Origin of the sequence: Micromonospora sp. NPDC005215, assembly GCF_040607915.1 — a bacterium.
Lineage (GTDB): Bacteria > Actinomycetota > Actinomycetes > Mycobacteriales > Micromonosporaceae > Micromonospora.
In genome coordinates this window covers 1-56,459 of sequence record NZ_JBEXHQ010000025.1, presented here as the reverse complement: position 1 = coordinate 56,459, position 56,459 = coordinate 1, and the positions used below count along the sequence as shown (strand labels likewise).

Genomic DNA, 56,459 nt, shown 5'->3' with positions numbered 1-56,459 from the left:
CCTGCGCGACTGGGCTGAGCTGGCCGCCCGGCACGGCGCGGATTTCGAGGTGCACGACTTCACCGACGTGCCGCTGGACGAGTGCCTGCGCCGCGACGCCGCGCGCCCGCCTGGCGACCAGGTCGGCGCGGAGGCGATCCGTCGGCTGCACGAGCGGTACCTCGAGGGGCGGACGCTGCCGTTGCCGGTGCCGCAGGCCCGCACCGGACGCCCCGCCGCAGTGCACCCGCCGTCGACCGAGCCACCCGAGATCGTCCTGGTGGACATCGACGGCACCGTCGCGCTGGCCGTGTCCCGCAGCCCGTACGACATGACCCGGGTGGGCGAGGACCAGCCGAACACGGCGGTGATCGCGGCGGTCCGGGCGATGCACTCCGCCGGGTACGGGGTGGTCTTCTGCTCCGGGCGGGACGCCTCCGCCCGCCCGGCCACCGAGGCGTGGTTGGCCCGGCACGTCCGGGTCCCGTACCTCGGCCTGCACCTGCGTGCCGTCGGCGACTCCCGGAAGGACTCGATCGTGAAGCGGGAGATCTACGACAGGGAGATCCGGGACCGTTACCGGGTGGCCGGCGTCTTCGACGACCGGGTCCAGGTGGTCCAGATGTGGCGAGCCCTCGGCCTCACCGTCTTCCAGGTGGCCGACGGCGACTTCTGAGACGGCGCGGGCTCGGCGAGGGGTCGCCCCTCACGACCCGGCCACCCTCGCACCCGCCGCCCTGCCTGCCGTCCCCTCGCCGACCCCGACCAGACCACCCTCCCTCGCCCCCTTTGCTCTGCTTATGCGGACGCACCACCGAGCGTTCCCCCACTGGTGCATCCGCGTAAGCAAAGCAAAGGGGGCGAGGGAGGCATGGTGGGTCAGGCCCGGGGGTCCGATCGTCGCGGGGAGTCACATGACGAAGGGGCACGGCCGCGATGGCCGTGCCCCTTCGTCGTCGGTCACCCGGGACTGGTTACTCCCCCGGCGTCGACTTCGCGATCTGCATCAGGAACTCGATGTTGGTGCGGGACTGCTTGAGCCGATCCAGCAGGAGATCCATCGCCGCCTGCGAGTCCAGCGAGTGCAGCACCTTCCGGAGCTTGTGGATGATGGCCAGCTCTTCGGGTGCGAGCAGGACCTCTTCCTTCCGCGTCCCGGACGGGTTGATGTCGATGGCCGGGAAGGTCCGCTTGTCAGCGATCTTCCGGTCCAGCTTCAGCTCCGCGTTACCGGTGCCCTTGAACTCCTCGAAGATGACCGTGTCCGCCATGGACCCGGTCTCCACCAGCGCGGTGGCGATGATGGTCAACGACCCGCCGTTCTCGATGTTGCGGGCCGCGCCGAGGAAGCGCTTCGGCGGGTAGAGCGCCGTGGAGTCGATACCACCCGACATGATCCGGCCACTGGCCGGAGCGGCCAGGTTGTACGACCGACCGAGCCGGGTCACCGAGTCGAGCAGCACGACCACGTCGTGTCCAAGCTCGACCAGGCGCTTGGCCCGCTCGATGGCCAGCTCGGCCACCGTGGTGTGGTCCTGCGGCGGACGGTCGAACGTGGCCGCGATGACCTCGCCCTTGATCGACCGCTGCATGTCGGTGACCTCTTCGGGCCGCTCGTCCACCAGCACCACCATCAGGTGGCACTCCGGGTTGTTGCGGGTGATCGCGTTCGCGATCGCCTGCAGCACCATCGTCTTACCCGCCTTAGGCGGAGACTGGATGAGTGCCCGCTGGCCCTTGCCGATCGGCATGACCAGGTCGATGACCCGGGTGGTCAGGATGTGCGGCTCGGTCTCCAACCGCAGACGCTCCTGCGGGTAGAGCGGAGTGAGCTTGTAGAACTCCGGACGACGCCGGGCCTCCTCCGGCTCCATCCCGTTGATCGTGTCCAGCCGCATCAGCGGGTTGTACTTGTCCCGCCGCTGGTCGCCGCTGTTGCCGCCCTCGCGGGCCGCCCGCACCGCACCGGTGATCGCGTCACCGCGGCGCAGGCCGTACTTCTTGATCTGGGACATCGAGACGTACACGTCGTTCGGGCCGGCCAGGTAACCGGTGGTCCGCACGAAGGCGTAGTTGTCGAGCACGTCGATGATGCCGGCCACCGGGACGAGCACGTCGTCCTCGCTGACCTGCGGCTCACGCCCACCGGTGTCGGTGCCGGTCTCGGTGCGCTCGCCGCGCCCGCGACGACGGTCCCGGAAACGGCTGCGCCGGCCACGCCGGCCGCCGCCCTCGCCGTCATCGTCGTCGTTGTCCCGCTCGGCACGCTGACCACGATCGTTACGGTCGCCCCGGTCGCCCCGGTCGTTGCGATCGTTACGATCGCCCCGGTCGGAGCGCTCCGTGCGCTCGTTGCGCTCGTTGCGCTCGGCACGCTCGCCCCGGTCGTTACGCTCGGCACGGTCCGTCCGATCGGCACGCTCGCCCCGGTCGGAGCGCTCCGTCCGCTCGGCCCGCTCGCCCCGGTCCGCACGCTCGGTGCGCTCGGCCCGTTCCGGACGCTCGGCCCGCTCGGTGCGTTCCGGACGCTCGGTGCGTTCGGCCCGCTCGGCCCGTTCCGGACGCTCGGTGCGCTCGGCACGTTCCGGACGCTCGGTGCGCTCGGCACGTTCCGGACGCTCAGTGCGCTCGGCACGTTCCGGACGCTCAGTGCGCTCGGCACGTTCCGGACGCTCAGCCCGCTCGGCACGTTCCGGACGGTCGGCCCGCTCGCGGCGATTCTCACCACGGTCGGCCCGCTCGCCGGCTTCCGCCTCGTCGGTACGCGTCTCGGTCGGACCTGCCGTCTCGGTCGAACGCGCATCAGCCGGACGCGTCTCCGCCGCTGCGGCCCGGCTCCGCCGGGTGCGACCACGGCCCTCGGTCTCGGTGGCCGGCTCGGCCGATGCCGGCTCGGCGCCACGCCCTTCGGCGGCCGGCCGGTCGGCGGTCTCCCGCACCTCGGCGCGCACCCCCTCACGGGTCGGGGCAGCCGCGGCAGCGACCTCGGCCCGCGGTCGAGGGGTCCCGGCGGCGTTGCCGCCCTGCCGCTCGGAGATCGCGGCGATCAGCTCGCCCTTGCGCATGCGAGCCGTGCCGGAGATGCCGAGCGACGCAGCCAGGCTCTGCAGCTCTGGCAGCAGCATCGCCGACAGACCGGTGCCGCTACGCCGACGACGGGCGGGAGCGGCTGCGGTGGCATCGCCAGCGACGTTGGAAACATCCGACGTCACGTCGGTGGTGTCGCTCAATGGATTCCTTCCCTCGATAAAGGCCGGGACTGCCCGGAGTCGGAACTCAGGTGGCCGGGCGGCCTCGGTGCACCCGCCTCGCAAGGACGCGTCGCGGGAGTCTGTGACACAGCAGCCGGTCGGTATCCCGACTCACCAACGTCGGTGAGCAGGTCTCGCCGTCTGCGGCGACCTGTGGAATCTGCGGTGCGGCGTGGGCCTTTGGCAGGGGTGTGACGGGCTGACCGCCGAGAGCTTCGGGGGTGCGCCGCCTCGCAGGAGATCGCGTGCTTCGCGGCTGTGCTAGGTCTAGAGCGTAATCAACTCTTCCGACCTGCGGCAACAGGGTCCCGCTCGGCGTGTCCAAGTCTACCCCGAGCAACCCGCGCGCCGCTGACGTCTATCGGTAACTGCCAGATCTCCCAGTCTGTTCCCACCGGGAAGTGCGCCGGCGGCTCGCTGAACGCCAGCACGGTGGGGCCGGCCCCACTGACCACGGCTGCCACACCAGCCGCTCGCAACGCTCTGACCAGGGACGACGTGCCTGGCATCCCGGGTGCGCGGTAATCCTGGTGGAGCCGGTCGACGGTCGCCGGCAGCAGCAGCCCCGGGTCGGCGGTGAGCGCGTGCACCAGCAGAGCCGCCCGCCCTGCGGTCAACGCAGCGTCGCCGTGCGGCACGGTGGCCGGCAACGCGGCCCGGGCGGCCGCGGTCAACCCGCGCTCCGCCGGGACGAAAACGGTGGGCCACACCCCGTCCGCGACCGGCAGGGACACCGCCCGCGCACCGGTCGACTCGGACCAGGCGACCGTGAAGCCGCCGAGCAGACAGGGCGCCACGTTGTCGGGATGGCCCTCGATCTCGGCGGCCAGCCGCAGCGCGGCCGAGTCGTCCATCCGGTGCTCCCCGTCGGTGACCAGGGCACGGGCCAGCAGCACCCCGGCGACGATCGCGGCGGACGAGGAGCCCAGCCCGCGCGCCTGCGGGATCCGGTTGACGCACTCCACGCTCAGGCCCTCGGGGTGGGCGTCGAGCACGTCGAACGCCGCCCGCATGGCCCGCACCACCAGGTGCCGGTCGTCATCCGGCAGCTCACCGGCACCCTGCCCGGTCACCGTCACTCGGACCCCGCCCGGCGCGACCTCGGCGGACACGTCGTCGTAGAGCCCGAGGGCGAGACCCAACGCGTCGAAGCCCGGGCCCAGGTTGGCGCTGGTCGCGGGGACCCGGACGCGGGCCGGCCCGGCGGTGAAGTTCGTCGACACGCGCTCATGCTAGGGCTCGGCACCGACGATCCGGTCCGCTGCCCGCAGCCTGGGATCGGCAGACTCAGCCGGCCGGGTCCAGGACCGGCTCCGCGACCCTGTCGCTGAGCGTGAGCCGGCGGGTGGCGATCCGCCAGCCGACCGCGTACACGAGGGTGATCAGCCCGCAGCCGGCGAGCACCACCCGTTCGTCCACCACGTCCACGACCAGGGCCACCGCCAGCTGACTCACCGAGATCGCCAGCGTCGCGAACATCATGTCGGTGGCGAAGACACGCCCACGCAACCGGTCCGGGACCTCGCCCTGCAGGGCGAAGTTCGACATCACCCAGTTGCTGCCGCCGGCGAAGTGCGCCACGAAGACCAGCAGCAGCACCAACGGAAACCAACGCACCACCGACGCGCCCAGATAGGACAGCCCGTAGAGCGACATCGACAGCGCGAGCCCAGGCAGCAGCCACGCCCGGTTGGTGAGCACCCGACGCATCAGGATCGGTCCCACCAACGCCCCGGCCCCGCGCACCGCGAAGAGCAGGCCGGCGCCGAGCGAGCCGACGCCGTACACGCCGGCCAGCAACGGGAACACGGTCAGCACGCCGTTGCCCAGGCCCACAGCCGATTTCACAGTGACCAACGCGAGCACCCGGGGGCGGTGACCGATGTAGCCGAGCGCCTCGCGGACGGCGGCCCAGGTCCGCTGGGCCGGAAGGTCGGTGTCCCGTGGCGCCTGCAACGGCCGGCGGATCCGGGTGGCGAGGCCCGCGGCCAGCGCCAGGCCCACCGCCGCCACCCAGAAGCAGGCGTACGGGCCGGCAGCGGTGCTCAGTACGCCACCGAGCGAGGCACCGACCACGGTCATGGTGCCCCAGGCCGAGCCGGCGACCGCGTTGCCGGCGGCCAACTCGTGCGGCTCCAGCACGTTGGGCAGCGCGGCCTGGGCGGCCGGCGAGTAGAACGCCTTGGCCACCGCGACCACCCCGATCGCGACCAGCGCCAGCCACGCCGTTCCGGCGCCCCGCACGCCGAGCAGCAGCAACACGCCCGCCAGTGCGGCCACGTTGGCCGCGATCATGATCTTCCGGCGGTCGAAGCGGTCGGCGATCGTGCCGGTGTACGGCAGCAGCAGCGCCACGATGCCGGTGTCCACCGCCAGCACCAGCGCGCCCCAGACCCCGCTGCCGGTCAGCTGCGGCAAGAGCACCAGCAGTGGCACCATGACGAACCAGTCGGCGCCGAAGACCACCAGTTCGGCCAGAAAGAGATTGCGAAAGCTCCGATTGCCGGTCAGGACCGAGAGGGTGGACGCCACGGAGCGGGACCTTACCTGGTCGGGGTCGGGGCCACACTCGCTCTCAGCAGCGCCGAAACCGTGACGAAGGTGTAACCAAGCGACCGCAGCCCGTTGATCATGTCGGTCAGGCCGCGCAACGCGACGAGCCGCCGACGCGCCCCCACATCGTGGCCGAGCACAATCGTGCCCGGTCGGACCTCGGCCACGATCCGCCGGGCGTGGCCGGCCGGATCGTCGGGAAACTCGCGCTCCACCATCTGCAGTGACCAGAGCACCAGCCGGTAGTCCAGCCGGGCCGCCGCGTGCAGCACCGCCCCACCCAGGTGACCGTACGGTGGGCGAAGCAGTTGGGGCTCCGTCCCGGTCGCCTCGGCGATCGCGTCGTGGCTTCGGCGCAGGTCGTCGTACGCCTCGGCGGCGTCCAGCTCGGCCAGGTCCCGGTGGTCCCAGCTGTGGTTGCCCACCTCGTGCCCCGCGAGCCGGTCGCGGACGACGTCGGCGTGCCGGCGGACCTGCGCCCCGACCATGAAGAAGGTGGCCGGAACCTGGTGCTGGGCCAGGGTGTCGAGCACCATTGGCGTCCACTGTGGCGCTGGGCCGTCGTCGAAGGTGAGGGCCACCAGACGCTGGCTGGTCCGTCCCGACCAGAAGACCTCCAGCGCGCCGGTGCCGACATCCTGCTGACCATTTCCGACGGTCACGCTGGCGGCGCCGCCGGCGATCGGCAGCCGGAGACGGGTGCTCCGCCACGCCTCGGACGTCCCGGCGCCGAGGGCCACCCCGCCGACGACCAGCAGGCCACGGCGCAACAGGTCGCGCCGCCCCCACTCTCGCGTGCCCTCGGCCATCCGCCCACCCTCGCCTCACCCACACGCCATCCATCTACGAGGAGTATGCAAGAAGTTACACAAAGTGTGAGTCCGGTCGGATCGGAGTGTTTCGGCCGGTAAAGCTGGAACGCCCCCGGCAGAACCCTGCCGGGGGCGTTCCGAGCCGTGGTCGGACCTACTCGGTCGGCTCCGACGGGGGCAGCGGCGAGGTACGGCTACGGGGCAGGCGCAGCACCTCGAACTGGTCCGTACCCTCCACCAGCGCGGCCGAGGGCGCGGATCGCCCGGCCGGCCGCGCACCGTCGGTCGTAGCCGAGGCAGGTGCGCCGCTCGGCACCGCCACCTGGTTCGGGGTGGACACCTCATCGGTCACCGCCGACTTGCCGGAGCGCCGCCGGTCGCGTCGGCCCCGCAGCGACTCCTTGGTGTGCTCCACCATTGTGTAGAGCGTCGGCACCAGGATCAGGGTGAGCAGCGTGGAGCTGAGCAGACCGCCGATCACCACCACCGCCAGCGGCTGCGAGATGAAGCCGCCCTCACCGGTCAGCCCGAACGCCATCGGCAGCAGCGCGAAGATGGTCGCCACCGCGGTCATCAGGATGGGACGCAGCCGGCGCCGGCCACCCTCGACCACCGCCTCCCGAACCCCCATGCCCTGTGCCCGGTACTGGTTGATCAGGTCGAGCAGCACGATCGCGTTTGTCACCACGATGCCGACCAGCATCAGCACACCGATCAACGCCGGCACGCCGAGCGGCGTCCCGGTGATCAGCAGCAGGCCGATCGCGCCGGTCGACGCGAACGGGATGGAGATCAGCAGGATCAGCGCCTGGGTGAGGCTGCGGAACGTGGCCACCATGATCAGGAAGACGATCGCGATCGCCACCAGCACCGCCAGGCCCAGGTCACCGAAGGCATCCGCCTGATCCGCGCTGACGCCACCGATCGTGAAGCTCGCACCCGGCACGTCGATGCCGTCCAGCCGCTTCTGCAGCTCCGTGCTGGTCGCGCCCAGGTTCGAGCCGGTCGCCGCGCCGGTCACCGACACGCTGCGCTCACCGTCGATCCGGGTGACCTGCTGCGGCCCCTCGTCCTGCGTGACGTCCGCGATGTCGTCCAGCTTGACCGGACCCACCGGGAGCGCCCGCAGCTCCTCCACCGTCATCGGCGGCCGCGAACCCAACCGCAACACCACGTTCTGCTGCTGCCCGTCGAGCGCGACCTGACCCAGCGGCGCTCCCCGGAACGCCTGCGACACGAGCTGTCCCACGGCGGCCTCGGTGAGCCCGGCCCGGCCGGCGGCGACCCGGTCGACAGTCACGTCGACCCGCGGCACCCGCTCGGCCAGGCTGGTGGAGACATCCTCGACGTCCGGGACACCGGCCATCGCCGCCCGGGCCTCCTCGGCGGCCCGGGTCAGCACCTCCGGGTCACTGGCCTGGACGACCACCTCCAGCTGGCTGGTCGACGCCTCCTGCCCGCCACCGAAGCTGATCTCGCCCACACCGGCGCCGAGCTTGTCGAACTCCTTGCGCAACACCTCACGCATCTGCTTCGCGTCGGTGTCACCGTCGAGGGCCAACGACCAGCTGGCGACGTTGTTGCCGCCACCGCCCGCCCACGGGTTGTCCCCACCGCCGGCGGTCACCTGGTACGTCTCGACGCCCTTGGTGGCCGACAGCACCGACTCGACCTGCTTGGCCGCCGCGTCGGTGGCCGCGAGGCCACTCCCGGCCGGCAGCTCCTGACTGATGTTGAGGGTGTCCTGGCCGGAGTCGTCCAGGAAGTTGGTTTCCAGCTTCTGGGCCAGGCCGAAGGTGCCGAAGAGCACCAGCAGGCCGAGCCCCACGGTGATCCACCGGGTGGACCGCTTGCGGGTGGCGAACCCGACCACCGGCAGGTACGCCCGCTGCAACGGGCTGCGTAGCTCCTTCTCCTCCGCGCCACGCCGCACCGCCTCGTCGTCCGCGGTGCCGCCACGCGGCTTCAGGAACCAGTACGCGAGCACCGGGATCACGGTCAGCGACACCAGCAGCGAGGCGAGCAGCGCCACCGTCACGGTGATCGCGAACGGTGCGAAGAGCTGGCCCACGAACCCGCCGACCAGCGCGATCGGCGCGAACACCGCCACCGTGGTGAGGGTGGACGCGGTCACCGCACCGGCCACCTCGCGGACGCCGGTGACGATGGCGTGCCGCTTCTCCTCGCCGTACTCCAGGTGTCGTTTGATGTTCTCCAACACCACGATCGAGTCGTCCACCACCCGGCCGACCGCGATGGTCAACGCGCCGAGGGTGAGCAGGTTGAGCGAGTAGTCGCCGATCCACAGGGCGATCAACGCGACAAGCACGGAGAGCGGGATGGAGACGGCGGTGACCACCGTCGAGCGCACCGACAGCAGGAAGACCAGGATGACGATGACCGCCATCACCAGGCCGAGCAGGCCTTCGGTGGTCAACGACTCGATCGACTTCTCGACGAACGGCGCCTGGTCGAAGACGACTGTCAGCTCCGCACCGGAGGCGTCCTTCAGGTCGGCGAGCCGGTCGCGGATCTCGTGCGAGATCTCCACGGCGTTGCCGTCCGGCGCGGCGGTGACCGCGATGCCGAGGCTGTCCTTGCCGTTGGTCCGGGTGATCGCGGTAGCCGGCGCGAGCTGCTGCTCGACCGTCGCCACATCACCGAGGCGGACCGGCGTCGCGCCCGGGGTGACCACGATGCCGCGCAGATCCTCCAGGCTGGCGATCGGCGTACCGACCTGCACCGGAAGAGCCAGCCCGCCGTCGGTCACCGCGCCGGCCGGAACGGCCACGCCGTTCGTCTTCAGCGCCGCGCCGATCGCCGTCGGCTGCACCTTCGCCGCGGCCAGCTTCGCCGGGTCCGGGGTGACCACCACGATGTCGTCGCGGGTGCCGGTCACCTCGACAGTGCGTACCCCCTCGATGCCCTCCAGCTCCGGCACCACCGTCGCCTGGAGCTTCTCGGCGAGCGCCCGCTCGTCCGCCGCGCCGGCCGCGGCCAGCACCACCGCCGGTAGGTCGTCGGTGCTACCCGCGATGACCTGGGGGTCGACGCTCTCCGGCAGTTGGGCGTCGATCCGGCTCAGCGCGGTCTGCATCTTGTTGACCACGTCGTCCAGGTCGGTGCCGAACTCGTACGTCACCTGGACGGTGGCCGAGCCCTCACGGGACGTGGAGGTGATCTTGTCCAGCCCGGGGATGCTCTGGAGGGCGTTCTCGATCGGCTCGGTGACCTGCGACTCGACGATCTCGGGGCCGGCACCGGGGTAGGGGGCCACGATGAACGCGGCCGGGAACTCGAGCGACGGCAGCAGTTGCTGCTTCAGCGACGGCACGGCGAACACTCCGAACACCGTGGTCACCACCGCGATGAGGGCAATCAGCCCTCGGTTGGCGAGGCTGAATCTGGCGAGCAGCGACATCGGCCTGGCTCACTCCTGAACGAGAATGCGGGCGGGGATACGTGAAAGTGTGCCGGACACGATCACCAGAACCCCCGCCGCCCCCACGCCCGTCCCGAAGACCGGCCGGCCTCCGCCGGACACCGACCGGGCGGTGGCGCGTTCAGGCCAGGTCGAGAGCGCGGGCCGCGGCCATCGGGTCGTTCGCGATGGTCAGCGGCGCCGGCGCTGTGGAAATCGCCCACTCCGGGTCCTTCAGGCCGTGGCCGGTCACCGTGCAGACCACCGTCGACCCGGGCGGCACCGCGCCCGCCGCGGCCTGCTGGAGCAGGCCGGCAACGCTGGCCGCGCTGCCCAACTCCACGAAGACCCCCACCTCACGGGCGAGCAGCCGGTACGCGGAGAGGATCTCCCGGTCGGTCACCGCCGCGATCAGGCCACCCGAGGCGTCCCGGGCGTCCAACGCCTTGGTCCAGCTCGCCGGGTTGCCGATCCGGATCGCCGTGGCGATTGTCGACGGCTCCGGCACCACCTGCCCGGTCACGATCGGGGCCGCACCGGATGCCTGGAAGCCGTACATCTTGGGCGTGCGGGTGGTGGTGCCGCCGTCCCGCTCCTCGGCGTAGCCCATCCAGTACGCGGCGATGTTGCCGGCGTTGCCGACGGGCAGGCAGTGGATGTCGGGCGCGTCACCGAGCGCCTCGACGATCTCGAAGGCCGCGGTCTTCTGCCCGTGCAACCGGTCGATGTTTACCGAGTTGACAAGCGCGACCGGGTGGTCCTGAGCCAGCTTCGCGGCAAGCGACAGACAGTCGTCGAAGTTGCCACTGACCTGGAGCAGCTTCGCGCCGTGCACAAGCGCCTGGGCCAGCTTGCCCAACGCGATCTTGCCCTGCGGCACCAGCACCGCGCAGGTCAACCCGGCCCGCGCCGCGTACGCCGCCGCGGAGGCGCTGGTGTTGCCGGTGGAGGCGCAGATGATGGCCTTGTTGCCGGCCTCGACCGCCTTGGACACCGCGAGGGTCATCCCCCGGTCCTTGAACGAGCCGGTCGGGTTGGCACCCTCCACCTTGAGGTGCACGTCGCAACCGATCCGGGCGGACAGAACCGGCGCCGGCAACAGCGGGGTGTTCCCCTCGTGCAGCGTGACGACCGGCGTGGCCGCGGTGACCGGCAGCCGATCCCGGTACGCCTCGATCAGACCCCGCCACATGTCGTTCTCCTCGCCTCTACCGCCGCGCCGACCCCAGCATCAGGGTCACCTTGGACCAGCCTGCCGGAGTGGTCAACGGCACACCCCGGCTTACCCACCTGACGGGACACGCGAACCGCCCATCGATGGGGTCAACGACTCAGGCGCCGCCCTCGACCCGCAGCACACTGGTCACGGACCGGACAATGTCCAGGCCGCGCAGCTCGCCGACGGTCGCGGAGAGCGCGGCGTCCGGTGCCACATGGGTGACGATGACCAGCTCGGCGTCGCCGTCACGGCCGGGCGACCCACTCGCCGAACCCTGCCGCACCGTCGCGATCGACACGTCGTGCCGGGCGAACACGCTCGCCACGGCGGCCAGCACACCCGGGCGGTCGGCCACGTCCAGGCTCACGTGGTAGCGGGTCAGCGCCTCGCCCATCGGCCGGACCGCCAGGTCCGCGTACGCGCTCTCGCTGGCCGCGCGCACCCCGGCGAGCCGGTTGCGGGACACCGCGACCACGTCACCGAGCACCGCGCTGGCGGTCGGCGCACCCCCGGCGCCCCGACCGTAGAACATCAACTGCCCAGCCGCGTCCGCCTCCACGAAGACCGCGTTGAACGCGTCGCCGACGCTGGCCAGCGGGTGGCTGCGCGGAATCATCGCCGGGTGCACCCGGACGCTGACGGTCTCCCGGCCGGTGCTGTCGACGCCCCGGGCCGCGATGCAGAGCAGCTTGATCGTGCAGCCCATCGCCTGGGCGCTGGCCATGTCCGCTGCGGTCACCTCGGTGATGCCCTCCCGGTGCACGTCGGCCGCGCCGACCCGGGTGTGGAACGCCAGCGAGGCGAGGATCGCCGCCTTCGCCGCCGCGTCGAAGCCCTCGACGTCGGCGGTCGGGTCGGCCTCCGCGTACCCCAGGGCGGTGGCCTCCTCCAAGGCCTCGGCGAACCCGGCGCCGGTGGCGTCCATCGCGGAGAGGATAAAGTTGGTGGTGCCGTTGACGATGCCGGTGACCCGGTTGATCCGGTCCCCGTGCAGCGACTCGCGCAGCGGGCGCAGCAGCGGGATGGCGCCGGCCACGGACGCCTCGTAGTAGAGGTCGCCGCCGCCCTCGGCCGCCGCCTCGTGCAGTGCCACGCCGTCCTCGGCGAGCAGCGCCTTGTTGGCGGTGACCACGCTCTTGCCGGCCCGCAGCGCCTCGACCAGCCAGCTCCGGGCCGGCTCGATGCCGCCGACCACCTCGATCACGACGTCCACGTCGTCGCGCTTGATCAGGCCGAGCGCGTCGGTGGTGAACAGGTCCTCGTCGACCGGCAGGTCACCCCGGTCACGGCCGAGCCGACGGACGGCGATGCCGGCGATCTCCAGCGGAGCGCCGATCCGGGCGGCCAGGTCGGCCGACTGCTCGTGCAGCAGCCGGACCACCTCCTGGCCGACAGTGCCGCAGCCGAGCAGCGCCAAGCGCACAGGTGACGTCATCCCACATCCAAAGCGAGCAGGTCCTCTTCGGTTTCCCGCCGGACGATCAGGCGCGCCTGGCCGTCGCGCACCGCGACCACCGGTGGCCGCGGCACATGGTTGTAGTTGCTGGCCATGCTCCGGCAGTACGCACCGGTGCCGGGCACCGCGACAAGATCTCCGGGCTGCACGTCGGCGGGCAGGAATTCATCCTTCACCACGATGTCCCCGGACTCACAGTGCTTTCCCACCACGCGGGCGAGCAACGGCTGCGTGGTCGAGGCCCGGGAGGCCAGCGTCGCCGAGTAGGACGCGTCGTAGAGGGCCGTGCGGATGTTGTCGCTCATCCCGCCGTCGACGCTGACGTACGTCCGGATGCCGTCGAGGTTCTTCACAGTGCCGACCTCGTAGAGGGTGAACACGGCCGGACCGACGATGGCCCGCCCCGGCTCGATCGACAGGTGCGGCACTGCCAGGTTCTCCGCCGCGCACTCCGAGTCGACGATCTTGCGCAGGCGCTTGGCCAGGTCCTGCGGAGTGGCCGGGTCGTCCTGGGTGGTGTACGCGATGCCGAAGCCGCCGCCCAGGTCCAGCTCGGGCAGCTCCACCCCGCGCGCGTCGCGGATCTGCGCCTGCAGGGCCAGCACCCGGCGGGCCGAGACCTCGAAGCCGCTTGCGTCGAAGATCTGCGAGCCGATGTGCGAGTGCAGGCCGCGCAGCTCCAGCACACCCTCGTCGAGGATCTTGAAGGCGGCGTTCGCGGCGGCGCCACCGGCCAGCGAGAAGCCGAACTTCTGGTCCTCGTGGGCGGTGGCGATGAACTCGTGGGTGTGCGCCTCCACGCCGACCGTGACCCGGACCAGCACCCGGGGCCGGACCCCGCGCTCGCGGGCCAGCGCGGTGAGCCGGTCGATCTCGGTGAACGAGTCGACGATGATCCGTCCCACCCCGGCGTCCAGCGCCCGGGACAACTCGGCGACCGACTTGTTGTTGCCGTGGAAGCCGATCCGCTCCGGCGGCATCCCGGCCGACAACGCGGTGGCCAGCTCGCCACCGGTGCAGACGTCCAGGTGCAGACCCTCCTCGGCGATCATCCGGACCACCGCCCGGCAGAGGAACGCCTTGCCCGCGTAGAAGATGTCCTCGGTGGGGAAGGCCGCTCGGAAGTCGCGGCAGCGCGAGCGCAGGTCCGCCTCGTCCAGGACGTACACCGGGGTGCCGAACTCGGCCGCGATGTCGCGGACGCTCAGGCCCGCGACGGCGACAGCGCCGTCCGCGCCGCGCGTGACGCTGCGCGGCCAGAGCGCCGGCACGAGGCCGTTGACGTCCTCCGGGGCGCGCAGCCAGGCCGGCCCTCGGTCGCTGATGTCCGCGTGCAGCGCACCAGCCTCATGAGCCCTCATGTCACATCCTCTCGGGTGCGGAGACGCCGAGCAGGTGCAGGCCGTTGGCGATCACCGTGCGGGTGGCGTCGTTGAGCCAGAGCCGGGCCCGGTTGGCGTCGGTGACGGGCTCGTCGCCGCGCGGCAGGATCCGGCAGGACGGCTCGTCGTAGAACCGGTGGTACGCCTGCGACACGCGCTCCTCGAGGTAGCGCGCGACCCGGTGCGGTTCCCGCAGCTCCGCCGCCGAGGCGACCACTGCGGGAAACTCGGCGAGCGCCTTGAGCAGCTCGTTCTCCTTCTCGTGGTCGAGCAGGTCGGGGCGGAACGCCGCGCCGTCGCCGCGGGTGAGCCCGACCTGGGCTGCCTGGCGGGCCGCGCTGGCCGTCCGGGCGGCCACGTACTGCACGTAGTAGACCGGGTTGTCGCGGCTCGCCCGCGTCCACAGCTCGATGTCGATGTCGATCGGGGAGTCGCTGGAGTACCGGGCCAAGGCGTACCGGGAGGCATCCACGCCGATCGAGTCGACCAGGTCCTCCAGGGTGATCACCGTGCCGGCCCGCTTGCTCATCCGCATCGGGGCGCCGTCGCGCACCAGGTTGACCAGCTGCCCGATCAGGATCTCCAGGTTGCGCTCCGGGTCGTCGCCGAAGCAGGCCGCCATCGCCTTCATCCGGCCGATGTAGCCGTGGTGGTCGGCGCCCAACATGATCACGACCCGCTCGAAGCCGCGCTCGCGCTTGTCCAGGTAGTAGGCGCAGTCCGCGGCGAAGTACGTCCACTCGCCGTTGGACTTGCGCAGCACCCGGTCCTTGTCGTCACCGAAGTCGGTGGTGCGCAGCCAGGTCGCGCCCTCGGACTCGTAGAGGTGACCCTGCTGGCGCAGCCGGTTCAACGCCAGGTCCAACTCACCCCGGTCGTGCAGGTCCTTCTCGTTGAAGTAGGTGTCGAACTCCACCCCGAAGTCGCGCAGCGAGGAGCGGATCTCGTCGAACATCAGCGCGACGCCCTCGACCCGGAAGACCTCCTGGGCGGCGTCGTCGTCGAGCGACCCCACCTCCGGCCGCCGGGCCTGCACCTCGGTGGCGATCTCGGCGATGTACGCCCCGCCGTAGCCGTCCTCCGGGGCCGGCTCACCCCTGGCGGCGGCCAGCAGCGACCGGGCGAAGCGGTCGATCTGCGAACCCGCGTCGTTGAAGTAGTACTCCGTGCCGACGTCGGCGCCGGTGGCCCGCAGCAGCCGGCTCAACGCGTCCCCGACGGCCGCCCAGCGGACCCCGCCGATGTGCACCGGCCCGGTCGGGTTGGCCGAGACGAACTCCAGGTTGATCCGCTCGCCGGCGAGCCGGTCGCTGCGGCCGTACTCCGCGCCGGCCTCGACGATCACCCTGGCCAGCTGACCGGCCGCAGCGGCGTCGAGCCGGATGTTCAGGAAGCCCGGCCCTGCGATCTCGACCGATTTGACACCGGCTGACCGGCCCAACTGGTCGGCCAGGGCAGCGGCCAACTCCCGGGGCGGGACGCCCACCTTCTTACTCAACTGCAGCGCGAGCGTCGAGGCGTAGTCGCCGTGCTCGGGGTTGCGCGGTCGCTCCACCACAGTGCTCGCCGGCAGGGCGGCGCGGTCCAGCCCACGCTGCTCGAAGACGGCGTGGGCGGCGGCAAGGACGACCGAGGCTAGTTCTGCAGGAGTCACCCAACCATGTTATCGGGGGTAGACTCGGGCACTCGGCGGCTCCCCTGCGCGTCATCCGGCCCGCCGCTCCCCTGCCCGACCGACTTGACGAGGCACGATGAGCATCAGCACCCCGGGTGGCCCTGAGCGCCGCCCGACCGTGGTCAGCACCGGCAAGAAGCCGGCCGCCGGCCGGCCCGCCGCCGGCGCCAAGGCCGGTTCCGGCAAGCCGACGGGCTCCCCGCGGGCCGGTGGCAAGGGCCCGCGCAAGCCGATCACCCCGGTCAAGGTGAGCCAGGGCCGCGCCTGGGGCCCCATCGCGCTCTTCGTCGCGGTGGGCGTGCTCGCGGCCGGCATCATCGGCTACGGCGCCTGGGCGTCGTTCCAGGGCTCCAAGCCGTGGGACAAGCGGGCCAACGCCATCGACGGCATCTCCAACATCCGCAAGTCGGACCCGGAGAGCCTGAAGTACGAGTCGCACAAGTCGGGCCCGCTGACCTGGAAATACTCGCCGCCGGTCGGCGGCGTGCACAACGCCGCCTGGCAGAACTGCATGGGCGACGTGTACGACGCCCCGATCGCCAACGAGCACGCGGTGCACAGCCTGGAGCACGGCGCGGTGTGGATCACCTACCGGCCGGACCTGCCCAAGGACCAGGTCGACAAGCTCGCCGGCAAGGTGCGCGGCGTCGAGAAGACGCTGATGAGCCCGTACGAGGGCCTGGACAAGCCGATCTCGCTCCAGGCGTGGGGCTACCAGCTCAAGGTCGACAACGCCGACGACTCGCGGATCGACGAGTTCATCAAGGACCTGCGGGTGAACGCCTCCGCCGAGGGCCCGACGGCGCTCTGCAACACGGGTATCACCGCCACCGGCACCACGCCGCGCGAACTCCCGCAACAGCAGCAGCCCGCCCAGTAGTAAGGACGCCGATGACCGCCCCCGCCACCACCGACAACGAGTACGACGACACCCCGGCCGTCCCGGACGAGGACGGCCGGGCCCCGGCGTCGCGCTACGGCGTGCTGGCGCTGGCCATCATGGTGGTGGTGGGGCTGCTCCTCGGGTATGCCGGCGGTCTGCTCACCCCGCGGCTCACCCGGCCCGGCGACACGTCCGTCGAGGCCGGTTTCGCCCGGGACATGACGACCCACCACGCGCAGGCGGTGGAGATGAGCCTGATCGCGTACCGGTCGGCGACCCTGCCCGAGGTGCGGCAGATCGCCGTCGACATCGCCACCGGGCAGCAGGGTGAGATCGGTGCCATGCAGACCTGGCTGCGCGAATGGGACCTCAGCCCGACCGGGTCGAAGCCGCCGATGTCGTGGATGTCCGACGGGGCCACCGTCAAGGACGGGCTGATGCCGGGCATGGCCACGCCGCAGCAGATGACCGCCCTACGCGACGCCAAGGGCATCGAGGTCGACCGGCAGTTCCTGACCTTGATGTACAACCACCACCTGGGCGGCATCCACATGATCGACGCGGCTCTCGACGAGACCGACAACGCCGAGGTGGTGCGGGTGGCACAGACCATGAAGTCCACCCAGCAGACCGAGCTGAACAACCTCCGACAGCTCCAGGCGCAGGCAGCCAAGGGCTGATCACGGGCATCTGCTGCCGTCCTACACCCTGAACGACACGTTATGTCCGTTATGGGGCAATCGCGAGGCACGGGCGATTACGTTGCTTAGAGAGTTTTCTCCGCACATATCGTGACCAGTTGCGATTCGTACTCGTTGCCCAAGACGTGGGGGTTGCACTCAGAGACGCACGGCGTTCGGTCACCAGCTGGTGCCGACGCCACACCATCGGCGGTGACGGGGCGGTGGCAGCCGTCCGTCGCGGACAGCGGCAGGGCGAGCCGGGAATGCTCAGCCGCGAACAGGAACTCGAACTGATCGACACACTGCGGGGCGTCCACCCCGACGAGTTCGGCCTGGACGAGGAGCTGTGGACGAGGCAGAGCCTCACCACGCTCATCCAGCGCCGATTCGATCTGCCGTTGGACGCCGGGGCGGTCGGGGCGTACCTGCGGGCCTGGGGGTTGGGTCCACGCGAGCCGCGCGAGCGGGCCTGTGGTCTCTGCGTGAGCGCGGTCGAGCGCTGGGTCCGCAGCGATTACCCGGCGATCACCCGGGCCGCCCAGGAGCACCTCGCGGAGGTCTACTGGATCGGTCGGATCCGGCTGCGGGGCACCATGCCGGCAGCGGACGTGATCTCCGCGGTCTCGTCCCGCGGCCGGGTGCGCTTCATGATCACCACGCCGACGGTGGACCCGCCGCTCCCCCGCGACTTCGTGCTGCGGCTCAGCGGTGCGGAGCAGCGCACCGTGCATCTGATCGTGGACGGCTCCTGGCCGCGCAACGAGTGGCCACGCCGGCTCCCCCGGCGAATCGTCCTGCACCCGCTGCCCAGTTGCGGGCGGGCGATCGCAGCCGCCTGAGCACCGGGTGGGCCGGTTGCCGACACGATCGGCGCACCCGATACCGATTCGGCGTACGCGGAGGAGGTTTGCTAGTCTTCTCCAGTCGCTGAGCCCCCGTAGCTCAGGGGATAGAGCACCGCCCTCCGGAGGCGGTGGCGCAGGTTCGAATCCTGCCGGGGGCACACTTGCTAAGAAAGCTTTGACCAGCACGAAAAGGCCCCCGACCAGGGAAACCCGGTTAGGGGCCTTAATCATGTGTCCGGCCGTCATCGGCCCGTGGCGGACGTCTGTGCCATATCCGTGCCAAGTTCCGACGCCGGTCAGTCGTGGCGGAACGCTCGTTTGACGCGCTGCCGGAGAGCAGCCTCAGGGCGTCTAGGCGCTTGGATTCGAACCGCCTGCCGGGCGCGGGGGAAACCGACACCGCTGGGTGTGCGCATGGCGTCGTACGCCGACAACAGATGGACCTGACGTCAGTCGCTCAGCCGGGCGGCGCCGACGGCGACAACTGGACTCCACCGCCGTGCGGGCCCCACGAACCGGTGCTGCCTGATTCCTCAACCATCGGGCCAGTGCCCGCGACAGCGCCTCGGCAGGCCACGAGGGTCAGGGGTTCGGACACGGCAGTCAAGGCCAGGAACAGACTCCGGTGTTCAAGATCGGTGACCGCAGCGGGCAGAGGCGCGTCGGCGGATCGGCGCAGCAGCAGATCTCGGCGGGTGAGGACATCGGCGCTGCGGTCCTTGCCAAGATCATGCCGCTAACTTCATGATCACCGATAGGGTCGCACCCATCCTGCATGCAGCCACGCTATAGCCAAACTGTCAGCTCGACCCCCGCTCAAACGTTGGACAGCCCCGATGAGCAACCAACTTGTCAACGGTCGAGCATCGCGGCAGTATGCAACCATGCGAATTGCCGACGTCGAAGTAGGCGTAGAATACGCTCATCGGAAGAGTAGCTGGAGCCCAGACGCTTCGCGTGTAGTCGTACGAGAAAAGATCACCGGTGGACGGCTTCGCGTGGAAGTTCTCGAGCCTGCAGCAGACACGGAGAACACCTTTCGGCGTGGCTCACGAGTCGAGGTAAGAAGCCGCAGCATTTTGTGCACCTGGGAAGTATGGCCCGAATTGTCGGCGGCCGAACAGGAAACACGCGACAAGGAAGCGGCCGAGAAGCGTGAGCGCTGGGCCGAGATCGAGCAGCAGGAGATTGCCGATCCGACCCGCCCAATCTCAGATAAATATGACACCCGCTACTATTCATCGCTGGTCGATTCCACAGAACACCTGCGGGACTGGCCGTTACCCGAGCCACGCTTCGCGTGGCGGCCAGTTCAACAGCAACTTAAGGCCGCCGCACTACGAACTCTTGAGGGCTTACCAGTTTATCTTGCCAGAGATCTACTGGCCGGTGCCACGCTTTGGTCGGACGACTCGTCGTCGAGCGTGGTGACCCCGGATGGCTCAGCAGGAGCAGTCCTCGGTCCGCTGGCACCAACTTTAACCGAAACGATGGACTGGGCGAACCGTGGCTATTTGGCAAGACGAATTCCCGATGACCTACTGTCGGCTGCCAGCGGCTTCGTCGAGGCGTGCGCGGCTGCGATTACCAAGGAGGGCGGCCACCTCGAATTGCCCGAGGTTCCGCAGTTGGACCCAATACATTTCTCTGGACCTGGTTGGATGCGCATCAGCTACGGCTACTCGTCCGGCCGGCGAATACACGCACCTGACTGCCACGTCTTACAGAGTCAAAAGACAGATCCGAATAAGGCGGCGACTTGGCCCGCTTGGCGCCTCAACCTACCCGGTAGCGATCCATGCGGCAACTGCGAAGGTCCATGGATGGCCGCGAGCCCGGCGCTGCTGGGATTCTTCGCTGCAATTGCCATCTGGCGACACCGATCAGACAAGTCTCTTGAACGATGGCAGCTCCGCGCCTGCCTAATGATGCTTGCCGACGCAGCACGCGCACGAGCAATAGAGGTCGAGCCCGATCGCGACTGGGTGCATAGGGTGGTCTCCGCTCTCGTCGTGGGTCGGCCTGGCGAGAATGGATGGGATGCCTATACGGCCCTCAAGCAGATGGGTGGTGATTCCCGGACGTGGGACAGTGCCCGTCAGATGAGCGCGCTCCGTTTGGCGTATGACAGGCTGACAATTCTCCACGATGCCCTGCCGCTCTCCCTTCGCCCCGCCGACCAGCCGGAGCCGCAGCCGACCGAGAACCTGTCGGTGGAGGCGGAGCTACGGCGAACAGGTATTCAATCGTGGTATCACAGCCTCTCCCAAGTCTGCACCGACAAGCTTCCCGATCTGGATCTCTTGTTGTTCGGCCTACCAGGCGCGATCAAGTGGTGAACAACTCCCGACAGGTCCTCGGCGTCGCTGAGGACCTGTCGTTTGATCAACGCACGCACGCCACCTCGGGCATCTGCATGGAGGTTGCAACCCAACGTCATCGGGACGGCGAATCGTCGATTACGCGGTGCTGCGGGCCGAGGACGGTGGAGCGGGCTCCTCGCCGCGGTTGTCACCTCGACCGTGCCCGGGTACGTCAATCCGACCACGATCACCCTCGGCCTGCCCACCGCCACCTGCCGGGTCCTCACCAGCACGACGGCACAGAGCGCCCGACCGCCGGCCGAGTAGCGCATCGGTCGACCGGCGGGCCCTCTGGTCAACCGCCGACGTACGCCGCCAGGTGCTCGCCGGTGAGGGTGGAGCGACCGGCGACGAGGTCGGCGGGGGTGCCCTCGAAGACGATCCGGCCCCCGTCGTGGCCGGCCCCGGGACCGAGGTCGATGATCCAGTCGGCGTGCGCCATGACCGCCTGGTGGTGCTCGATGACGATCACCGACTTGCCGGCGTCGACGAGGCGGTCGAGCAGGCCGAGCAGTTGCTCGACGTCGGCCAGGTGCAGGCCGGTGGTCGGCTCGTCGAGGACGTAGACGCCACCCTTCTCGGCCATGTGGGTGGCCAGCTTGAGCCGCTGCCGCTCGCCGCCGGACAGGGTGGTGAGCGGTTGGCCCAGGCTGAGGTAGCCGAGCCCGACGTCGGCGAGCCGGTCGAGGATGGTGTGCGCGGCCGGCGTACGCGCCTCGCCGGCACCGAAGAACTTCTCCGCCTCCGTCACCGACATCGCGAGCACCTCGCTGATGTCGCGACCCCCGAAACGGTATTCCAGCACCGACGCCTGGAACCGCTTGCCCTCGCAGTCCTCGCAGGGCGCGGCGACACCGGCCATCATCCCCAGGTCGGTGTAGATGACACCGGCGCCGTTGCAGCTCGGGCAGGCGCCCTCGGAGTTGGCGCTGAACAGCGCCGGCTTCACACCGTTGGCCTTCGCGAACGCCTTGCGGATCGGGTCGAGCAACCCGGTGTACGTGGCCGGGTTGCTCCGCCGTGAGCCACGGATCGCGCCCTGGTCGATCGACACCACACCCGTACCGGCGGGGATCGAGGAGTGCACGAGCGAACTCTTGCCGGAGCCGGCGACACCGGTGAGGACGACGAGCACCCCGAGCGGTACGTCGACGTTCACGTCCTGGAGGTTGTTGGCCGTCGCGCCACGGATCTCCAGTTTGCCGGTGGGCGTGCGTACCGTCTCCTTGAGGGCGGCTCGGTCGTCGAGGTGGCGACCGGTGCTGGTGCCGCTGGCCCGCAGGCCGTCCAGGGTGCCCTCGTAGCAGACGGTGCCGCCGTCCGTACCGGCGCCGGGCCCGAGGTCGACGACGTGGTCGGCGATGGCGATGGCCTCCGGCTTGTGCTCCACGACCAGCACTGTGTTGCCCTTGTCGCGCAGTTGGAGCAGCAGCTTGTTCATCCGCTGGATGTCGTGCGGGTGCAGACCGATCGTCGGCTCGTCGAAGACGTAGGTGACGTCGGTGAGCGACGAGCCGAGGTGGCGGATCATCTTGGTGCGCTGCGCCTCCCCGCCGGAGAGGGTGCCCGACGGCCGGTCGAGCGAGAGGTAACCCAGGCCGATTGCCTCGAACGAGTCGAGGAGGTGTTGCAGCCCCGCCAGCAGCGGGGCCACCGACGGCTCTTCGATCCCCCGGACCCAGGCGGCGAGATCACTGATCTGCATCGCGCAGGCGTCGGCGATGTTCTTCCCGTTGATCTTCGACGACCGGGCCTCCCTGCTGAGCCGGGTGCCGGCACAGTCGGGGCAGGTCGTGAAGGTCACCGCCCGTTCCACGAAGGCGCGGATGTGCGGCTGCAACGCGTCGATGTCCTTGGCGAGGAAGGACTTCTGGATCGACGGGATCAGGCCCGCGTACGTCAGGTTGATCCCGTCGATCTTGATCTTGGTTGGCTCCCGGTGGAGCAGGTCGTGCTGCTCCCGCTTGGTGTACCCGCCGATCGGCTTGTCCGGGTCGAAGTAGCCGCAGCCGCGGAAGATCCGGCCGTACCAGCCCTCCATGCTGTAGCCCGGAATCGTGATCGCGCCCTCGTTGAGTGAGCGGCTGTCGTCGTAGAGCGCCGACAGGTCGATGTCGGTGACCGAACCCATGCCCTCGCAGCGCGGGCACATCCCGCCGAGCCGGGTGAAGGTCGCCTTCTCGGTCTTCGTCTTGCCGACGCCACGATCGACGGTGATCGCGCCGGTGGCCTTCACCGAGGGGACGTTGAAGGAGTACGCGTTGGGCGAGCCGATCTGCGGCTGCCCGAGGCGGCTGAACAGGATGCGCAGCATCGCGTTGGCGTCGGTGGCGGTGCCGACGGTGGATCGGGCGTTGGCGCCCATCCGCTCCTGGTCCACGATGATCGCCGTGGTCAGGCCGTCCAGCAGGTCGACCTCGGGCCGCGCCAACGTCGGCATGAAGCCCTGCACGAACGCGCTGTACGTCTCGTTGATCATCCGCTGCGACTCGGCGGCGATGGTGCCGAAGACCAACGAGCTCTTGCCGGAGCCGGAGACACCAGTGAACACCGTCAGTCGCCGCTTCGGGATCTCGACGCTGACGTCCTTGAGGTTGTTGACGCGCGCGCCCTGCACCCGGATCAGATCGTGGCTGTCCGCGACGTGCGGCGTGGACGGCGGGGTGGCCGTGCTCATCGTGTCTCCATCTGTCCGGGGTCGGACGGGTCAGCGCACTTCCTGGATGCGGATCAGATTGCCGGCGGGATCGCGGAAGGCGCAGTCCCGTACGCCGTACGGCTGCTCGGTCGGCTCCTGGACGACCTCGGCGTCGGTGGCCTCCAGCTTGGCGAAGGTGGCGTCGAGATCGGTGGTGGCCAGGTTGACGCCGAAGTAGCTGCCCTTGGCCATCAGCTCGAGGATGGTCTGCCGTTCGTCGTCGGTGATGCCGGGATTGGCGGCCGGCGGGTGCAGGACGATGGCGGTGCTGGGCTGGCCGACCGGCCCGACCGTGATCCACCGCATCCCCTCGTACCCGACGTCGAGGCGGACCTCGAAGCCGAGAATGTCGCGGTAGAAGACCAGCGAGGCCTCCGGGTCGGTGTGCGGAAGGAAGCTCGAGTGAATGGTGATGTCCATGCTGGTCACGCTAGTTGCGCCGCGGTGACCCGCGCTTCTCGATTCCTGACCGGTCTGGTCACCTGCTTCGCCACGCACGACGGCATCCCCGCCGTCGCCTGCGCCGCCTGCCGCCGGTAGACGCTCGGCGGCACGCCGACCAGCTCGGTAAAGCGGGTGCTGAAGGTGCCCAGCGACGAACAACCGACAGCGAAACAGACATCGGTGACGTTCAGGTCGCCACGGCGCAGCAGGGCCATCGCCCGCTCGATGCGCCGCGTCATGAGATAGCTGTACGGAGATTCGCCGTAGGCGAGCCGGAACTCGCGGCTGAGGTGCCCGGCCGACATGTGCGCGCCCCGGGCGAGCGCCTCGACGTCGAGCGGAGACGCGTACTCCCTGTCGATCCGGTCGCGGACCCGGCGCAGCCGCGCGAGGTCGCCCAGTCGCTGGGTCGCGTCGGGTTTGCTGCTCACCTGGGAAATCGTGCCACAACCCACCGACAACCGTCCGCTGCCGGGCGCGAGCGGGGGCCGAAGAGCCCGGTCAGCCGGCCTCGCGACGGGCGCGGGCCCGGCGCTTCCCCTCGTGCATGGCCTGCACCCGGGCCACCGGGATGGTCCGGCCCTCGGCGACCAGGTCGGCCGGGAGCGGCTGCGGGGCCGGCATCAGCGCGGCCCACGGGTCACCGTCGCCGAGCAGCGACGGCGCGGTCCGGATGGTGAAGTCGGCCGGGGCCACCTCGGTCAGGTCGGCCCAGTCGACCGGGAAGGAGACCGGCATCCCGGGGCGCAGCCGAGGGCTGTACGTGGCCACCACTGTCGCGCCCCCGGCGCGGGTGGCATCCACGAAGACCCGGCCACCCCGGTCCTCCTTGATGTACGCCGTGGTCGCCAGCGCCGGGTCGAGCCGCTCGGCGCGGACGGCGAGTGCCCGGGTGGCGGCGGCCAGCTCCTCGGCCGTGGGTCCGTCCGCCACCGGGACGAAGACGTGCACACCCTTGGCACCGCTGGTCTTGACCGCACCGGTCAGCCCGGCGTCGGCGAGTGCCTGGCGGACCAGCAGGGCCGCGGCGACGGCCGCCCGGAAGCTGTCACCCTCCGGCGGGTCCAGGTCGAGCACCAGGTGCGTCGGACGGTGCGGATCCGCAGTGGTGGCCAGCGTCGGGTGGTATTCCACCGCCCGCTGGTTGGCGAACCAGAGCAGGGTGCGCCGGTCGTCGCAGAGGGCGTACGAGATCTCCCGGTGCGACGCCTCAGCCCAGACCGGCACCCGGCGGACCCAGTCCGGGGTGTAGCGGGGCAGGTTCTTCTGCATGAAGGGCGGCTGGCCGGGGCGGACCCGGATCACCGACAGCGGGCGGTCCCGCAACTGGGGAAGGATCCGCCCACTGACGGCGTCGAGGTAGTCGACCAGGTCCCGCTTGGTCGCGTCGTCGCGGTCGGACAGCGGCTGGTCCAGGTTGGTCAGGGCCACGCCGTCCCGGGTCTCGTCAGCCTCGCTCACCCGACCACCTTCGCGGCCCCGGTGCCTCCGGTCAACCGGACGCGGCGCTTCGGTACGGATCGGTTCCGGCACCCACCCCGGCCGAACCCGACGGATCGGCTGTCGACGACGACCCGGTCGAGCGTCGGGACAGGCCGGTCGAGCGTCGGGGCAGGGTGGTCAGCGCCACCAGCCACGCGGCGACCACGAGACCGGCGGCCACGGCGAACGCGGCCCGGTAGCCGCCGGCGAGCGCGGCGGTCTCGGCCCAGCCGGCGGCCCGCAGCCCGTCGCTACGGGCGGCCGCCAGGGTGGCCAGCGCGGCCAGGCCGACCGCCCCACCGACCTGCTGGGTGGTGTTGGCCAGGCCGGAGGCGAGCCCGGCGTCCGTGTCGGTCGCGCCGGCCATGGCCACTGTGGTGACGGCCGGCAGGGTCAGACCGCCGGCCACCCCGAAGATCAACATCGCAGGGAGTACGGCGGTGACGTAGGCCCCGTCGGCGGACAGCCGGGCGAGCAGCAGGAAGCCGACGGTGGCCAGGCCGAGCCCGGTCAGCAGCACGGTCCGGGCGCCCCAGCCGGCGATCAGCCGACCGGACAGGCCGAGGGACACCACCGCGATCACCACGGGGGTGGGCAGGAAGGCCCAGCCGGTCGCGGCGGCGTCCAGTCCGAGCACCAGTTGCAGCTCCACGGCGAGCAGGAACTGGAAGCCGAAGTACGCGCAGACCATGAGGAACTGCACGGCGTTCGCCGCCACCAGACCCGGGACGCGCAGCACCCGGGCCGGCACCAGCGGGGTCGCCGCCACCCGTTGGCGGAGCACGAACGCGCCGAGCAGCAGCGCCGCGAGGGCGACCGCGCCGAGGGTCCGCGGACTGGTCCAGCCGTGGTCGCCGGCGCCCACGATGCCCAGCACGGCGGCCATCAGACCGGCGGTGACGAGCAGCGCGCCGGGCAGGTCCAGGCCAGCCCGCAGACCGATGCCCCGTTCGGCCGGGAGCCGGCGGACGGCCGTGAGCAGGATGGCCGCCCCGATCGGCAGGTTGACCAGGAAGATCGCCCGCCACCCGGCCACCTCGGTGAGCACTCCACCGGCGACGGTGCCGACCGACGCGCCGGCCGCGCCGGTGAAGCTGAACACGGCGATCGCCCGGGCCCGTTCGGCGGGCTCGGGGTAGAGCCGGACGATCATGCCGAGGCTGACCGCCATGGCCAGCGCCCCACCGACGCCCTGGCCGAAGCGCGCGGCGACAAGCAGCGTCGGGCCGGTGGCGACCGCGCAGGCCAGCGAGGCCGCTGTGAACAGCGCGACGCCGGCCAGGAAGACCCCCCGCCGGCCGAGCAGGTCGCCGAGTCGGCCGGCAAGCAGCAGCAGCCCGCCGAACGCGACAAGGTACGCGTTGACCACCCACGCCAGGCCGGCGGCGGTGAATCCCAGGTCGCGTTGCACGGCGGGCAGTGCCACCGCCACGACGGTGCCATCCAGAATGATCATCAGGCTGCCGGCGCAGAGCACGAGCAGCGCGGGCCAGCGGGACGGGACGACCCGTTCCATGAAACTCCTCCTTGGTGCACGGTTTGTTACCGAGGCCATCGTCTGTGACCATGAACCAAAGCGGAAGGAGGCACTCTGATGTCCCAGGGGAACAGCGATGTGTCCGCGCTGGTCGAGGCGGAGGTGACCTGCGCGGCCGAGAACGTCCCGTTCACTCCCGGGCAGGCTCGGGCGTGCACCGTCCGGGAGGTGCTCGACCGGGTCGGCGGCAAGTGGAGCATCAGCATCCTCGTGGCCGCCTCGCACGGACCGGTGCGCTTCACCGAGTTGGAGCGACACATCGAGGGGATCAGCCGCCGAATGCTCACCCTGACGCTGCGCAACCTGGAACGTGACGGCCTGCTGCGCCGCACCGTCTATCCGACCGTCCCACCCAAGGTCGAGTACACGGCCACCCCGATGGCGTTGGAGCTCTACGAGTCGCTGGTGGCCCTCACCAGCTGGGCCGAGCGGCACCGCCGCGCCATCGCCGAGGCACGGACCAGGTACGACGCCGAGCACGCCGGATAAACCCACACCGGGTGTGGGGAACGCCACCACAGAAGTCTGACCGATCGGTCAGGATCTGACCGATCGGTCAGGCATGCTGGTCTGCGGAGGTGGACCGGTGATGGCCAGAGCGGTGTCCGAGACGCACGGCGAGATCCTCGCCGCGGCGGCGCGTCAGTTTACGGTGAGCGGCTACCGGGGCACCTCCCTGCAGGACATCGCCCGTGAGGTCGGCTGTTCCAAGGCCACAGTGCTCTACCACTTCGCCAACAAGGAAGCCCTGCTCGCCGAGCTGATGGCCCCGGCGATCGGCGTACTGCGGGACCTCGACGACCGACTCACCGGCCTGACCGGTTCGGCCGCGCAGGAGGTCGCCGCACAGGGCTTCGTCGACCTCGCGGTCCGGTTCCGGCGGGAGATCGCGGTGCTGCGCGGCGAGTTCCCGGAACTGCTGTGCCAGCCGGCCTTCGCGCACATCCAGCAGATCTCCGACCGGCTGCGCGACGCGTTGGCCGGACACTCCGACCGGCCGGGCGCCCGGATCGCCGCGCTGGTGCTGCTCGCCGGGATCTCCGAGGCATGCGGCGAGTTCACCGACATCCCCGACGACGAACTGCGCGCCGCCCTGCTCACCCTCGTCCGGCGGGCCGTCGAACCCGTCGACGCACCCCTGCCCCAACCACCCACGACCGAGGACAAGGACTCCTGATGGCCACCCTGCTCTACCGGCTCGGCCGGGGCGCGTTACGCCGGCGACGGCTCGTCGTCGCGCTCTGGCTCGTCGTACTCGTCGTCGCCGGCCTGGCCGCGGCGACCCTGCGCGGCCCGACGGCGAGCAACTTCACAATGCCCGGCACCGAGAGCCAGCACGCCCTCGACCTGCTCGCCGAGCAGTTCCCCGCGGCCAGCGGCGCGACCGGCACCATCACCCTCAAGGCGCCTGCCGACGGCCAACTGGCCACCCCGCAGGGCAAGGCCGTGGTGCAGGAACTCGTCGAGCAGGCCACGACGCTGCCCGGCGTGGTCGGCGCGGTCAACCCCTTGCAGGCCGGCGCGGTCACACCCGACGGCCGGTACGCGCTGATCCAGGTCCAGTTCGGCGAGGACGTGACCGACGCGCAGCGCACCGCGTACGAGCAGGTGGGCGCGGCGGCCAAGGCACAGGGTTGGCAGGTCGCCCCGGGCGGCGAGGTGCTCGGCAGCGAGCCGGAGATCGGCTCCACCGAGGCGCTCGGTGTCCTGGTCGCCGCGATCGTTCTGATCATCACGTTCGGTTCGCTCGTCGCCGCCGGAATGACAATGCTCAACGCGCTGATCGGCGTGGGCGTCGGGATGGCCGGCCTGTTCGCGCTGAGCGGCGCCGTCGAACTCACAAGCACCGCCCCGGTCCTGGCGCTGATGCTCGGCCTCGCGGTCGGCATCGACTACTCACTGTTCATCACCTCGCGGCACCGGCAGAACCTGCTCGACGGATTGTCCCCGGAGGAGGCGGTCGGCCGGGCGGTCGGCACCGCTGGGTCCGCGGTGCTCTTCGCGGGCGCGACAGTGGTCATCGCGCTGGCCGGACTGGCAGTGGTGAACATTCCCTTCCTCACCGTGATGGGTCTCGCCGCCGCCGGCACGGTCACCGTCGCGGTGCTCGTCGCGATCACCCTCCAGCCGGCACTGCTCGGCTTCGCCGGTCGCCGGGTGCTCCCCCGCCGGCTGCGAGCAGCCGTCACCGACGACCCCGGCGCAGCCGCCGACCACTCGGGCGTCCCCGACCAGCCGGCCGCCGAGGACGAGTCCCGGTTCGGGTTCCGCTGGGCGCGGCTGGTCACCCGCTTCCGCGTACCGGTCATCCTGGTCGGCCTGCTCGGCCTGGGCCTGCTAGCGCTGCCCACGCCGGACATGCGGCTGGCCCTGCCGGGCGCCGCGACGGCCGCCGTCGGCTCACCCGCCCGGGTGGCCAACGACCTGACCGTCGAGGGTTTCGGGGCGGGCTTCACCGGCCGGCTCGCGGTGGTGGTCGCCGGTGACACCCCGCAGGCCACCTCGGCCGCCGTGCCGCAGGTGACAGCGCTGCTCCAGCGCACCGAGAACGTCCTCGCGGTGGCGCCACCCCAGCTCAGCCCGGACGGCCGGACCGCGCTGCTCGGCGTGGTGCCGAAGACCGGCCCGACCGACGAGGCCACCGAAACCCTGGTGCACGACATCCGCGGCTCGGTGAGCGGGATCCGCGACGCGGACGTACTGCTCACCGGTGTCACCGCGATCGGCATCGACGTCTCCGAGAAGCTCTCCGACGCGCTACCGGTGTACCTGCTGCTGGTGGTCGGGCTCTCGGTGCTGCTGCTGATGCTGGTGTTCCGCTCGCTGCTGGTGCCGGTCAAGGCCGCGTTGGGCTTCCTGCTCACCGTCGCCGCCACGTTCGGCATCACGGTGGCGGTCTTCCAGCAGGGACACCTCGCCGACCTGGTCGGCCTGGACACGCCGGGCCCGCTGATCAGCTTTCTGCCGATCCTGCTCATCGGCATCCTGTTCGGGCTTGCCATGGACTACGAGGTGTTCCTGGTGTCCCGGATGCGGGAGGACTTTGTCCACGGCAAGTCCGCCCGGCAGGCCACCATCAGCGGCATGGGGCACGGCGCCCGGGTGGTCACCGCCGCCGCGCTGATCATGATGTCGGTCTTCGGGGGCTTCGTCTTCCTGGAGGACCCGGTGATCAAGTCGATGGGCTTCGCCCTCGCGGTCGGCGTCGCCATCGACGCGTTCGTGGTCCGGATGACCATCGTCCCGGCGGTGATGTCGCTCCTCGGCGACCGCGCCTGGTGGCTCCCTGGTTGGCTGTCCCGCGCCCTACCGAACGTGGACATCGAAGGCGAGGGCCTCCGCACCCATCTGGAGGAACGCACCCCCACCCACGTCTGACCCCGTCGACGCGAGGGAGGTGCGACGCCCGTCGGGCTCCGCACCTCCCTCGCGCGTTCGCACCGGTCAGACCCCGGCTGGGTACGTCTCCATCTCACCGGGGACCGCCGGGACCGGCAGCGGGTGCAGAGCGGTGGTCTCGTCGCACCAGACGAAGGCGTCGTACCGGTCGCCGAGCCGCGTCGGCACGTAGTTGCCCCAGGACTCGAAGGACGGGTCGTAGACGACCCCGATCGCCCGGTGGTCCGCGGTGTCGGTCACCCAGCCCGGCTGGTCGTCACCACCGAAGATCAGCACCGCCCGGTCCGGCATCAGCTCGTGCAGCCGCCGCTCGACCGACCCCTCCCGAGCCGGCGGCACCACCATCGACTCGGGCGGCGAACCCCAGCGGGGCGCGGCGATCACCGTGCCCCGGTAGCTGCCGAAGCCGATCAGCGCCACGGCCTCGTCGCCGTGCCGTTCCCGGGCCAACTGACCAATGTTGACCATCCCGTCCGCGGCCATGTCGGTGGCCCGCGCATCCCCGACGTGCGTGTTGTGCGCCCAGACGATGCCTCGGGCGTCCGGGCCGTACCGGTCCAGCAGCCGGTCCAGGGTGTCCTGCATGTGGGTGTCGCGGATGTTCCACGAGTCCGGCCCGCCGGCCACCATCGCCCGGTAGTACCGCTCCGCACCGGCCACCACCTCCGCGTTCTGCCAGGCCGAGAAGCGATCCGGTCCGTCGGAGAGGGCGTGTTCACGGGTCCGGGCGAGCAGCCGGACGACCTCCTCCTCACAGCGGGCGGAGACGAACCGGCTGGCCGCGCCGTACTCCTCGACCCTCTTGCCGTACGGCTCGAAGCAGCGGTACGCGTCCTGCGCCGCCTCCAGTGACGTCGGGTCCTCCTCCCCCAGGTAGTCGAAGATCGCCTGCATCGACTCCCAGAGGCTGTACACGTCGAGCCCGTGGAACCCGGCGCGTTGACCCTCCGGCCGCTCCACGTTCCAGGCCCGCAACCAGTTGGCGAACCGGGCCACCTCGGCGTTGGCCCACATCCAGGTCGGCCACCGCTCGAACTGGCCGAGGGCGAGCTGCGGCTGAAGCGCGCCGCCGGGCGCGGCGGTCACCGACCGGTGCACGCGGTCACAGTCCGGCCAGTCACCCTCCACGGCGACGAAGGAGAAGCCGCACTCCGCGATCAACCGACGGGTGAGCTGCTCCCGCAACCGGTAGTAGTCGTAGCTGCCGTGGGTGGACTCGCCGATCATCACCACCCGGGCGTCTCGAACGCGTTCCAGCAACGGGTCGAAGTCGCTCGGCGCGCCGAGCCGCTGAACCAGCATGCCAGCGGCTACCCGACCGCCGCTGGGACAAACCGTGGGCGCGTCGCGCGCCGACACGCCGTCCGCCGGGCCGTCGTGGGTGCCGGCCAGGCCGGTGTACGCCCACCGTGAGCGGGTAGCCGGCCGGCATGACCGTCACCGGCGTTCAGTTGCAGGAGTACCTGGCCGGGCTCGACTACCCGGTCTCCCGGGAGGACCTGGTCCGCTGGGGGCAGGAGAACGGGGCCAGCACAGCGATGTTGCAGATGTTGCACGCGTTGCCGCCCGAGCAGTTCGACTCCCCAGACGAGCTGGCCGCCGCGCTGACCACCCTCCACTAACCCCACCCACCCCCCACCCCCCGCGCCCGCCCCGCCCGCCCCGCCCGCCCCCGCCCCACCGCGGTGATCAAGAGGTTTGCGTCATGCGGCGCGGCATGTCGTGACGCAAACCTCTTGATCAACCGGGCCGGTCGGGGTTGGGGGTTGGGGGTTGGGGTCAGACGAGGGGGATGGTGCGGGATTCGGCGCGGGCGGTCTCGGCGGCGGCGAGGATGCTGACGACCTCGCGGCCGAAGTGCACGTCGCACTGGTGGTCGCGGGTGCCGGTCCGCACCTGCTCGACGAGTTGGTCGATCGCGACACCGAAGGCCGTGGCGGCGTCGTTCTCGCCGAACGGGACGGTCTCGATGCCGTTCTCGCCGTAGAACACGAACTCCCGGGCCATCGACTCCGCTGGGGCGTCCAGGGAGAGCGAGGCGCTGCTCGTGGCACCGCCCTCGTGGGTGAGCAGCAGGTGCACCATCCCGCTCGGCCCGTCCATCGCCGCCACCTGGGTCACCCGGCCCAGCACCGGCAGGAGGATGGAGAGCGCGTGCGGGGCGATGTCCCAGAGCGCACCGTGCTCGCGACGCCACAACGAACCGCCGTACGGGCTGCCGTCCTGGAAGATCGAGGCGAACGCGGTGGTCCGGCCGTGCTGCCAACCCCCGGCGGCAGCGGTGGCGGCAAGGAAGGCGGTCACGTTCGGCTGGAACCGCTGGGTGAAGAAGACGACGGAGGCGACCCCGGACTCCTCGACGGCGGCCACGACCCGGTCGGCGTCGTCCACGCTGAGCGCCAGCGGCTTGTCCAGCAGCAGGTGCCGCCCGGCGGAGGCGGCCCGGACCGCGATGTCGGCCTGGATGTCCGGCGGCAGCGCGACGGCGACCGCTTCGCACTGCTCGATCAGCGCGTCGACGTCGGCGAAGGCAGGCACCCCGTACCGCTCGGCCAGCGCGGAGGCCCGCTCCGGGTTACGCCCCCACACCCCGACCAACTCCGCGTCCGGATGGGCGTGCAAGGCCTTCCCGTGCGTCTCGATCGCCCAGTGACCGGTGCCGAACAAGCCGAACCGCAGCACGTGTGCCTCCACTATTTCCCCCCGCCGCGGCAACGCCACGGACGTGATCCACGCTAGTCGCCCCACCGGCCGCCCCAACGGCGGGTCGACCAACCGGGCAGCTCACGTCACGTGCAATCCGTGCGGCCGGAGTCCGGCGAGTGCCTGTAGAGCTGCCCCAGATATGGGACGCCCCCACCCCACCAACTCCGGACGCGCCCCACCCGCGAAGCAAACCTCATCCGTGCGGCCAGAGTCCGGCCAGTGCCTGTAGAGCTGCCCCAGATATGGGACGCCCCCACCCCACCAACCCCGGACGCGCCCCACCCGCGAAGCAACCCTCATCCGTGCGGCCAGAGTCCGGCCAGTGCCTGTAGAGCTGCCCCAGATATGGGACGCCCCACCCCGGACGCACCCCACCCGCGAAGCGACCCTCGAACGCCGCACTCATCGGCCCCGACGTGCCCCACTCGTGGGGCAGCTCTACAGGAAGCAACCGACACCTCATGGTCGCCCCAGCGGGGACAGCCAAGCGGCCAGGCGGCCAAGCGACCAAGCGACCAGGCAGCCAGGCAGCCAGGCAAGCGACCAAGCGACCAACCGGCCAAGCGGCCAAGCAGGGAGGCAGGCCAAGCAGCGAGGCAGCGAGGCGGCCAAGCGGCCAAGCGACCAGGCAGCGAGGCAGCGAGGCAGCGAGGCAGCGAGGCAGCGAGGCAGGGTCAAGTCTTACTACGACGGTTAGTAGGCTGTGCCGGTGACCGAGGCAACGACCGGGCAGGTCCGGTGACCAGCGTGAGCGCCGACTCTCCGGTGGACGGGATCGTCGCGACGGTGTCGATCGTGCTGTCGCTGCTCGTCGCGGTGTGGGCGCTGGTGGCGGCGGTACGCCAACGGCCACCGGACCGGGTGCAGTTCATCGGCTTGGCCGTACTCGAGGTGGCATTGCTCGTGTTGAGCGTGCTGGCCCTGGTCGCGGTCGGCGGCGGGGACCGGCCCGGCGAGCCCGGCGCCTTCTTCGGCTACCTGGTCACGCTGGTGTGCCTGCCGCCCTTGGCCTGGGTGCTGGCCCGGATGGAGCCGACCCGCTGGGGTTCGGCGATCGTCTGCGCGGTGTGCCTGGTGGCCCCGGTGGTGGTGGTCCGGTTGCAGCAGACCTGGGAGGTGCTCGGTGGTTGAGACACGACCGACCGGACGCGCCACGAATGCCGGCCCGGGTCGGCTGCTGATCGCGGTCTACCTGCTCTTCGCCATCGCGGCGACAAGCCGGGCCGGCTTGCAGATCGCGACCAGGTTCGACGAGGCGCCGGTGGCGTACCTGCTCTCCGGGGTCGCCGCGCTCATCTACATCGTGGCGGCGGTGGGACTGGCCCGGGCCGGGCACACCGGCCGACGGGTCGCGCTGGCCTGCTGCTCCGTGGAGCTGGTCGGGGTGGTCGCGGTCGGCATCCTGAGCCTCGTCGACAAGGAACTCTTCCCGGACGAAACGGTGTGGTCGCAGTTCGGCAGCGGGTACGGCTACATCCCGCTGGTACTGCCGGTGCTCGGCCTGATCTGGCTCTGGCGCACCCGTCGCCGCCCCGCCTGACGCAGCGACGAGGGCGCCCCTTGGCGAAGGAGCGCCCTCGTCGGCAGTACGGGTCAGTCCCGTGGGCCGCCGGCGACGTAGATGACCTGACCGGAGACGAAGCCGGCGCCCTCGCTCGTCAGGAACGAGATGGTGTGCGCGACGTCATCCGGGAACCCCGGGCGACGCACCGGAATCTCGGCCGCCGCGTGCTTCTTGAAGTCCTCGAAGTCGACCTTCATGCGGGCCGCGGTGGCGGCGGTCATGTCGGTGACGATGAAACCGGGTGCGACCGCGTTGACGGTCACCCCGAACGGCCCCAACTCGATGGCGAGCGTCTTGGTGAAGCCCTGTAGGCCGGCCTTGGCCGCGGCGTAGTTCGCCTGGCCCCGGTTGCCCAGCGCGGAGGTGCTGGAGAGGTTGACGATCCGCCCCCACTTGCGGTCCACCATGTGCTTCTGGGCGGCCTGGCTGAACAGGAACGCACCCCGCAGGTGCACCCCCAGCACGGTGTCCCAGTCGGCGTTTGTCATCTTGAACAGCAGGTTGTCGCGGAGCACACCGGCGTTGTTGACAAGCACGGTGGGCGCGCCCAGTTCGGCGGCGACCCGGGCCACCGCCACCTCGACCTGGTCCCGGTCGGACACGTCGGCGCCCACCCCGAGCGCCCGGCCGCCGGCGCCGACGATGGCATCCACCGTCTCCTTGGTGGCCGCCTCCTCGATGTCGACAACGGCGACGGCCATTCCGTCGGCGGCCAACCGCCGGGCGGTGGCCGCGCCGATACCGCGTGCGGCTCCGGTGACGATGGCGACGCGGGGCTCCTCCGACATGATTACCTCCCGGTAACGTGGGGTCGATCGGAGGAGCTTAACGTCAACAGGCTGACCCTCGGCATAGGCGAATCCACCGGTATCCGTGGCCGGAGACCTTCACCGCGCCCAGCTTGCCCAGCTCGCCGTAGCCGCGGTCGGTGAGCACGTCGATCGGCATGTCGGCCTCCGGTTCGAGGCTGCTCAGATCCACCTCGACGTCGTCGGTGCCAAGGTTGTGCACGAAGACCATGGTCCCGGTGGGCCCGTCCGCCCGGTGCGTCAGCACGCCGGGCGGCACCGGCACGTCGATGTGGGTGGTCGAGCCGGAGCCGATCTCCGGAGCCTCCCGCAACGTGCGGATCATGCGTTCGAACCAGCCGAGCAGCGACTTCGGGTCGCCGCGCTGGGCGGTGACGTTGACCGTCGGGTAGCCGAACTCACCCTTGTCGATCACCGGGCGGACCAGCTTCTCCGGGTCCGCCGTGGAGAAGCCGGAGTTCGGCTTGAACGACCACTGCATCGGGGTACGGATCGCCTCCCGACCGGGCAGCGACAGGTCCTCGCCCATCCCGATCTCCTCGCCGTAGCGCAGCACCGGCGTGCCGCGCATGGAGAACTGCAACGCGTACGCCAGCTCGATGCGCCGCCGGTCGTTGCCGAGCATCGGGGCGAGCCGGCGACGGATGCCCCGGTCGTAGATGCGCATGTTCTCGTCGGGGCCGAACTGCGCGTACACCTGGTTGCGCTGTTCGGTGGTCAGCCGGGACAGGTCGATCTCGTCGTGGTTGCGCAGGAAGGTGGCCCACTGTCCACCGACGGGCAGCTTCGGGGTGTCCCGCAACGCCTCGATCAGCGACTCCGGGTCCTGCCGGGCGAGGGCGAGCATGAGTCGACCGTTGAGCATGAAGTCGAAGAGCATGTGGATCCGGTTGCCGGACCCGCTGGTGTCACCGAAGAACGTCGGCAGTTGGTCCGGCTCGACGTTCGCCTCGGCCAGCAGGACGGCGTCGCCGCGCCGCCACTGCACGTGCTGGCGCATCTCGGTGAGGAACTCGAAGTCCTTCGGGGAGTTCGGGTTGCCCGGCTCGGTCAGCTCGATGATGAACGGCACGGCGTCCATCCGGAAGCCGGAGACGCCGAGCTGGAGCCAGAACGACATGATCTTCTTGATCTCGGCGCGGACCTGCGGGTTGGCGAAGTTGAGGTCCGGCTGGAACTTGTAGAACCGGTGGTAGAACCACGCCTTGGCGGTCCGGTCGTAGCTCCAGGTCTCGTCCTGCTCGCCCGGGAAGACCATGCCCTGGTGCCGGTCGTCCGGCTCGGTGTCGGACCAGACGAACCAGTCGCGGTACGGCGAGTCCGGCGAGGATCGGGCGGACTGGAACCACGGGTGCTCGTCGGAGGTGTGGTTGACCACCAGGTCGATGATCACCCGGATGCCCCGGTTCTGGGCCTGGTGCAGCAGTTCGGCGAAGTCGCCAAGCGTGCCGAAGCGCGGGTCCACGTTGTAGAAGTCGGTGGCGTCGTACCCGTCGTCGCGGTTCGGCGACGGGTGGATCGGGTGCAGCCACAGGCAGGTGACCCCGAGCCGGGCCAGGTAGTCCAGCCTCCCGATGAGCCCACGGATGTCACCGACCCCGTCGCCGTCTGAGTCGGCGTACGTGTCGATGTCGAGGCAGTAGACGACGGCTTCGGAATACCAACGGTCACCCATGCCGGAGGAACATTTCCGATCGATCACCGCGGCAAACCCGTCCCTGGCGGCCGGTACCGTGCCCGTCATGGAGACCGATCTCGTACCGCCGAGCCAACCGTTGGACTGGTCTGCGGGCAGCTGGCTGCACCCGCCGGTACGCGTCGAGGAGGGCCCCGCCGGCCAGCTCGTCGTCGAACCGGCGGCGGAGAGCGACTTCTGGCGACGGACCAGCTACGGCTTCGTCCACGACAACGGCCCGGCTCTGCTGGCACCGCTGCCGGTCGGCACCGCCATGGAGGTGAGTTTCCGGCTCGACTTCACGGCGCAGTTCGACCAGGCCGGCGTGCTCGTCCGGGTCGACGAACGGACCTGGACCAAGGCCGGCGTCGAGATGAGCGACGGCGAGTCGCAGCTCGGCGCGGTGGTGACCAGGGAGTTCTCCGACTGGTCGGTGGCGCCGGTGCCGCAGTGGGCGGGCCGGGAGGTGACCGTCCGGGTCAGCCGGGCCGGCGACGCGCTGACCGTCCGCGCTCGAGCCGACGACGACCCGTGGCGACTGGTCCGGCTCACCCCACTGGACCCGGCGGCCGAGGCGATGGCCGGCCCGTTCTGCTGTGCGCCGTCACGCGCTGGCCTGACCGTGGTGTTCACCGGCTGGCGGCAGGGGCCGGCGGACGCCGCGCTGCACCCGGAGCACTGAGCGCAGGTGTAGTACCCGCCCCACTGGGTATGACCACCCGATCCCCCGCAGCCGACCGGAAGGACGACCATGGCGTACGCCCAGAGTGGCGACCCGGCCGAGTTCACCGGGTTGACCGGTTGGGTGGCCTCCGTGATCGAGGCGATGGGCCCGGTGGGCGTGGCGCTGCTTGTGGCGTTGGAGAGCATCGTCCCGCCGATCCCCAGCGAGATCGTGTTGGCGATGGCTGGCTTCCTGGCCCACGAGGGCCAGTTCAACGTCGTGCTCGTGGTGGTGGCGGCGACGGTCGGCTCGCTGGTCGGCGCGTTGGTGCTCTACTGGCTCGGCGCGGCGCTCGGCGAGGAGCGGCTGAAGCGTTGGCTGGACCGCATCCCGCTTGTGGACCGCGACGACCTGGAGAGGGCCGACCGCTGGTTCGAGCGGCACGGCCGGTGGGCGGTGCTGATCGGCCGGGTGGTGCCGGTGGTCCGCAGCCTGGTCTCCGTTCCGGCCGGGGCCAACCGGATGCCGCTGGGCGAGTTCATCCTGCTCACCACCATCGGCAGCGGGGTGTGGAACGGTCTCGTCGTCGGGGCCGGCTACGCGCTGGGCAGCCAGTGGCAGGACGTGGAGCGCTACAGCGACTGGTTCAACTACGCGATCGTCGCGGTCTTCGTCGTCATGGTGGTCATGTGGGTGGTCCGTAAGGTCCGCCGACGTCGGGAACGCGACGACCGGCGGTCGGTGACCGCCGGTCGCTGATCCGGTGGGCCGCCCGTCGCGTGACAGTGCGACGGGCAGCCCGGGACGGTCCGCTCAGCGGCGGAAGGTGAACCAGTTGACGTTGACGAAGTCGTTCGGCTGGCCGCTGGTGAAGGTCAGGTACACGGAGTGCCGGCCGGTCACCCCGCCCACGTTGCCGGGCACCGAGCGCCAACTCTGCCAGCCGCCGGTGTTGCCGATCGCGAAGCTGCCGATCGGCGCCGCGGTCGGGCTGTCCACCCGCACCTCGACGAGGCCACTCGCACCGCTACCCGCGCCGGAGGCGACCCTGGCCAGGAAGTCCCGGGGCCCGGTGGAGCCGAACTCGACATTGTCGTAGCGAGCCCAGTCGCCGTTGCGCAGCGCGGCGATGTTCTGCCCGCCCTCGGAGCACGCCTCGACGAGCACCCCGTTCTGCCCGCTGAACGACTCGGCCTGGATCTGCGCGTACGCGTCCCTCGTCCCGCTGGGCGGCGGCGTGGTGGGTGGCGGGGTGGTGGGCGGCGGGGTGGTGCCGCTGCCGCGCCGGTACACCGCCACGTAGTCGACGAGCATCGGCCGACCCGGGACGGTGGCGGCGGTCGGTGTGCCGCTGCCGGCCACGCCGTTCGGGAAGGCCCCACCGATCGCGACGTTGAGCAACAGGAAGTAGCCCGCGTGCGAGGTCATCTGCGACCAGGCCGACGCACCGACCTGGCTCTGCGTGACGGTGTGGTAGAGCTGCCCGTCGACGTACCAGCGCAGTTGTTGCGGGCTGATCGAGGCATCCCACTCGAACCGGTACGTGTGGAACGTGGACTGGCAGCTCGAGCCCGGGCAGGCCCGGGACGCGCCGAGGCCATTGGACTCGTTACACGGCCCACCCGGTGCGACGCCGCAGTGCAGCACGCCCCAGACGGAGTTGATGCCGTTGACGTTCTCCATCACGTCGAACTCGCCGATGCCCGGCCAGTTCTGGTAGTTGCCCCGGTAGGGCGCGCCGAGCGCCCAGAACGCCGGCCAGTAGCCGGCGGCCGCGGCGCCGGTGACGTTCGGCATCTGGATCCGGCCCTCGATGGCCAGCACGCCGCCGGCCGGGGCCTTGAAGTCGCTGCGCACGGTCTCGATCCGGGCGGAGGTCCAGCCGCCACCACTGTCGCGCAGCGGTGTGATCCGCAGGTTGCCACCACCGTCGTGGCTGACGTTGGCGGTGCTGGCGGTGTAGTTCTGGATCTCGCCAGTGCCCCAGTTGCCCGGACCACCGGGATAGCTGTGACCGGTGTCGATGATCCAGTTGGCGGCCGACGGCAGGGTGCCGGCCGCGCCGGTGAAGTCGTCGCTCCAGACCGTGCTCCAGCCGGCCGGGGGTGGCGGCACGGCCGCCTGCGCGGTGACGGTGACGCCGGCCAGGACGGTGGTGGTGGCGACGAGCAGGACGGAGGCCAGCCGCAGCCGGCGTCGGACGAGCGGGGCGGCGGGGGCCGCCGAAGGAGGTGACATGGACGTGCCTCTCTGCGGGGACGGGTTCGAGAGAGCGCTCTCTGACGGTTGTACGTCGCGTCAAGACAGTTGTCAACGTCGATCTTTCTCGACGCTCGACGGAATCGCCTGCGGTCGGCGGAGCACCGCCTGCTCGACCGCCGACCACACGCTCGTGGTCACCAGGTAGATCACCGCGGCGAGCGGCAGCACAAGCGCCACCAGCACCGTCGCGAACGGCAGCAGGGGCAGCAGCCGCCCGAGCACAGCCGCCCCCGGCCCCTCGGTGGGCGTACCTGCCACCGTGCCAACAGCCGCCGACGCCCGCCGTGCCCGCCGCGACGACCACCAGGCCACCACGAGCAGCACGGCCAGCAGCACCGCGAAGAGCGGGCCGGCCGCCCCGGCCAGACCATCGGTGAGATGGTGGCCCAGCGGCACCCCGGCGAGCCGCTCGTCGAGCAGCCCGGTGCCGCCCTCGTTCGTGGTGAACAGCCGGTAGAGCACCAGCAGGAACGGCGCCTGGAGCAGCAACGGCAGGCAGCCGGCGACCGGGTTCGCACCGGCCTCCCGGTACAGCGCGAACACCTCGCGCTGAAGCTTCGCCGGGTCGTCGGCGTACCGCTGCTGGAGGTCACGCACCTGCGGGGCGAGCGCCGCGCGACGCCGCTCGCCGCGGACCTGCGCGACGGTGAGCGGCGAGATCAGCAGCCGGACGGCGATGGTGAACAGCACGATGGCGGCGGCGGTGGCCATCCCGCCGGCCAGTGGTTCGAGCAGTTCGGTGAGCCAGGACAGTGCCGTGCCGGCAGCGCCGACAACGTCGTGCAGTGGTGCGAAGGCAAGCATGGACAACCCCTCGGTCCGAATCCGATGAGGTCCTCCCGGGCGGTGTCCGCTCGACGGGGGGACCGGTGACGGCGGGATCGGCCGCGCGGCGGCGTGGCGCTACGCGGCCGAGGGGTGTCCCGGGGCACGGGGACGAGGGCGACCGGCGCCGTCCGGGTCGATCTGCCGAGCACCGGCACGGGCTCAGCATAGGTCCCGCTGTCACCTCGTCCCGCCGAAATCGACGGCGCGCCCACGCACGACGAGCCACGCCACGTTTCCCGGTGTCGCCACGTTGGGTAACCAAGCAGCGGACCGATGCGGACGGACCGCGAACGGTAGGAACGGACGGTGGTGTCGATGACCGGCCAGGTGGCGGAGGCGCCCAGCGAGATGACTGCGGCGACCGGATTGCTCACCGTTGGTGTCGAGGAGGAGTTCCTGCTCGTCGACCCGCACACCGGGGCCGCGGTCCCTGCCGTCGACCTGGTGATGGAGCAGGTGCCGGCCGAACTTCGCGGGCAGGTGGAGCGGGAGTTCCAGACCAGTCAGATCGAGATCGGCAGCCCGCCCGGCCTGGAGCTGTCATCGATCCGGCACTCCCTCGGCGTGCTGCGTCGGGCGCTCTCCGACGCCGCCGAGCGGGCCGGCGTACGCCTGCTCGCCATCGGTACGGGTCCGGTGGACGGCCCGGTGCCACCGGTGGTGGATAAGCCACGCTTCGACCTGATGATCGAGCGGTTCCGGCTGCTCGTCCCCGGCCCCGGCAACAACGGCATGCACGTGCACGTCGGTGTCCCCGATCCGGACACCGGTGTGCAGGTGCTCAACCACGTACGCCCCTGGCTGCCGATGCTGCACGCGATGACCACGAACTCCCCGTTCTCCGGCAGCGAGGACACCGGCTACGCCAGTTGGCGCTCGGTGGAGTGGGAGCGCTGGCCCTCGGTGGCCCCGACGCCGTTCCTGGAGTCGCACGAGCACTACCAGCGGCTGATCCGACAGTTGATCTCCAGTGGGGTGATGCTCGACGAGGGGATGCTCTACTGGTACGCCCGCCTGTCGGCGAAGTACCCGACGGTGGAGCTGCGGATCGGCGACGTCTGCCCGTCGGTGGACGACGCGGTGCTGGTCGCCGCCCTGGTCCGGGCCCTGGTGGCCACCGCGATGGCGGATGTCGAGGCCGACCGGCCGGCGTTGCGGACCGACCACCACCTGCTGGTCGGCGCGCACTGGCGGGCCGCGCACGACGGCCTGGAAGGCGACGCCGTCGATGTCACCACCGGTGAGCTGCGCCCAGCCTGGGAGCTGCTGGACCGGTTCGTCGAGCGGCTGCGGCCGGCGCTGGAGCAGCACGACGACTGGGCCGAGGTGACCGACCTGCTGAGCGGGTTGCGCCGGCACGGCAGCGGCGCGGCCCGGCAGCGCGCGGTGTACGAGCGGACCGGCCGACTCACCGACGTGGTGCAGGACGTCGCACGACAGACCCGTGGCTGATCACCGTGACAGGATGAGCCCGTGGCGCAACGGCTGATCGTCATCGGCGGGGACGCCGCCGGAATGTCGGCGGCGTCCCAGGCCCGACGCCGCCGCGACCGCGACGACCTGGAGATCGTGGTCTTCGAGCGGGGCCACTTCACCTCCTACTCGGCGTGCGGCATCCCGTACTGGATCAGCGGTCTGGTGCCCGGCCCGGAGGCGTTGATCGCCCGGGACCCGGAGACGTTCCGGACGAAGTACGCGATGGACCTCCGGATGCGCCACGAGGTCACGGCCATCGACCTGGACCGCCGCGAGGTGGTCGCCCGGGACCTGAAGGGCGGCGGCGAGGTCCGCGAGCGCTTCGACGACCTGATGTACGCCACCGGCGCGGTGCCGGTGCAGCCGCCCTGGGCGGCCACCGACGCGGGCGGCGTGTTCGGCGTGCAGACCCTCGACGACGGGGCGGCGCTGCGCGACTGGCTGGAAGGTGAGCCACGGCCGCGCCGGGCCGTGGTGGTCGGCGGCGGCTACATCGGCGTCGAGATGGCCGAGGCGCTGATCCAGCGCGGGCTGTCGGTGACCCTGGTCGAGGCGGGCGCCCAGCCCATGGCGACCGTCGACGGCGACATGGCCGAGCTGGTCGCCGACGCGATGCGCGGCCTGGGTGTCACGATCCGCACCGACCTGCCGGTGACCGGCCTGGAGCAGCGCGACGGCCGGGTGTCCGCGGTGGTCACGGCCGAGGGGCCGATACCGACCGACGTCGTGGTCCTGGGCCTGGGAGTACGCCCGAACACCGCGCTCGCCGAGGCTGCCGGCTTCCCGATCGGGCCGACCGGTGGCATCCGGGTGGACCGCCGGATGCGGGTGGCCGGACTGTCCGCCGTCTGGGCTGCGGGCGACTGCGTGGAGACGTTGCACCGGGTCAGCGGCATGCCGGTGCACGTGCCGCTCGGCACGCACGCCAACAAGCAGGGCCGCGCGGCCGGGATCAACATCGGCGGCGGGTACGCCACCTTCGCCGGCGTGATCGGCACGGCCGTGACCAAGGTCTGCGACCTGGAGGTGGGGCGCACCGGCCTGCGGGAGCGGGAGGCCACCCTGGCCGGCTTCGACTTCGTCTCGGTGGTCGCCGAGTCGACCAACCGGGCCGGCTACTACCCCGGCGCCCGGCCGATGACCGTCAAGCTGATCGCGGAGCGGCCCAGCGGCCGGTTGCTCGGCGCGCAGATCGTCGGTTGGTCCGAGGCGGCCAAACGGATCGACACGCTGGCCGTGGCACTCTGGAACGGCATGACGGTGGACGATATGACGTCGCTGGACCTGGGCTACGCTCCGCCGTACGCGCCGGTGTGGGACCCGGTGCTCGTCGCCGCCCGAAAGGCGGTCGACGCGCTCGCTGCCCTCGACCGCTGACCGGTGCCCGCCGTGGAGGACCACCCGTGACCCAGACCCCGACCCGGCCGACGGTACGTCGGCGTCCGACGATGGTCGACGTGGCCCGGCACGCCGGGGTGAGCCTGAAGACGGTCTCCCGGGTGGTCAACGACGAGCCGGTGGGTCAGGAACTGGTCAACCGGGTGCTGGCCGCCATCGCCGAGCTGGGCTTCCGGCGTAACGACATCGCCCGCAACCTGCGCTCCCGGCAGCTCAACGCCACTGTCGGGCTGCTCATCGAGGAGATCGCCAACCCGTTCTACGCGACAATCGCCAGCGTCGCCGCCGAGATCGCCGCCGCCCACGGCACAATGCTGATCACCGCCTCGTCGGAGGAGGACCCGGAGCGGGAACGCGCCCTGCTCCAGGACTTCACCCAGCGCCGGGTCGACGGGCTGCTGGTGGTGCCGGCGGGCCTGGACCACTCGTTCCTGCGGCGCGAGGTCGAGCTGGGGATGCCTGTGGTGTTCCTGGACCGGCCGCCGCAGGGGCTGCACGCCGACGCTGTGCTGTTGGACAACCGGGGCGGCAGCCACGCCGGTGTCGGCGCGTTGCTCGACGAGGGGCACCGAAGGGTGGGCCTCCTGCTCGGCGCGCCGAGCGTGCCCACGATGCGCGAGCGGCTGGCCGGGGCGCGGGCGGCGCTGGCCGCGGCCGCTGTCGCACGGGACGAGTCGCTGGTCTGCGAGAGGCTCATCGCCCCCGAGGAGGCCGGGCGGGCGGTCGCCGCGCTGCTCGACCAGGCGGACCCGCCGACGGCGTTCTTCTGCGCCAACAACCGGCTCACCGTGGGCGCGCTTCAGGAGCTGCACCGCCGGGGCAGTGACGCCGCGCTTGTCGGCTTCGACGACTTCGAACTGTCCCACCTGATGCCCCGGCCACTGACCGTCGTCGCCTACGACACCCGGGAGCTGGCCCGGGTCGCCACCGAGCGGCTGTTCCAGCGAATCGCCGGTGACGACGACACCCCACCGTCGACCATCGTGCTGCCCACCCGCCTGCTGCCCCGAGGTCTGACCCCGCCACCACAACGCTGACAGCGCTGCTTGCGCGATGATCCCCGACCGCGCCGACCCACCCGAGGGCGGGCCGGCTCGGGTCGGGGTCAGCTCGCGGCGTTGAGCAGGGCGTCGACCTCGGCCCGGCTCGGCGGGTCGGCGCCTCGGCGGCCACAGGTCAGCGCGGCCACCGTCGCGGCCTGCCGGAGCACCGCATCCCACTGCTGCTCGGTCACCGCGGCGAGCCGGTCGGCCGGCCGGTCTCCGAGCGCGTCGAGGTCGGCCAGCGCGGCCAGCAGACCGCCGGTGAACGAGTCACCGGCCCCGACGGTGTCGACCACTGTGGCGCGTACCGCCGGTTGCTCGTGCAGCGATCCGTTCGGGGCGAGCAGCCAGACGCCCGCACCGCCCCGGGTCACCACCGCGCAGGACACCCCGGCGTCGCGCCACTCGGCCATCACGTCGCCCACCGACCGGTCCGGGTAGAGCCAGGCCAGGTCCTCGTCGCTGGCCTTCACCAGGTTCGCGAGGGGCACCTGGCGTCGTACCCTGGTCTGCTCGGCGGCCCGGTCGGTGACGATGCTCGGCCGCAGGTTGAGGTCGATCGAGAGGGTGAGCCCGTCCCGACGGCGTTCGCGGGCGAGCAGGTCCTCCAGCACCTGCGCCCCGGGGGCCAGCGCGAGCGCGAGGGACCCGGTGTGCAGCGCGGTCGCCGACGACCCGGCCAGGTCGGGCAACTCCCCCGGCGTCCACTGCCAGTCCGCCGTGCCAGCCAGCCGGAACTCGTAGCTGGCCTGCCCGCTCTCGTTCAACGTGGCCACCGCCACCGAGGTCGGCTCCGTGGCGCGGACCGCCCAGTCCAGTTCCACCCGGTTGACGCTCAGGTGCTCGGCGAGCTGCCGACCGTACTCGTCGCCGCCGAGCCGGGCCAGCAGCCGCACCGGCTGGTCGAGCCGGGCCAGGGTGACCGCCACGTTCGCCGGGGAGCCACCCGGCACGGCGCGCTGCCCCTCGGCGGTGACCACCAGGTCGATAAGCGCCTCGCCCGCGACCACGATCATGCGGTCACCTCGCCCGGCGCGAGCGGGCCGGGGCCACCGAGCCCGTTTGCCGAGCGCGACAGCAGCACCGCCTGGTACGCGTGGTAGACATCCGGCCGACCGTGCCAGACCGTGTCGGCGGGCAGGTTCCGCGCGTCCAACTCGTGCCGCCACCCGGTGCCGTCGATCAGGTAGCGGCGCGCGTACGCCCAGAAGACCCGGTACCAGTCGGCGTAGACGTCGTCGCCGGTGCGGCGGTGCAGGGTCACCGCCGCTCCGATGGCCTCGGCGAGCACCCAGTGCATCCGGGAGCGCACCACCGGCCGGTCGTCCCAGTCGATCGTGTAGACGAAGCCGTCGGCGTCGTCGACCGCCCAGCCCCGGCGTACGGCGGCGGCGAACAGGTGCCGGGCGTCGGCGAGCAGCCAGCGTGGCGGCTGCGGCAGGACCGCCTCCAGCTCCAGCAGCAGCCGGGCCCACTCCAGCCAGTGGCCCATTGTCGAGCCGTACGGCCGGAACTGGTCGGCGGGCTGGTCCCGGTTGTAGTCGAGCAGCGGCGTCCAGTCGGCGGTGAAGTGCTCGGGCAGCCGCCAGTCGTGCCGGGCGGCCTCGGTGTGCACCAGGTGGTAGGCGATCCGCAGGGCGCGGTCGGTCCAGCTCGCGTCGCCGGTGGCGGCGGCAGCGGCGAGGAACGCCTCGACCATGTGCATGCTGCTGTTCGCGCCGCGGTAGTCCTCGGTGACCGTCCAGTCCCTGTTCCACGATTCGCGGACCGCGCCCGCCTCGTCGTCCCAGAACCGGTCCCGCACCACTGTCAGCACGTCGGCGAGCAACTCCTGCGCGCCGGGCCGTCCGGCGCGCGCGGCGCTGGACGCGGCGAGCAGCACGAACGCGTGGTCGTAGCCGGCCTTGCGGTCGTCGACGGGCGCTCCCTGCTGGTCCACCGCGCCGAACCAGCCGCCGTACCGGGCGTCGCGCAGCAGGGTGCTGAGCGCGGCGATTCCGTTGTCGACCAGGGCGGCGGCGTCCGGGTCGCCGTTGCAATGGGCGAGGGCGGCGACGTGGGTCATCCGGCAGGTGATCCAGGTGTACACCGGTTCGCCCCGGTCCGGGGTGCGGTCGTCGGTCAACCACCAGAAGCCGCCCTCGGCCCGGACCGCGCGGCGGGCCGTGTCGAGCAGGGTGCGGGTCTGGTCGGCGAGGAAGTCGTCCAGGTCGGGCAGGTCGGGTGCCCCTGTGGGAGCGGGAGTCGTGGTGGCGTCGGATCGGGGCACGTCGGTCATCTCAGCTGGTCACCGTCGGGTAGGAAAGGGACATACGGCCAGGATCGGCGGACGGACCGGGTCCGCGCCGCAAAACCGTCAACGGTACGGCGTAAGGCCGCATGCGCAGCGGAGGATCATCGGTGCCATTCCTCCCTTTTGCCCGTTGACATCGTTGTCAGTGCTCAACCCTGCTCCGGCTGCGGTCGACTGTCAATTCCGCTTGCGTCACACCGCGACTCAGGACGTGGACGAGCATGGTTGGCGGTCGCGTCGGACCGCAGCGTGGCCCAGTCCTGGGCGGCGGCCCAGTCGGCGAAGCTGTGCCAGCCGACCTCCGGGTAGTCGCGACGCAGCCCGGCGACGTCAAGGTCCAGACCGACGTTCGTGAAGTACGCGAACATGGCCGCCAGGTCGGTGGACCACTGTCGGACGCGGGCCAGGGGCACCCGCCGGTGGTTGATCACGGAGCCGATGACACCGGTGAGGATCTCGGCCATCTCCGCGGGTGTGCGCTGATCGGAGGCGATGTCGATGCGACGGCCGGCGAACTCGGCGGAGCGTTGCAGGACGTGCGCGGCGAACGCGCCGATGTCGACCGCCGGGATGAGGGCGAGCGGCCGATCGGCGGGCATCGGCCACGCGAAGACGCCCTCGCGTAGGCCGTCGAGGGTCCAGCCACTGGCGTAGTTGTCCATGAATGCGGCCGGCGCGATGATCGTCCAGGACACCTCGGAGCTGTGCAGGTGCTGCTCGACCAGGTACTTGCTCTCGTAGTGCGGGACACCCGTGCCCCGGTCGGCGTGCGCGACGCTGGTCAGCACGGTGTGGCCGAGGCCAGCGACCGCCGCGGCGTCGACGAGTGCCTTGCCGTGCCGGACCTCGGTGGCCAGGTCGGTGCCGAACGGGGTGGTGACCGCGAACAACGAGTCGGCTCCGGCGAGCGCGGCGTCCAGGGAGGCGCGGTCGCCAAAGTCGGCGTGGCGCACCTCGGCGCCGAGGCTGCGCAGGGCGTCGGCGGCCGGGGAGGTGGGCTGGCGGGTGAGTGCGCGTACCCGGTGGCCGGCCTTCAGTAGGGCGCGGGCCGTGGCCCCGCCCTGCGCTCCGGTGGCTCCACTGACGGCAACGGTGAGCATGAGTCCTCCTGGGGTAGGATAGCTGCGTGACGCATTAACTGCGTCACGCAGCAGATTAGGAAGAATCGCTGCGTCGCGCAACCAATTTGGAGGTGATGTGGATGACCACACGGCGCAGGGGCGAGCTGTACGAGGAGTTGTCGATGGCGTCCCGTCGCTATCTGGCCTCGTACGTGCTGTTCAACCAGGCCATCGCCGACCACCTCGGGCTCCACCCGACCGACGTGCAGTTCCTGAGCCTGCTCACCGCGGCGCCCACCCCGCGCACGGTGCGCGAGATCGCCGAGATGACCGGCCTGACCACGGGCTCGGCCACCCGTCTGGTCGACCGACTGGAACGTGGTGGCTACGTGACACGCACGCCCGACCGGGAGGACCGACGCCGGGTGCTGGTCAGCCCCGTGCCGGACCGGGTCGACCGGGTCACGGCGGTCTGGGACGACCTTGGCCAGTCCTGGCAGGCGATCCTCGACGACCACAGCGAGGAGGAGCTTGAGGTGATCACCCGCCACCTGACGCGCGCACATGACCTCAGCCACGCCCAGATGGACCGCCTGCGCTCCCGGCCGAAGCCCGACTGAGCCGCGTCAGCAGGCCGAAGGGCCGTCCGCGCCGCCCCGGTCAGTAGTAGTTGTCGATCGGCTGACGCGCCTCGTCGAACAGCGCCGGCCCCTCGTAGCGGACCGGAGGCAGCGGCGGGGTGGCCGGCTTGACCTCCTCGAACTGCTCACTGGACAGGGCGTACACCACCCGCCCGAGCCCGGACCGGTCGATCGCTGTCGCGCACATCGGGCAGGGCTGGCAACTGGTGAACATGGTGGTGCCGGCGGCCACGTCGGGGGCGAGTTCCCGGGCGGCCCAGCGGGCCAGCTTGAGCTCCGGATGGGCGCTGATGTCCGAGTCGGAGACCACTGTGTTGTGGTCCTCGATGAGGACGGTGCCGTCCGCCCCGACCAGCAACGAGCCGAACGGCCGTTCGCCGGAAGCCCCTGCCTGGCTGGCGAGTTCCACGGCGCGGCGGAGGAACCTCTCGTCGTCGGGTGTCATCGAACCTCCTGGGTCTTGGCGTACGCGGCCACGGCCGCGAGGGTCCGCCAGGCGCGTTCGGGTTGGCGGATCTCGGCCAGGTCGCCGTTGAACGGGTCGAGCACCACCGCCTCCGCGCCGAGCAGCCGCCGATCTGCACGAGCCTTACGCTAGCCACTGTGGACCGCCCTGTGAACGCCCTGCCTGAGGATGGCCGGACGGAGCTACCCGAGGGACTCGACTGGGTACGCGGATCACCGCCGGGCCGGGCCTGGCTCGCCACCCTCCCGACCCGGCTGGCGGAGTGCGCCGAGCAGTGGTCGCTACGACTCGGTCCGCCCTTCCGGCAGGCGTACGCCTCGCTGGCACTCCCGGCGGACCTACCGGACGGCACGGCGGCGGTGCTGAAGCTCCAGTACCCGGACGACGACAGCCTGCACGAGGCCGACGCGCTGGCCCACTGGGACGGCGACGGCACGATCCGGCTGCTCGCACACGATCCGGGACGCCGCGCCCTGCTGGTGGAGCGCTGCCGGCCCGGAAGCCCGCTGCACGAGCTGCCGATGGACCGGGCGCTGGACGTGGTGACCGGGCTGCTCCCCCGCCTCTGGCGACCCGCCTCCGCGCCGTTCACCCCGTTGGCCGAGGAGGCCGCCGGCTGGATCGACCGGATACCCCGGGCGTGGGAGCGGGTCGGCCGGCCGTACGAGCGGCGGCTGCTGGACGGGGCACTCGACCTGCTCACCGCCCTGGTGTCGAGCCAGGGCGAGCAGGTGCTTGTCAACCAGGACCTGCACGCCGGCAACGTGCTCGCCGCCGACCGGGAACCGTGGCTGGCGATCGACCCGAAGCCGCTGACCGGCGAGCGCGAGTTCTCGGTCGTGCCGATGGTGCGCGGTCCGGAGTTGGGCCACTCGCCGGCCGCCGTCCGGCACCGGCTGCACCGGCTCAGCGCCGACCTCGGGCTGGACCGGGAGCGGGTGCGGGGTTGGACGATCGGGCACAGCCTGGCCTGGAGCATCGACGGCGAGATCGTCTTTCCGCACCAGATCGAGGTGGCCCGCTGGCTGATCGACGGACGGTGACCCTCCGGCGGATCAACCGGCCTGACAGGTACGGCACCAGTAGAGGTTGCGCCCGGCCAACTCACCACGGCTGACCTCGGTGCCGCAGACGTGGCAGGGCACGCCGGGGCGGCGGTAGACGTACACCTCGCCACCGTGCCGGTCCACCCGGGCCGCCCGGCCCATCGCCTCCGGCAGGTGCGCGTCCCGCACGGTGTCGATCCGGCCGTGCTCGACCGCGAGCCGCATCAGCCCGACCAGGTCGGCCCAGAGCGCGTCCCAGCCGGTGTGGGTCAGCCGGCGGCCGGGCATCGTCGGCGGCAGTCCGGCCCGGAACAGCGCCTCGGTCACGAAGATCAGCCCGGTGCCGGCCACCACCGACTGGTCGAGCAGCAGCGCCGCGAGGGGCGTCGGGCTACGCGAGATCCTCCGGTACGCCCGCTCCGGGTCGGCGTCGGCGCGCAGCGGATCCGGCCCGAGGCGGTCCCGCAGTGCGGCCACCTCGGGTGGGGTGATCAGCTCGCACGCGGTGGGCCCACGCAGGTCCAGCCAGTGTCGGTCGCTGGCCAGCCGCACCCGCACCTGACCGACCGGCTCGGGCGGCTCCCCCGGCCCGTCGGTGAACTTGCCGTACAACCCGAGGTGCACGTGCAGGGTCAGCTCACCGGCGTAGTGGTGCAGCAAGTGCTTGCCGTACGCCTCGGTGCCCTCCAACACGGTGCCGGAGAGCCGGGCTGCGCCGTCGGCGAAGCGACCCTGCGGGCTGGTGGCATGCACCTTGTCCCCGGCGAACAGCTCGGCGTGCCGGGCCGCCAGGCGGTGGATCGAGTGTCCCTCTGGCACCGGCCAAGGATAGCCAGTGCCGTGATCAACTCGGTTTCACGGAGACCGGGGCGTCCAGGTGAGTGAAAGACCCCGACTTGCAGGAACCCGAGTCGACCAAGGGGCCGTGCGGTGCCGTCAGCGCGTGCGGTGCCGTCAGCGCGTGCGGTGCCGTCAGCGCGTGCGGTGCCGTCAGCGCGTGCGGTGCCGTCAGCGCGTGCGGTGCCGTCAGCGCGTGCGGTGCCGCTGGACGTCGCCCACGAACGTGGCCCAGGCGGCGGGAGCGAAGGCCAGCGCCGGACCGCTCGGGTCCTTGCTGTCCCGTACGCCCACGACGCCGGGCAGGTTGTCGGCCACCTCGACGCAGTTGCCGCCGCTCCCGCCGCTACGGGTGCTCTTGCGCCAGGTCGCACCGGCAAGGTCAGTCATGATGCTCCTCGATGATCGAAGTGATCAGTTTCTCTGATTCTGCCTCACCCGAGGCGAGGGCTTCCAGGTCCGACCAGACATGTTCGTAGGCGGCCACCTCGGTTGGCTTGTCCAGATAGAGCGCCCCGGTGATGTTCTCCACGTAGACGGTGGTCGGCTCGGTGGACGCTCTGCCGAACGCCTGCGGGAAGTCCAGGAGGACGAAGGTGCCGGTCTCGCTGGCCAACGGCGGCCCGGCCGCGAGCGGCAGGACCCGCAGACTCACCGTCGGCAGTGCGGCCACGTCGAGCAGGTGTCGCAACTGCTGAGCCATCGCCCGGCGGTCGGGGATCGTGCGCCGCAACACGGCCTCGCTCAGGACGACCCGCAGGGTGGGGGCGGTGGGCAGCCGGCGCACGAGGATGCCCTGCCGTTGCAGCCGGACCTCCACCAGCTTTTCCCGATCCTCCTCGCGCATTGTCGGATTCTTCCGACGGAACAGCTCGCTGGCGTACTCCCGGGCTTGCAGGAGTCCGGGAATCAACTCGGCGTCATATTGACGCAGCGCCGAGGCCGAGGATTCCAGGCCGACGTACAGCGAGAACCACGATGGAACGACATCGCCGTACGAATGCCACCAACCCCTGGCGCGAGTCTCCTTCGCGAGCCCGGCGACAATCTCGCCCATGGCGTCGGACACCCGATAGAGAGCACACATCGCTCGGGCGTCCACCACGCGCACCGGGACCAACCCCTTCTCGATGCGCCAGATCTTCTGCCGTGAGCAGTCCAGCGCCTCGGCTGCGGCGTCCAGCGACACGGAGGCATCCTCGCGAAGCTGCGTGAGCAGCCGTCCGAGCTGTCGCCGAGGAACCGTGGACCCGCTTGTTTCATCCGTCATGCAACATCACCGCTTCCCTCCTGCAACACCGAATGTTTCGCCCCGCGCGCAATTCTTTTCCATTCCTCGTGCGTCAATATGGCCTGACATTAGGGCGGTGGTGCGGATTGCACAAGGTGGCCAGCGCGGAACATGCTGTCACGCGTTGGCGCCTCCCAGGAAACAGTGTCGGGAATAGCGTCAGCACAAGGCCGGTGGGACGCTATTCCTCGGAAGGACACCGCCATGCGCGTGTCGTACAACGAATACCTCTTGGTCACCGCGCTGACCCTCGCCCGCCGCCACCGGCCCGTGTGGAGTTGGGTGCGCTGGCGCACCGTGTGCCGCTGCGGCGGCGAACTGCCCTGCCGGGCCCGCCACCGCATTCCGATCAACCGCGGCCACTGGCCGACGTGACCGAGTGGAAGCCCGGCGACCTACTGCTGATCGGCGCGGCGTGCTCGGTGCAGTTCGCCGACGAGCGGGCACTACGCCTTCGGCTGGTGAGTGTCGACCCGCGCCCGACGTACCACGGTTGGGTCTGGCTGACGGGCTACGTACTGGATGGCAAGGGCCTGGCCGTCGACAAGCGGGAGGTGTTCGTGCAGCAGGCCGGGGTGCGGTTGCTCCCGGCCGCGCCCACACCCACGCCCAGGCCCACGCCCGCGACGGGCAGGTCCACGCCCGCGACGGGCAGGTCCACGCCCGCGACGGGCAGGTCGAGACAGCCCACCGGGCAGGGCCGCCCGGCCCACCGTTGATCGCGGCGGCGACCCCGTACCCGGGATTGGTGTCAGGAAACGCCCAGGTGGGTATTTCAGGGCAGAACCGCGTGGGTGCCACCCCTTCCATCGGCCACCACGCATTTATCAGGAGGTGTGTAGTGGTCAGGATTCCTTCGCTGTCCCGCCGGTCCGAGCCGGCACCGACGCGGGACGAGAACCTCGACGGCCGCGTTGACAGCCGCGACACCCAGGCCGCCGACCCGGACAGCACGCCGGCCAGCGACACGGGCCGGTCCGACGACACCGCCGGCCGGGACGACAACCAGACGACGTACCGCAGCGCCGCCGCGCCCAGCGGGCAGACCGGCGAAGCCGAGCGGCGTGCCGCCGAACGGGCTGCGGTAGCCCGAGCCGCCACCGCCCGCCCGGTCGAGAGCGAGCCCCGGACCGGCACCACCCGCCCGGTGGCGAGCGAGGCCCGAACCAGCACCACCCGCCCGGTGGCGAGCGAGGCCCGGACCGGCACCGCCCGCCCGGTCGAGAGCGAGGACCGGACCGGCACCGCCCGCCCGGTCGAAGCTGACTCCCGGGCCGCCACCCCGGTGGCGACCGACTCCCGCGCCGGCACCGCCCCGACCGTGGCGCGCACCGCCGAGCGGGACGCCGACCTCGACAGCACCACCCGTCGGCCCGACCCGACGGACCGGGACACCACCGACCGCCCGGTCGACCCGACCCCGGGCGTGACCGAGCCCGAGCCGCCCGCGACCCGCGGCCCGAAGCCGCGGGCCAGCCTGCTTGCCACCCTCGGCCTGATCGTGTCGGTCGCCGGTGCGATGTTCGTGCTGACCGGGACCCTGGCCGGGTACGGCATCGGGCTCGGCGCTCTCGGCGCGGTGCTCGCGGTGCTCGGCCTGATGGCCACCCGCCGTCGGCACGTCGCCGGCAAGACCGACGCGCTCTTCGGCGTGCTGATCGGGCTGGCCGCGGTGGTGATCGGGGTGCTCGCGATGACCGGGCAGTTCGACTGGCCGACCACCGACGGCGACTGGGTGCAGCGCTTCCGTGAGTGGCTCGACTCACAGTTTGTCGACCGTTTCTAGCGGGCACTGTTCCGCTCGCCGGTGATGCACCGGCGAACAGCCGGCGGTTCGCCGGCAGCCCGGATCACTTGGTGGTTCACCGACCGGGCGACACCCTTTCAGGGGCGGCGGTTCGCCGCCCCTGAAGTGTTTCCTGGCCGTGATCCACTCGGCTTCCGGGAAGTCGGGGTGTCCCGGCCGCTCCAATGCCGCGCTTTCCCGGGAAACCGAGTCGATCACCGCCCACGCACCCGACCACGGCCCGTGCGCCAGGCGCGACACGTCCTGACACAACGAATCGCTCCCGGTGGCCGCCCAGACGCAACGAATATTCGGTCTGCGCAACTCTCAGTGGTGGATCCTGTCGCTGTGGCCGCATAACGTTGAGCAACGGCGCCAGCCCGTGGGCCACGGTGGCCGGGCGCGCCCGACCCCTGGGAGCAGGACAATGACGATGGACGCCACCAGCCAGCGCCTGTTGATGTGCCGGCCGACGTACTTCGCCGTCGACTACGCGATCAACCCCTGGATGGACCCGAGCGCGCCGGTCGACACCGCGCTGGCCGTCCGGCAGTGGGAGCAGCTGCGCCAGACGTACCTGGATCTCGGCCACACCGTCGAGGAGATCACTCCGGTGCCCGGCCTGCCCGACATGGTCTTCGCCGCCAACGGCGGCACCGTGATCGACGGCAGGGCGATGGCCGTGCAGTTCCGCGACCCGCAGCGCGCCGACGAGGCACCGGCCTATCGGGCGTGGTTCGAGGACGCGGGCTTCGAGATGCACGACCCGAAGCACGTCAACGAGGGCGAGGGCGATGTCCTGCTGGCCGGCGACCACCTGCTGGCCGGCACCGGCTTCCGCACGGCGCACGCCTCGCACGCCCAGTTGCAGGAGGTCTTCGGCTACCCGGTGATCACCATGCAACTGGTCGACCCCCGCTTCTACCACCTGGACACCGCGCTGACAGTGCTCGACGAGCGGACCGTGGCGTACCTGCCCGAGGCGTTCTCCCCCGGCAGCCAGGCCGTGCTGCGCCGGCTCTTTCCCGACGCGGTGCACGCCACCATGGCCGACGCCGAGGTGCTGGGGTTGAACGCGGTGAGCGACGGACGGCACGTGGTGCTGCCCGCGCAGGCCACCGACCTGGCCGCCGCGCTGCGCGACCGGGGGTACGAAACCATCGGTGTCGACCTGTCCGAGCTGCGTAAGGCCGGCGGCGGACCGAAGTGCTGCACACTGCGACTCCGTCAGGGAAAGGCAAACAAGTGATCGTGGATGACATCCTGCGGACGCCGGGAGCGGTCCGGGACGCCGAGCGTTGGACGGCGCACAACTACCACCCGCTGCCGGTGGTGATCTCGTCCGCGGAGGGTGCCTGGCTCACCGACGTGGACGGCAAGCGCTACCTGGACTGCCTGGCCGGCTACTCCGCGCTGAACTTCGGCCACCGGCACCCGCAGCTGATCGCCGCCGCACACGCCCAACTGGACCGGCTCACGCTGACCAGCCGGGCGTTCATCCACGACCAGTTCGCCGACTTCTGCCGGGAGCTGGCCGAGCTGTGCGGCAAGGACCTGGTGCTGCCGATGAACACCGGGGCCGAGGCGGTGGAGACCGGGATCAAGGTGGCCCGCAAGTGGGGCTACCAGGTCAAGGGGGTGCCCGCCGGCCAGGCCAACATCGTGGTCGCCGAGGGCAACTTCCACGGCCGGACCACCACCATCGTGAGCTTCTCCACCGACGAGGACGCGCGCGCCGACTTCGGGCCGTACACCCCGGGCTTCACGGTCGTGCCGTACGGCGACCTGGACGCGCTGACCGCCGCGATCGACGAGAACACCGTGGCGGTGCTGCTGGAGCCGATCCAGGGCGAGCAGGGTGTGGTGGTGCCGCCGGAGGGCTACCTGCCGGGCGTACGCCAGGTCTGCACCGACCGGAACGTGCTGTTCATCGCCGACGAGATCCAGTCGGGTCTGGGGCGTACCGGCGAGACCTTCGCCTGTGACCATGAGGGCGTCGTGCCGGACATGTACCTGCTCGGCAAGGCGCTCGGCGGCGGCATCGTGCCGGTCTCCGCGGTGGCCGCGAACGCCGACGTGCTCGGCGTGCTCAAGCCCGGCCAGCACGGCTCCACCTTCGGCGGCAACCCGCTCGCCTGCGCGGTGGCCATCGAGGTGGTCCGGTTGCTGGCCACCGGCGAGTTCCAGCGCCGCTCGGCCAAGCTGGGCGAGCGGCTGCGGGCCGGCCTGGAGGGGCTGGTCGGCAAGGGTCTGGTCGGGGTACGCGTCCGTGGTCTGTGGGCCGGTCTGGACATCGACCCGGCGCTGATGAGCGGGCGGGAGGCGTGCGAGCGGCTCGCCGAGCGCGGCGTGCTCGCCAAGGACACCCACGGCTCCACCATCCGGCTCGCCCCGCCGCTGGTGATCACCGAGGAGGAGATTGACCTGGCGGTGACCAAGCTCGCCGAGGTGCTGGCCGCCTGACCGACCGATTCGCCCAAGATCTGCGCAACTACAGGGAAAGTGCTGCCTCGATGACGTCCGAGGCAGCA

At 71.0% G+C, this 56,459-nt stretch carries 51 protein-coding genes, 1 tRNA gene and 1 pseudogene (1 of these 53 running past the window's edge); 25 read left to right on the top strand and 28 right to left on the bottom strand.

Annotation, left to right across the window (positions count from 1 at the left end; genetic code table 11):
• On the top strand, positions 1 to 655 hold the 3' portion of the coding sequence (locus ABZU25_RS19535; RefSeq protein ID WP_355030760.1) for an AAA family ATPase. The gene continues 242 nt to the left of window position 1, outside the view; 655 of the gene's 897 nt are visible here — the last part of the coding sequence; its start codon lies beyond the left edge, outside the window; the stop codon is at positions 653 to 655.
• Between the two features lie 298 nt (positions 656 to 953).
• On the opposite strand, the gene rho is transcribed toward ABZU25_RS19535, so the two are convergent.
• The 9 genes from rho to argS all read right to left on the bottom strand — a co-directional run bounded on the left by rho (position 954) and on the right by argS (position 15,727).
• A complete protein-coding gene (rho, locus tag ABZU25_RS19530) occupies positions 954 to 3,209 on the bottom strand; it encodes a transcription termination factor Rho (protein ID WP_355030759.1) in 2,256 nt (751 codons plus the stop codon).
• Between the two features lie 299 nt (positions 3,210 to 3,508).
• A complete protein-coding gene (gene thrB / locus ABZU25_RS19525) occupies positions 3,509 to 4,453 on the bottom strand; it encodes a homoserine kinase (RefSeq protein ID WP_355030758.1) in 945 nt (314 codons plus the stop codon).
• Positions 4,454 to 4,517: 64 nt separating this feature from the next.
• Complete coding sequence (locus ABZU25_RS19520; protein ID WP_355030757.1) at positions 4,518 to 5,762, bottom strand: MFS transporter; 1,245 nt, start codon at positions 5,760 to 5,762, stop codon at positions 4,518 to 4,520.
• 11 nt (positions 5,763 to 5,773) lie between these two features.
• Positions 5,774 to 6,592: a polysaccharide deacetylase family protein gene (locus ABZU25_RS19515; protein WP_355030756.1), complete on the bottom strand. Its 819-nt coding sequence runs from the start codon at positions 6,590 to 6,592 to the stop codon at positions 5,774 to 5,776.
• Between the two features lie 157 nt (positions 6,593 to 6,749).
• A complete protein-coding gene (locus ABZU25_RS19510; RefSeq protein ID WP_355030755.1) occupies positions 6,750 to 10,016 on the bottom strand; it encodes an efflux RND transporter permease subunit in 3,267 nt (1,088 codons plus the stop codon).
• Positions 10,017 to 10,158: 142 nt separating this feature from the next.
• Positions 10,159 to 11,208, bottom strand: coding sequence for a threonine synthase (thrC, locus tag ABZU25_RS19505; RefSeq protein ID WP_355030754.1), 1,050 nt, complete (start codon positions 11,206 to 11,208; stop codon positions 10,159 to 10,161).
• A 139-nt stretch (positions 11,209 to 11,347) separates the two neighbouring features.
• On the bottom strand, positions 11,348 to 12,658 hold the full coding sequence (locus ABZU25_RS19500; protein WP_355030814.1) for a homoserine dehydrogenase: 1,311 nt from the start codon (positions 12,656 to 12,658) through the stop codon (positions 11,348 to 11,350).
• Between the two features lie 8 nt (positions 12,659 to 12,666).
• Positions 12,667 to 14,052 carry a diaminopimelate decarboxylase gene (gene lysA / locus ABZU25_RS19495; RefSeq protein WP_355030753.1) on the bottom strand — a complete coding sequence of 462 codons (1,386 nt, stop codon included), beginning with the start codon at positions 14,050 to 14,052 and terminating at the stop codon, positions 12,667 to 12,669.
• A gap of 1 nt (position 14,053) precedes the next feature.
• Complete coding sequence (gene argS, locus ABZU25_RS19490; protein WP_355030752.1) at positions 14,054 to 15,727, bottom strand: arginine--tRNA ligase; 1,674 nt, start codon at positions 15,725 to 15,727, stop codon at positions 14,054 to 14,056.
• A 97-nt stretch (positions 15,728 to 15,824) separates the two neighbouring features.
• Here argS and ABZU25_RS19485 point away from each other — a divergent pair, with 97 nt between their 5' ends.
• The 6 genes from ABZU25_RS19485 (at position 15,825) to ABZU25_RS19460 (ending at position 20,498) form a co-directional block, all read left to right on the top strand.
• Entirely contained in the window at positions 15,825 to 16,628 is an 804-nt protein-coding gene (locus ABZU25_RS19485; RefSeq protein ID WP_355030751.1) for a DUF3105 domain-containing protein, read from the top strand.
• 11 nt (positions 16,629 to 16,639) lie between these two features.
• Positions 16,640 to 17,311, top strand: a complete 672-nt coding sequence (locus ABZU25_RS19480; protein WP_355030750.1) for a DUF305 domain-containing protein — start codon at positions 16,640 to 16,642, stop codon at positions 17,309 to 17,311.
• A gap of 146 nt (positions 17,312 to 17,457) precedes the next feature.
• Complete coding sequence (locus ABZU25_RS19475) at positions 17,458 to 18,153, top strand: winged helix-turn-helix domain-containing protein (protein ID WP_355030813.1); 696 nt, start codon at positions 17,458 to 17,460, stop codon at positions 18,151 to 18,153.
• A gap of 92 nt (positions 18,154 to 18,245) precedes the next feature.
• Positions 18,246 to 18,317, top strand: a tRNA-Arg gene (locus ABZU25_RS19470).
• Between the two features lie 467 nt (positions 18,318 to 18,784).
• The gene (locus tag ABZU25_RS19465; RefSeq protein WP_355030749.1) at positions 18,785 to 18,907 is read left to right on the top strand and encodes a hypothetical protein; all 123 of its coding nucleotides are present in this window, start codon (positions 18,785 to 18,787) and stop codon (positions 18,905 to 18,907) included.
• Between the two features lie 88 nt (positions 18,908 to 18,995).
• On the top strand, positions 18,996 to 20,498 hold the full coding sequence (locus ABZU25_RS19460; RefSeq protein ID WP_355030748.1) for a hypothetical protein: 1,503 nt from the start codon (positions 18,996 to 18,998) through the stop codon (positions 20,496 to 20,498).
• A 319-nt stretch (positions 20,499 to 20,817) separates the two neighbouring features.
• On the opposite strand, the gene ABZU25_RS19455 is transcribed toward ABZU25_RS19460, so the two are convergent.
• The 5 genes from ABZU25_RS19455 to ABZU25_RS19435 form a co-directional block, all read right to left on the bottom strand.
• A complete protein-coding gene (locus ABZU25_RS19455; protein WP_355030747.1) occupies positions 20,818 to 23,199 on the bottom strand; it encodes an excinuclease ABC subunit UvrA in 2,382 nt (793 codons plus the stop codon).
• A 30-nt stretch (positions 23,200 to 23,229) separates the two neighbouring features.
• The gene (locus ABZU25_RS19450) at positions 23,230 to 23,640 is read right to left on the bottom strand and encodes a VOC family protein (protein ID WP_355030746.1); all 411 of its coding nucleotides are present in this window, start codon (positions 23,638 to 23,640) and stop codon (positions 23,230 to 23,232) included.
• A gap of 5 nt (positions 23,641 to 23,645) precedes the next feature.
• Entirely contained in the window at positions 23,646 to 24,095 is a 450-nt protein-coding gene (locus ABZU25_RS19445) for a helix-turn-helix transcriptional regulator (protein WP_355030745.1), read from the bottom strand.
• Positions 24,096 to 24,165: 70 nt separating this feature from the next.
• On the bottom strand, positions 24,166 to 25,125 hold the full coding sequence (locus ABZU25_RS19440) for an ATP-dependent DNA ligase (RefSeq protein ID WP_355030744.1): 960 nt from the start codon (positions 25,123 to 25,125) through the stop codon (positions 24,166 to 24,168).
• A 31-nt stretch (positions 25,126 to 25,156) separates the two neighbouring features.
• Positions 25,157 to 26,662 (bottom strand): MFS transporter, encoded by a 1,506-nt coding sequence (locus tag ABZU25_RS19435; protein ID WP_355030743.1) that lies wholly within the window; start codon positions 26,660 to 26,662, stop codon positions 25,157 to 25,159.
• 75 nt (positions 26,663 to 26,737) lie between these two features.
• Here ABZU25_RS19435 and ABZU25_RS19430 point away from each other — a divergent pair, with 75 nt between their 5' ends.
• The 3 genes from ABZU25_RS19430 (at position 26,738) to ABZU25_RS19420 (ending at position 30,061) form a co-directional block, all read left to right on the top strand.
• Positions 26,738 to 27,172, top strand: a complete 435-nt coding sequence (locus ABZU25_RS19430) for a helix-turn-helix domain-containing protein (RefSeq protein WP_355030812.1) — start codon at positions 26,738 to 26,740, stop codon at positions 27,170 to 27,172.
• Positions 27,173 to 27,272: 100 nt separating this feature from the next.
• Complete coding sequence (locus ABZU25_RS19425) at positions 27,273 to 27,860, top strand: helix-turn-helix domain-containing protein (protein ID WP_355030742.1); 588 nt, start codon at positions 27,273 to 27,275, stop codon at positions 27,858 to 27,860.
• Entirely contained in the window at positions 27,860 to 30,061 is a 2,202-nt protein-coding gene (locus ABZU25_RS19420; protein ID WP_355030741.1) for an MMPL family transporter, read from the top strand. Before ABZU25_RS19425 ends, ABZU25_RS19420 begins: the two co-directional genes overlap by 1 nt.
• A 66-nt stretch (positions 30,062 to 30,127) precedes the next feature.
• Here ABZU25_RS19420 and ABZU25_RS19415 read toward each other — a convergent pair whose 3' ends face one another.
• Positions 30,128 to 31,384 carry an erythromycin esterase family protein gene (locus ABZU25_RS19415; protein ID WP_355030740.1) on the bottom strand — a complete coding sequence of 419 codons (1,257 nt, stop codon included), beginning with the start codon at positions 31,382 to 31,384 and terminating at the stop codon, positions 30,128 to 30,130.
• A 128-nt stretch (positions 31,385 to 31,512) separates the two neighbouring features.
• On the opposite strand from ABZU25_RS19415, the gene ABZU25_RS19410 reads away from it, so the two are divergent.
• The gene (locus ABZU25_RS19410) at positions 31,513 to 31,704 is read left to right on the top strand and encodes a DUF2795 domain-containing protein (protein ID WP_355030739.1); all 192 of its coding nucleotides are present in this window, start codon (positions 31,513 to 31,515) and stop codon (positions 31,702 to 31,704) included.
• Between the two features lie 157 nt (positions 31,705 to 31,861).
• On the opposite strand, the gene ABZU25_RS19405 is transcribed toward ABZU25_RS19410, so the two are convergent.
• Positions 31,862 to 32,764 (bottom strand): Gfo/Idh/MocA family oxidoreductase, encoded by a 903-nt coding sequence (locus ABZU25_RS19405; protein WP_355030738.1) that lies wholly within the window; start codon positions 32,762 to 32,764, stop codon positions 31,862 to 31,864.
• 762 nt (positions 32,765 to 33,526) lie between these two features.
• On the opposite strand from ABZU25_RS19405, the gene ABZU25_RS19400 reads away from it, so the two are divergent.
• Both ABZU25_RS19400 and ABZU25_RS19395 read left to right on the top strand, forming a co-directional pair.
• Positions 33,527 to 33,919: a hypothetical protein gene (locus ABZU25_RS19400; RefSeq protein ID WP_355030737.1), complete on the top strand. Its 393-nt coding sequence runs from the start codon at positions 33,527 to 33,529 to the stop codon at positions 33,917 to 33,919.
• Positions 33,912 to 34,328 (top strand): hypothetical protein, encoded by a 417-nt coding sequence (locus tag ABZU25_RS19395; protein WP_355030736.1) that lies wholly within the window; start codon positions 33,912 to 33,914, stop codon positions 34,326 to 34,328. Before ABZU25_RS19400 ends, ABZU25_RS19395 begins: the two co-directional genes overlap by 8 nt.
• A 53-nt stretch (positions 34,329 to 34,381) precedes the next feature.
• Here ABZU25_RS19395 and fabG read toward each other — a convergent pair whose 3' ends face one another.
• Together fabG and ABZU25_RS19385 are read right to left on the bottom strand one after the other, a co-directional pair.
• Complete coding sequence (gene fabG / locus ABZU25_RS19390) at positions 34,382 to 35,140, bottom strand: 3-oxoacyl-ACP reductase FabG (protein ID WP_355030735.1); 759 nt, start codon at positions 35,138 to 35,140, stop codon at positions 34,382 to 34,384.
• A 43-nt stretch (positions 35,141 to 35,183) separates the two neighbouring features.
• Positions 35,184 to 36,836, bottom strand: a complete 1,653-nt coding sequence (locus tag ABZU25_RS19385; RefSeq protein WP_355030734.1) for an alpha-amylase family protein — start codon at positions 36,834 to 36,836, stop codon at positions 35,184 to 35,186.
• Between the two features lie 67 nt (positions 36,837 to 36,903).
• Between ABZU25_RS19385 and ABZU25_RS19380 the strand changes: the two genes are divergently transcribed.
• Together ABZU25_RS19380 and ABZU25_RS19375 are read left to right on the top strand one after the other, a co-directional pair.
• Positions 36,904 to 37,518, top strand: a complete 615-nt coding sequence (locus ABZU25_RS19380) for a DUF1349 domain-containing protein (protein ID WP_355030733.1) — start codon at positions 36,904 to 36,906, stop codon at positions 37,516 to 37,518.
• 69 nt (positions 37,519 to 37,587) lie between these two features.
• On the top strand, positions 37,588 to 38,259 hold the full coding sequence (locus ABZU25_RS19375; protein ID WP_355030732.1) for a DedA family protein: 672 nt from the start codon (positions 37,588 to 37,590) through the stop codon (positions 38,257 to 38,259).
• Positions 38,260 to 38,313: 54 nt separating this feature from the next.
• Here ABZU25_RS19375 and ABZU25_RS19370 read toward each other — a convergent pair whose 3' ends face one another.
• From ABZU25_RS19370 to ABZU25_RS19360, 3 genes and pseudogenes are all read right to left on the bottom strand, one after another.
• Positions 38,314 to 39,738, bottom strand: coding sequence for a carbohydrate-binding protein (locus tag ABZU25_RS19370; RefSeq protein WP_355030731.1), 1,425 nt, complete (start codon positions 39,736 to 39,738; stop codon positions 38,314 to 38,316).
• A 72-nt stretch (positions 39,739 to 39,810) separates the two neighbouring features.
• Positions 39,811 to 40,566: a membrane protein insertase YidC gene (yidC, locus tag ABZU25_RS19365; RefSeq protein WP_355030730.1), complete on the bottom strand. Its 756-nt coding sequence runs from the start codon at positions 40,564 to 40,566 to the stop codon at positions 39,811 to 39,813.
• Positions 40,567 to 40,665: 99 nt separating this feature from the next.
• Positions 40,666 to 40,731, bottom strand: a pseudogene (locus ABZU25_RS19360) (DUF6412 domain-containing protein); the annotation flags it as partial.
• A 174-nt stretch (positions 40,732 to 40,905) separates the two neighbouring features.
• On the opposite strand from ABZU25_RS19360, the gene ABZU25_RS19355 reads away from it, so the two are divergent.
• The 3 genes from ABZU25_RS19355 (at position 40,906) to ABZU25_RS19345 (ending at position 44,501) form a co-directional block, all read left to right on the top strand.
• On the top strand, positions 40,906 to 42,042 hold the full coding sequence (locus ABZU25_RS19355; RefSeq protein ID WP_355030729.1) for a glutamate--cysteine ligase: 1,137 nt from the start codon (positions 40,906 to 40,908) through the stop codon (positions 42,040 to 42,042).
• Positions 42,043 to 42,063: 21 nt separating this feature from the next.
• A complete protein-coding gene (locus ABZU25_RS19350) occupies positions 42,064 to 43,443 on the top strand; it encodes an FAD-dependent oxidoreductase (protein ID WP_355030728.1) in 1,380 nt (459 codons plus the stop codon).
• 71 nt (positions 43,444 to 43,514) lie between these two features.
• Entirely contained in the window at positions 43,515 to 44,501 is a 987-nt protein-coding gene (locus ABZU25_RS19345; protein WP_355030811.1) for a LacI family DNA-binding transcriptional regulator, read from the top strand.
• Between the two features lie 68 nt (positions 44,502 to 44,569).
• Here the strand turns inward: ABZU25_RS19345 and ABZU25_RS19340 are convergent, their stop codons facing one another.
• From ABZU25_RS19340 to ABZU25_RS19330, 3 genes are all read right to left on the bottom strand, one after another.
• On the bottom strand, positions 44,570 to 45,523 hold the full coding sequence (locus tag ABZU25_RS19340; RefSeq protein WP_355030727.1) for a carbohydrate kinase: 954 nt from the start codon (positions 45,521 to 45,523) through the stop codon (positions 44,570 to 44,572).
• Positions 45,520 to 46,785, bottom strand: coding sequence for an AGE family epimerase/isomerase (locus tag ABZU25_RS19335; RefSeq protein ID WP_355030726.1), 1,266 nt, complete (start codon positions 46,783 to 46,785; stop codon positions 45,520 to 45,522). Before ABZU25_RS19335 ends, ABZU25_RS19340 begins: the two co-directional genes overlap by 4 nt.
• A gap of 164 nt (positions 46,786 to 46,949) precedes the next feature.
• On the bottom strand, positions 46,950 to 47,900 hold the full coding sequence (locus tag ABZU25_RS19330) for an NmrA/HSCARG family protein (protein ID WP_355030725.1): 951 nt from the start codon (positions 47,898 to 47,900) through the stop codon (positions 46,950 to 46,952).
• Between the two features lie 101 nt (positions 47,901 to 48,001).
• Here ABZU25_RS19330 and ABZU25_RS19325 point away from each other — a divergent pair, with 101 nt between their 5' ends.
• Positions 48,002 to 48,481, top strand: a complete 480-nt coding sequence (locus ABZU25_RS19325) for a MarR family transcriptional regulator (RefSeq protein WP_355030724.1) — start codon at positions 48,002 to 48,004, stop codon at positions 48,479 to 48,481.
• A 40-nt stretch (positions 48,482 to 48,521) separates the two neighbouring features.
• Here the strand turns inward: ABZU25_RS19325 and ABZU25_RS19320 are convergent, their stop codons facing one another.
• A complete protein-coding gene (locus tag ABZU25_RS19320; RefSeq protein ID WP_355030723.1) occupies positions 48,522 to 48,947 on the bottom strand; it encodes a nucleoside deaminase in 426 nt (141 codons plus the stop codon).
• 158 nt (positions 48,948 to 49,105) lie between these two features.
• On the opposite strand from ABZU25_RS19320, the gene ABZU25_RS19315 reads away from it, so the two are divergent.
• Positions 49,106 to 50,011 carry an aminoglycoside phosphotransferase family protein gene (locus ABZU25_RS19315; RefSeq protein ID WP_355030722.1) on the top strand — a complete coding sequence of 302 codons (906 nt, stop codon included), beginning with the start codon at positions 49,106 to 49,108 and terminating at the stop codon, positions 50,009 to 50,011.
• Positions 50,012 to 50,023: 12 nt separating this feature from the next.
• On the opposite strand, the gene ABZU25_RS19310 is transcribed toward ABZU25_RS19315, so the two are convergent.
• The 3 genes from ABZU25_RS19310 to ABZU25_RS19300 form a co-directional block, all read right to left on the bottom strand.
• Complete coding sequence (locus tag ABZU25_RS19310) at positions 50,024 to 50,833, bottom strand: DNA-formamidopyrimidine glycosylase family protein (protein ID WP_355030721.1); 810 nt, start codon at positions 50,831 to 50,833, stop codon at positions 50,024 to 50,026.
• A gap of 207 nt (positions 50,834 to 51,040) precedes the next feature.
• On the bottom strand, positions 51,041 to 51,241 hold the full coding sequence (locus ABZU25_RS19305; RefSeq protein WP_355030720.1) for a DUF397 domain-containing protein: 201 nt from the start codon (positions 51,239 to 51,241) through the stop codon (positions 51,041 to 51,043).
• Entirely contained in the window at positions 51,234 to 52,121 is an 888-nt protein-coding gene (locus ABZU25_RS19300; protein WP_355030719.1) for a helix-turn-helix transcriptional regulator, read from the bottom strand. Before ABZU25_RS19300 ends, ABZU25_RS19305 begins: the two co-directional genes overlap by 8 nt.
• Before the next feature lie 225 nt (positions 52,122 to 52,346).
• On the opposite strand from ABZU25_RS19300, the gene ABZU25_RS19295 reads away from it, so the two are divergent.
• The 5 genes from ABZU25_RS19295 to rocD all read left to right on the top strand — a co-directional run bounded on the left by ABZU25_RS19295 (position 52,347) and on the right by rocD (position 56,391).
• Positions 52,347 to 52,517 carry a hypothetical protein gene (locus ABZU25_RS19295; protein ID WP_355030718.1) on the top strand — a complete coding sequence of 57 codons (171 nt, stop codon included), beginning with the start codon at positions 52,347 to 52,349 and terminating at the stop codon, positions 52,515 to 52,517.
• On the top strand, positions 52,514 to 52,861 hold the full coding sequence (locus tag ABZU25_RS19290; RefSeq protein WP_355030717.1) for a hypothetical protein: 348 nt from the start codon (positions 52,514 to 52,516) through the stop codon (positions 52,859 to 52,861). Before ABZU25_RS19295 ends, ABZU25_RS19290 begins: the two co-directional genes overlap by 4 nt.
• 122 nt (positions 52,862 to 52,983) lie before the next feature.
• Complete coding sequence (locus ABZU25_RS19285; protein WP_355030716.1) at positions 52,984 to 53,928, top strand: thrombospondin; 945 nt, start codon at positions 52,984 to 52,986, stop codon at positions 53,926 to 53,928.
• 433 nt (positions 53,929 to 54,361) lie between these two features.
• Positions 54,362 to 55,177: a dimethylargininase gene (ddaH, locus tag ABZU25_RS19280; protein ID WP_355030810.1), complete on the top strand. Its 816-nt coding sequence runs from the start codon at positions 54,362 to 54,364 to the stop codon at positions 55,175 to 55,177.
• Positions 55,177 to 56,391, top strand: coding sequence for an ornithine--oxo-acid transaminase (gene rocD, locus ABZU25_RS19275; protein WP_355030809.1), 1,215 nt, complete (start codon positions 55,177 to 55,179; stop codon positions 56,389 to 56,391). Before ddaH ends, rocD begins: the two co-directional genes overlap by 1 nt.
• Positions 56,392 to 56,459 lie beyond the last annotated feature (68 nt).

What these genes read in the sequence shown, in the direction of transcription:
- ABZU25_RS19515 (WP_355030756.1), bottom strand. Translation starts at nt 6,592, where the DNA reads ATGGCCGAGGGCACGCGAGAGTGGGGGCGGCGCGACCTGTTGCGCCGT.
- ABZU25_RS19510 (WP_355030755.1), bottom strand. Translation starts at nt 10,016, where the DNA reads ATGTCGCTGCTCGCCAGATTCAGCCTCGCCAACCGAGGGCTGATTGCC.
- thrC (WP_355030754.1), bottom strand. Translation starts at nt 11,208, where the DNA reads ATGTGGCGGGGTCTGATCGAGGCGTACCGGGATCGGCTGCCGGTCACC.
- lysA (WP_355030753.1), bottom strand. Translation starts at nt 14,052, where the DNA reads ATGAGGGCTCATGAGGCTGGTGCGCTGCACGCGGACATCAGCGACCGA.
- ABZU25_RS19485 (WP_355030751.1), top strand. Translation starts at nt 15,825, where the DNA reads ATGAGCATCAGCACCCCGGGTGGCCCTGAGCGCCGCCCGACCGTGGTC.
- ABZU25_RS19480 (WP_355030750.1), top strand. Translation starts at nt 16,640, where the DNA reads ATGACCGCCCCCGCCACCACCGACAACGAGTACGACGACACCCCGGCC.
- ABZU25_RS19460 (WP_355030748.1), top strand. Translation starts at nt 18,996, where the DNA reads ATGAGCAACCAACTTGTCAACGGTCGAGCATCGCGGCAGTATGCAACC.
- ABZU25_RS19455 (WP_355030747.1), bottom strand. Translation starts at nt 23,199, where the DNA reads ATGAGCACGGCCACCCCGCCGTCCACGCCGCACGTCGCGGACAGCCAC.
- ABZU25_RS19450 (WP_355030746.1), bottom strand. Translation starts at nt 23,640, where the DNA reads ATGGACATCACCATTCACTCGAGCTTCCTTCCGCACACCGACCCGGAG.
- ABZU25_RS19435 (WP_355030743.1), bottom strand. Translation starts at nt 26,662, where the DNA reads ATGGAACGGGTCGTCCCGTCCCGCTGGCCCGCGCTGCTCGTGCTCTGC.
- ABZU25_RS19425 (WP_355030742.1), top strand. Translation starts at nt 27,273, where the DNA reads ATGGCCAGAGCGGTGTCCGAGACGCACGGCGAGATCCTCGCCGCGGCG.
- ABZU25_RS19420 (WP_355030741.1), top strand. Translation starts at nt 27,860, where the DNA reads ATGGCCACCCTGCTCTACCGGCTCGGCCGGGGCGCGTTACGCCGGCGA.
- ABZU25_RS19415 (WP_355030740.1), bottom strand. Translation starts at nt 31,384, where the DNA reads ATGCTGGTTCAGCGGCTCGGCGCGCCGAGCGACTTCGACCCGTTGCTG.
- ABZU25_RS19410 (WP_355030739.1), top strand. Translation starts at nt 31,513, where the DNA reads ATGACCGTCACCGGCGTTCAGTTGCAGGAGTACCTGGCCGGGCTCGAC.
- fabG (WP_355030735.1), bottom strand. Translation starts at nt 35,140, where the DNA reads ATGTCGGAGGAGCCCCGCGTCGCCATCGTCACCGGAGCCGCACGCGGT.
- ABZU25_RS19385 (WP_355030734.1), bottom strand. Translation starts at nt 36,836, where the DNA reads ATGGGTGACCGTTGGTATTCCGAAGCCGTCGTCTACTGCCTCGACATC.
- ABZU25_RS19380 (WP_355030733.1), top strand. Translation starts at nt 36,904, where the DNA reads ATGGAGACCGATCTCGTACCGCCGAGCCAACCGTTGGACTGGTCTGCG.
- ABZU25_RS19375 (WP_355030732.1), top strand. Translation starts at nt 37,588, where the DNA reads ATGGCGTACGCCCAGAGTGGCGACCCGGCCGAGTTCACCGGGTTGACC.
- ABZU25_RS19370 (WP_355030731.1), bottom strand. Translation starts at nt 39,738, where the DNA reads ATGTCACCTCCTTCGGCGGCCCCCGCCGCCCCGCTCGTCCGACGCCGG.
- yidC (WP_355030730.1), bottom strand. Translation starts at nt 40,566, where the DNA reads ATGCTTGCCTTCGCACCACTGCACGACGTTGTCGGCGCTGCCGGCACG.
- ABZU25_RS19355 (WP_355030729.1), top strand. Translation starts at nt 40,906, where the DNA reads ATGACCGGCCAGGTGGCGGAGGCGCCCAGCGAGATGACTGCGGCGACC.
- ABZU25_RS19345 (WP_355030811.1), top strand. Translation starts at nt 43,515, where the DNA reads ATGGTCGACGTGGCCCGGCACGCCGGGGTGAGCCTGAAGACGGTCTCC.
- ABZU25_RS19340 (WP_355030727.1), bottom strand. Translation starts at nt 45,523, where the DNA reads ATGATCGTGGTCGCGGGCGAGGCGCTTATCGACCTGGTGGTCACCGCC.
- ABZU25_RS19335 (WP_355030726.1), bottom strand. Translation starts at nt 46,785, where the DNA reads ATGACCGACGTGCCCCGATCCGACGCCACCACGACTCCCGCTCCCACA.
- ABZU25_RS19330 (WP_355030725.1), bottom strand. Translation starts at nt 47,900, where the DNA reads ATGCTCACCGTTGCCGTCAGTGGAGCCACCGGAGCGCAGGGCGGGGCC.
- ABZU25_RS19325 (WP_355030724.1), top strand. Translation starts at nt 48,002, where the DNA reads ATGACCACACGGCGCAGGGGCGAGCTGTACGAGGAGTTGTCGATGGCG.
- ABZU25_RS19320 (WP_355030723.1), bottom strand. Translation starts at nt 48,947, where the DNA reads ATGACACCCGACGACGAGAGGTTCCTCCGCCGCGCCGTGGAACTCGCC.
- ABZU25_RS19305 (WP_355030720.1), bottom strand. Translation starts at nt 51,241, where the DNA reads ATGACTGACCTTGCCGGTGCGACCTGGCGCAAGAGCACCCGTAGCGGC.
- ABZU25_RS19300 (WP_355030719.1), bottom strand. Translation starts at nt 52,121, where the DNA reads ATGACGGATGAAACAAGCGGGTCCACGGTTCCTCGGCGACAGCTCGGA.
- ABZU25_RS19295 (WP_355030718.1), top strand. Translation starts at nt 52,347, where the DNA reads ATGCGCGTGTCGTACAACGAATACCTCTTGGTCACCGCGCTGACCCTC.
- ddaH (WP_355030810.1), top strand. Translation starts at nt 54,362, where the DNA reads ATGGACGCCACCAGCCAGCGCCTGTTGATGTGCCGGCCGACGTACTTC.